Raw genomic sequence first — 57,671 nt, forward strand, 5'->3', positions numbered from 1 at the left:
GTACTTTTCCATCATTAAGAATGATTCAGATAACGCCTCCAGCATAGACACGAGTAAAAAATTGACGCTGATTTTGGCCGCGTTTGCCGTCTTGCTTTCTTCGCCGACGTCAAACACCTGCTGGCTCAAGGTGTCAAGCAGAGGCTTGGCAGTTTGCTTCGCTTCCGCCGGTCCGGCTGTGATGATACGGAGTGCGGCTTTAGCGGCCGCATCCGGTCTTCCAAGCACAGGAGCGGCGAGGAAGGATTGTCCTTTTTCCGCATGGGCTGCGGCGAGCTTTTCAGAGAACTCGACACTGATGGTGCTCATTGAGATATGCATGCCGTTCTCTGCTAATCCTGCAATCAGCCCGTCTTCTCCGAATGTCACGGCGCTGACAGAATCGTCATCTGAAAGCATTGTGATGACAATATCAGCGGACTCTGCAGCTTGTCGCGGCGTGTCCGCTGCCTGTGCGCCTTCTGATGCGAGCTCTTCCGTTTTTTGTTTCGTCCTATTATAAACAGTTAATTCGTAGCCTGCCTGAAGCACGTTTCGGGCAATGGGCTGTCCCATATTGCCGAGTCCGATAACAGCGATTTTCAATCAGATCACTCCCTGAACATTTTTTCCATTATAAACAAATTGAACATCATATGCATGAAAAGCGGCTTGTCAATATAAAAAAGAACAGCTTTACGCTGTCCTCATTTAAATATGTTGAACCATCCTTTATGTACAAACCATATTAGCATCCCGATCACAAGCGCAGCCATCAGGCCGAGCACGGCGAAATATCCGTAATCCCAATGCAGCTCGGGCATGTAGTCGAAGTTCATCCCGTACACACCGGCAATAAAGGTAAGCGGGATAAAAATGGTCGACACGATCGTCAGTGTCATCATAATCGCATTCATCCGGTTTGAATTCAGTGTCACATAGCTGTCTCTTAAGTCGGACGTCATGTCACGGTTGGATTCCACAATCTCAGATAATTTTAATAAATGATCATATATGTCGCTGAAATAGGCTTTCGTTTCCTGATGCTCTTTCACATGATCAAGGGTTAAAATCCGATAGAGCAAATCACGCATCGGAATAACCGTCCGTCTCAGATGCAAAAGATCTGTCCTAAGATCAAACACCTCGTTCATCAGCGTTCCATATGTTTTCTGAGAACGGCTTTCTTCAATCTCGTTCAGCCTGTCTTCAATTTTGTACACGAGAGGAAAATATTCATCGACAAGCTGATCCATGATCATATAAGTGATATGCCCAGGCCCTTTTTTTAATATGTCCGGTGAAGCATACAAACGCTCCCGGACTTTGGCGATACCGGGCGTTTCGTGTAAATGAAAGGTGACGACAAATCTTTCGCCTTGAAAGATATCCACTTCCTCCGTCTCCAGCGTATCCTTATTCAGCGCATGAATCACGTAAAAGCGATAGCCGTCATAATGGTCAAGCTTGGGGCGCTGCATATGCTGGAAGCAATCCTCAATGGCAAGCGGATGAAAATGAAAAAAATCTCTCAATATTGCCGTTTCCGTATCCTCCGGGCCGTATAAATCAACCCAGTACCACGCAATATCAGGCTGTTCCACTCGTTCGATCGGTATATTTTTCAGCAGCTGATGCTCTGTTGTCATTGCGGTAATGTTGATCATAAACCACCCTCCACCTGCCATTATATCATGCGGCCTATATCAGAAAAGTATACGGTGTTCTCCGCCTAGCGGCGTGTTATACTGGACAAAAACGGAAAAAGGGTGGATTGCATGTGGAAGGAAAACGTATTTGTCACGCCTCCGTACCATTTTGACCGCGTGCTGGACAGGCTCTCTTTAGACCCTCTCAATGCGATGGATAAAGAAGCGCGGGAGATCCGCGTGCCGATCAGAAACCAAGCGGGTGACGTGTGCATTGTGAAGATACAGGCATTAGGCCAAGCGGATGCCCCTGAGTTTCTTGTCAGCGGAGAAACAGACCAGGAAGAGATGATGAAGGAAATCAAACGGATATTTCAATGGGAACATGATTTACAGCACGTTCTCGATCATTTTTCGAAAACGAGTTTGTCCGCCATTTTTGAAGAGCATGCGGGTACGCCGCTTGTATTGGACTACAGCGTGTACAACTGCATCATGAAATGCATCATCCACCAGCAGCTCAATCTTTCCTTCGCTTATATATTAACAGAACGGTTTGTCCATGCGTTTGGCGAGCAGAAGGACGGCGTGTGGTGCTATCCAAAGCCGGAAACGATAGCGGAGCTCGATTATCAGGATCTGCGCGATCTGCAATTCAGCATGAGAAAAGCGGAATACGCCATTGACACGTCAAGGATGATCGCAGAAGGCACACTCGACTTGTCGAAGCTTCCGGACATGACGGATGAAGACATCATGAAGAAATTGGTCAAAATCAGAGGCATCGGCCCATGGACCGTGCAAAACGTCCTCATGTTTGGGCTTGGGCGCCCTAATTTGTTCCCGCTAGCCGATATCGGACTCCAAAATGCGATCAAACGCCATTTCCATCTGGACGATAAGCCGGCAAAGGATGTCATGCTGGCGATGAGCAAGGAGTGGGAGCCTTATTTAAGCTATGCGTCTTTGTATTTGTGGAGGAGTATCGAATGAAAAAAGGCTGCCTTTTCGGCAGCCTCAGCGTGTCGACAAACCCTCGCATTCGTTGTCAGTCCTGCGCGTCGGTGCTCACGAATTCCTACATTCGCTGTGCTCCGATGCTCGTCCTTCCTAGACTTCAAGGGTTTTCAATCACGCTGATAGATGACAAAGACATAAAACAAAAACCGTTTTATGTCTTTGTCAACAATCGGAGGCTGCCTTTTCGGCAGCCTCCTGAGATTAATCAAGCTTCACTGTCATGCTTTGGCCTGAATCGGTATTTTTTCAGGTGAAAACGTTATTTTTGGCTTGAATCATCTGTTTCATTATCGGTATCCAACGGCTGATCGCTTTCCTGAACCAGCTGGTTGTCCAAATCAACAAATCGAATGGTCGGTTCGCTGCTGTCATAATAAGACGAATGCTTATACAATGTGCGAAGAAACTGGTCAAAGACTATGGCCAAGAGACCGTTTTCCATCGATTTTCCGTCTGAGTTGTTGAAGGTGACAACAACCGTATTGTTTTTTATGTCCACTTTTTTAACCACTTTTTCTCCATCGGAATTGGCTTCTGTCATTTTTTCAAATGCGCCGTTTAAATCCTTTTTGGAAATATGGATTTTATCCCACTCTTCTTTGGTAATACTGTTAAAGTCTTTTTTTAGCAGATCCAGATTTTTGCTCTCGTCTTCTGCCTTTTTTTCTGTTTTTGCAGAAGTCGCGGTGCTGTCGTTTCCGCATCCTGCTGCGCTGAATAGTAAGCCTAATGCGCAGGCAGCGGTTAGAAATTTCTTCATTTTATCCCTCTTTTATGTAATAGTCATAACTTGTATCGGCTGTTCTGCTAAATGATTGAGTAAAAATGGAAATGTTTTTGAAAAATATGAAGGAAACTAGGCAAGCGTGTTATACTAGAAAGATGTGAATAAAACATTTCACTTTCTGCTATTTTGCAGAAAGCTCTATATAGAAACGGAGAGAACAATGTGAACCAACAAAAAAAACAGGCGCCCGTCGAACTGAAAGTCGGACAAACCTTTCCCCTGACGATTAAGCGTCTTGGCATTAACGGAGAAGGAGTCGGCTACTTTAAGAAAAAAGTCGTCTTCGTGCCCGGCGCGCTTCCAGGCGAAGAGGTTGTCGTGCAAGCCACAAAGGTTCAGCCGAAGTTTTCGGAGGGCCGCGTGAAGAAGATCCGCAAGGCATCGGAGCACCGCGTGGCACCGCCTTGCCCCGTATATGAACAGTGCGGCGGCTGTCAGCTTCAGCACCTTGCATACAGCCAGCAGCTTCGTGAAAAACGTGATATCGTCATTCAGTCTCTGGAACGCCATACGAAGTTTAAAGTAGAAAGCATGGACATCAAAGAAACGATCGGCATGGACAACCCGTGGAATTACCGCAATAAAAGCCAATTCCAGATCGGGCGCTCGCAAAGCGGGAGCATCATCGCCGGCCTATACGGCCTTGATTCTCATGACATCGTGCCGATCAAAGATTGCATCGTTCAGCATCCGGCAACCAACAAAACAACAGGCATCGTCCGCCGGATTTTAGAGGACTTCAATGTGTCTGTTTATAATGAACGGAAACGAAAAGGCGATGTTCGCACCATTGTGACGCGAGTCGGCTTTGAAACAGGTGAGGTGCAGGTCGTGCTTGTGACAGCAAAAGAAACCCTTCCGCACAAGGAAGAAATCGTCAAAGCGATCCAAAAGCGCCTGCCTGAGGTCAAATCCATTATCCAAAATGTAAACGGAGCGAAAACCTCTGTTATTTTCGGTGAGAAAACAAAACCGCTCGCCGGACATACAGTGATCCAAGAGGTGCTCGGCGACGTATCATTTGAACTGAGCGCCCGCGCCTTCTTCCAGCTCAATCCGGAACAAACCGTCAAGCTGTATGACGAAGTGAAAAAAGCGGCGCAGCTGACGGGAAAAGAAAAAGTCGTTGACGCGTATTGCGGCGTCGGCACCATCGGCATGTGGCTGGCGGGCGGAGCGAAGGAAGTCCGCGGTATGGACGTCATCAAGGAATCCATTGACGATGCCAAGAAAAACGCCAAAAAACACGGCATGGCCAATGCCACATATGTATCAGGAACAGCCGAGCACTGGCTCCCGAAATGGACGAAAGAAGGCTTCCGTCCGGACATTGTCATCGTTGACCCGCCGAGAACAGGCTGTGACAGCACATTCTTGGACACGATCAAAAAAGTCAAACCGAAACGCTTTGTCTACGTTTCCTGCAATCCATCCACGCTTGCGAAAGATTTGCAGGCGCTCTCGAAGGACTATCGTGTGGACTATATTCAGCCTGTGGATATGTTTCCGCAGACGGCGCATGTGGAAGCGGTGGCGAAGCTTGTATTGAAATCGTCTAATGAATAGAAACGAGTTCTAATCAGATCTGGATTTCGGCAGGATGAACGTTGCCGATTTCCGGGTCTTTTTCATGCGTCTTTTGTGGAAATAGGGTGATAAGCCCTCAGCGATTGATCAGAAACAGCAGAAATCCGGTATTGTGCCTAACCCTGTGAGCGGTGTGCTTTATTGCTTTTTATATGTTGTTTGTAAAGATATAATGTTCACAATTTACTATCGTTTGATCAGAAGCGCTTCAGCATGCTATAAGTGTAACAGAACATTTTTGCTTCATTACGTTTGACCTGGTATTTATAATGAAAGGATTTGAATGTGTGATGATAGATAATTTCTGGCGTGAATTGCCACGACCATTTTTTGTGCTGGCACCAATGGAAGATGTGACAGATGTCGTGTTCCGCCATGTCGTAAGTGAAGCTGGCAGACCCGATGTGTTCTTTACGGAGTTTACAAACTCGGAGAGCTATTGTCACCCAGATGGGAAGGATAGTGTGCGGGGCCGTTTGACTTTCACCGAGGATGAACAGCCAATGGTGGCCCATATATGGGGAGATAAGCCTGAAAACTTTCGGCAAATGAGTATTGGCATGGCGGAATTAGGATTTAAGGGTCTAGATATCAACATGGGCTGTCCTGTACCTAATGTGGCGGGGAATGGCAAGGGAAGCGGCCTTATTTGCCGTCCTGACATTGCAGCAGAATTAATACAAGCTGCAAAAGCAGGAGGATTGCCTGTAAGTGTGAAGACAAGGCTTGGTTACACGGATGTGGATGAATGGCGCGACTGGCTGAGACACGTACTGGAACAAGACATTGCGAATCTTTCCATCCATCTGCGTACAAGAGCGGAAATGAGCAAAGTAGATGCGCATTGGGAACTCATCCCGGAGATTAAGAAACTTCGTGACGAGGTGGCACCGGATACTCTTCTTACTATTAATGGAGATATTCCTGATCGTGAAACGGGCTTAAAACTTGCTGAACAATACGGTGTTGATGGAATTATGATTGGACGAGGTATTTTTACAAATCCATTCGCCTTTGAAAAGGAACCGAAAGAGCATAGCAGCAAAGAATTGCTGGATCTCTTAAGGCTCCATCTCGATCTTCATGATCAATATTCAGCATTAGAAGCCCGTCCGTACAAGCCTCTTCCTCGCTTTTTCAAGATTTATCTCCGTGGATTCCGAGGCGCAAGTGAATTAAGAAACCAATGCATGAACACAAAGTCAACAGATGAAGTGCGTGCATTGCTCGATGAATTTGAGAAAAAGTATCTTAATGGGGCGGAGGCACTTTAGAAGGTTCCAAAGTCTTTGTTTCCTATGTCTCACTAAAATAAACATCGCCCAGTAAAATTCTCATCAAGCCTGGAATTCGGTAAATTTAACATTTCCGAGTTCCAGGCTTTTTTATGTGTAGCCTTTTATCATAACGGAAGGAAGGCAGGATTATGATTCGCTCGCTTCGACTGTCTATTATATAGAGTGTATGAGTCCTTAATAAAACTTTCAACCAAGTGTACTTGTCCAGAGAGTCAACATGATGGTAAAAATTCATATAAAAGGTTGGTTATTAGATAGAGAAGAGGTTTATTATTAACGAAAAATTGCATTAACTATTATATAGTAGAAGCCTTCAACTCAATTTGCCTGCATAACTAATGAGGAAGCGATTGTTTCTGTTAATGGGGGAAATATATATTTTTTAAATGCATTTTGAATATTCTTGATTAAAAATGTATGTATTGACTATTCTTGTAGAAAAAACACTAATTTTGTCGAAAATATCACATACTTTATACTCATATGATATAGTTTAATTGTCCCTGCAGGAGCACATTTTACTAAAATAATGAGGTGATTTTTTGGATTTCATAATGCAAGTGGCAGGAGTATTAAGTGTTGATAAAGGTGTGGCTACAAAAGTAGTCAATGCAGTAGACGCTGCTGGCTGGGCATTTGTTGGAGGAAGTACGCTTTTAGCAATTATATCAGGTGGTACTTTATCAGCAGCATCAATTTCAATTGATGCATTAATCTATACTATAAAAAATTACTTGAAGCGTAGTCTAAAAGCGCAAGCAATTGCTTGGTAAGAAAATTTAAGGATCACTCAATTTAATTGAGTGATCCTTTGTATTAGAAATGGGAAAGGTTGGACTTTTAAGGTGAAAAAGCTTTTTATATTTTTGAAAATGATATTACTAAGTCAATTCAGACAAGAATTTTCAACGATATTAGGGTCAGTTAAAAAGAATTTTGGAATTAATGTACCTTTTTGGCTGGGATGGTTAATTTATATAGTGTCCCAGTATTCTTTAATTTTCTTGTTATTTATTAGTCTTAATTTAATTAATCAATCTAATGTACGTTGGATAATTATAATTGGAATATTGCTTTTTAATTTAGTATTACCATTTACAATGGCACGTTATAATGTTGTAAGAATCTTAAAAGATCCGCTTCAATATTTATTATTTCAGTCGCCGATACATAAAACCAAAATACTTTTTACTTGGTTATTAGCAGAGACAGTTATGTTTTGGATACGAGAGTTTTCATTGCAGATATTTGCTATATATTCAATAATTTTAATGTTTGACAGATGGCTATTCTCGATACCATTAATTATATTTTGGTTTATATTAATTTCATACTTTTACATGTCTACTTTACATAAAAAAATTTCTAAAGAATGGTTCGTAGTAAATAAAACTACAAATTTAAAAGAAGTGATTTATTTATTTAGGGTAGCTATTATGGGGATTATTATGGGTATTATTCTTAAACTCTTATTAACGCCTCTTATAAAAAAATCATTATCTAGTGAGCATTTATTTAATAATGTAAATGAGTCTATGCGTTACTTTATGTTTCAACTTTATAATTCTTTAATAGTTTTCATAGATGATTGTAGATCATTAATATGTAACAATATTGTTTTTTTCACTTCAGTTTTTGCAGCAATTACGCTAATTGTTCTGTTATGTACTTTATTAAAGGTCAAGCAGCAAGAAACATCAGTAGATAGAGTTCAAGAAAATATTGATACTACTAGTAATCCCTTTTTTCAGATATATTTTTGGATAGCAAGAATATTATTTAGGAATGACTTTTGGGTTAGAAGAGATTTACTGTTAATACAAAGGCTTAGAGTATATACACAAATGCCTTTAATAACACAGTATATTATTCCTCCGTCAATAGTGAGTCTAGTAGGGATGTATATTGTTTTTATTTACAACTTACACTCTGAAAATTACATTATAGCCATATGGTTTTTAAACGTTATATTAATATCACAAATTACATGGCTGCTTCTTTATGCTCAGCCAATATTAAACCCGTCAAGTGAGTTGAGGCAAATAAATCTGATTAAACTAACGCCATATTATAAATACGGTCATTTTGTACAATCAAAAATAAAATTAACCCAAGTTATTATTTTCCCTTATCATATTTTAATGTGTATATTTTATACATTAGGCTCTTTGTTTATGAAAATTAATATTTGGGATTACCTAATTGGTATGTCTGGTTGTTGGATGATCTTTATAGCTATGACTATATTATCAACATATTGGGTAGTATTCACAGCTAGATATGACTTTAAACATATTCTTTCTGTAGACATAAACAATATTGAAACAAGACTGATAAAAACATTATTATCTTTACCTAAAAAATTAATGGTTGTAGGACTACTAATTCCATTCTTTCTCGTAGTTTTTACTGATTTCTCTCAGGTGCACAAGTTAATGACCAGTGTTTTTTATGTTTTATTGTTTATTACTTGTGTGACTTTATTCTTGTATTATAAATTAAAGAATATTAATCTTAGATAGTTTAAATAGGGGATTGATTTACATGGCATCTATTAGCGGTTTATTGTGGGAAAGATATAAGAATAAGGTTTTCTTAAACTCTCTAATCTTTATGTTTTCAATATTAATTGGTTATTTATTTGAGTCGTTTGATACTAATACTGTAAATTTCCAAGCGGCGAATCTTCCTTGGTATGAGTATTATATTAATAACCTAAAAGTTGCTGGTATAATAATTGTTAGTGGCTTTTTTAGTTACGGAATTGGCAGTGCAATTTTATTATTTTATAATGGTCTGATTACAGGAGTGGCTGTTTCTATGATTTTTAGTAACAAGGCGGGGCTTTTTTTCAAATCTTTTCTTCCTCATGCTATTTTCGAGCTCCCTTCATTAGTTGTTTCGTCTATAATACCATTTGTATTATGGAGATTATTCCGTACTCTGATTAGAAATAGAAAAAAAACAAAAAATATATTTAATCTCGAATTAATTCCATTAGTAGGAATAGTAGCTATATTTTTATTTATTGCTAGTTTTATAGAAGCCTATTTTAGTAATAATTTTGTAAATGATTTTTAAGAGGAGGAAAATAAGTAATGCTTAAAGTAAGTAATTTAAATTTTAAATATGATGAGGAGTTTGTACTTAAAGACGTCAGTTTTGATTTATATCCGAATGAAATAACTTGGTTACAAGGAATAAATGGATCTGGTAAATCAACGCTTCTTCAAATACTTGCGAACTTATTAAGCGCAAATGGAAACATAGAATATCATCATAAAGGTGATGTTATTAGAGGAGATCGTTTAAAAGAACATACAATATATATTCCGGAGTCACCCTATTTGTTTGATTACTTAACAGGGGCAGAAAATGCTATTTTTCTAAAAAATTTATTTCAAATTTCTGATGGGGTTTTTGAGGAACGATTTTATGAAAACTGTAAAAAATTTTCATTGTCCGATGCATTAAAAAAACCTGTTAAGGATTATTCTTTGGGAATGAAGTATAAACTTTACTTGTCTGTAATGTTTCTTAGAGATGCAAATATTTTACTGTTAGATGAACCTTTCTCTGCTATAGACAAATCATCTTTAAGTATAGCGGTTAAAATGATTGAAGAGGTGGTTAGAAACGGCGCTTTATTAATCTTTTCTTCACATATAGAAGAGATGAGTCATTCTATATGTGATAATATATTTAGGTTAAATGGGGGAGAGGTGGAAAAAATACAAATCGGATAATAATCGATTAGTAGATGATTATTATGAATGAATTAAAGGAGGATAAATATGACTAACAAATTTAAGGTATTTAGTGGTTATACAGCTTGGCTTTTTGCCGTTATCTGTATGATATTAAGTGTGAAAATTAAATCTAATTTATATATAGGAGACTTTGTTTGCAGTCTATTTCATATTGATTTTAATATAATCTTTATTATTGTGCCCTTTATTTTAATGATTTGGATTTTTAGTAGCGTTTTTAAGAATGTTAATACTATTTTGTTGAATTGGCTAAGATTAACGATTTCAGTATTGATTACATTATCTTTTCTTTCGATTCTAATAAATAGCATTTAACCAGCTCCCGTGTTTTATTCAATTAGCCTTAATTTTTCAGTTGATTACGTTTACTGTGAGGTTGTTACTTATGATAGCCTTGAAAACAAAAGGAGTTAGAAAACTGTATGAAACGACTATGCATCATCCCCTGCGGCAAGAAAAAAATATGGGACATCTATCCGGATAACGGTCCAACAAGGGCGAAAGACGCTTATCTCAGCCCGTTCCATCAAGCGTGCGAGCGATATGCGAAAGCATTTTTCGATGAGTGGGTGATTTTGTCGGCGAAGCACGGATTTCTTCGCCCAGATGATATCGTATCTGGAAATTACGATGTGACGTTTGGCACCGGTCATCCGGAAATCATGACAACAGAGGAGCTGCGCCGCCAATTTTGCGAAAGGGGATTTTCTGATATCGAAGAGCTCGTCATGCTTGGCGGAAAAAAATATCGAAGCGTCCTAAACACCGTCACCGGCGAGCATCAACGAATCAGCTGGCCGCTGTCATCGTACAAAGGCATTGGCTACATGCTTCAAGCGCTGAATCAGGCTGTTGAAGAAAAACAAGAATTGTAGGACAACATATCAAGAAAAGGGTGTGAATATGAAAAAACTTGTGGTTGGCTTGATTGCCATTGCGGTATTCGGATGCGGCTTATATACCTATCATGTATGGTTCGGTGATCCATTTACGAAAAATGCCGCAGAGCAAGAGCTTATTTCTTATGTGAAGCAGACCTACTCCAATAAAGAAATCAAGATTACAAATGGGATATACAGCGCTAAAACCTCTGAATATGTGTTCCAAGCAAACATCCAATCTCATCGCTATCCAATGTGTACGAAGGGATTTCTCCATCCGAAAGTCACGTGCGATGGAATTGAAGAAGCGTATACCGAATCAGTAGCAAAACATGTAAATGAAGAAGCATCGAAGGAAATCGAAGCAGATCTGAAAAAAGAGATGCCGCAAATCTTAAAAACTGACGCTGCTTTGAGCATCGGAAACGGCCAGTTCACATTAGATACAAAATGGAACAAACAGCTGGCTGAAAAAGCGCCGATGAGCATGACGATTCAGTTAGACGCGAGCGGGTTATCAAAAACAGATGCCGCAAAGATGGCGGAAACAGTCAGAAAGACGCTTAATGAAAAGGGATATACATATGCAAACGGCACGGTAGACTGTATACAGAAGGACGCGGACGGCGGTTTCGGTTATGTCAAATATTCAGTTGATTTCCTTCCGAAAACAGCTATTCAGCCAAACGATGCAGAGGAATTGGGCAGTTAAAAGATTTCCGAGGAAATAAATAAGTCGATCATTGTCAAAGACCGGGGTGCCTGGTCTTTTTTGCATGCCATAAAACGAGACAAATGGATCAGAACGAGACAAAATGAGACACCTGTCTCAAATTGTCTCCAGTGTAAAAATGAAAAGGCTGATTTTAAAGGATCTAATGACTGGCACACTTCTTGCATTGATAAATATGAACCCTAAATAGAAGGAGGCACACAAAATGGAATTGTTAAAACGAGAAGGCTTGTCATTAACTGAGGAGAAAGCGCTGTGGATGTACCAAAAGATGCTGGAAATAAGGGGCTTTGAAGACAAAGTGCATGAGCTGTTCGCACAGGGAGTGCTTCCCGGATTCGTCCATTTGTATGCCGGTGAGGAAGCGGTAGCTGTAGGGGTGTGCGCTCATTTACATGATGGCGACAGCATTACAAGCACGCACAGAGGACACGGCCATTGTATCGCCAAAGGCTGTGATCTGGATGGCATGATGGCGGAAATATTCGGGAAAGCGACCGGCCTGTGTAAAGGAAAGGGCGGTTCTATGCACATTGCCGATCTCAATAAAGGTATGTTAGGGGCAAATGGAATCGTCGGGGGCGGGTTTACGCTCGCATGCGGATCAGCGCTCACCGCTAAATATAAACAGACTAAAAATGTAAGCGTTTGCTTTTTTGGAGACGGAGCAAATAACCAAGGCAGCTTCCATGAGGGACTGAACTTAGCGGCAGTATGGAACCTTCCTGTGGTATTTGTAGCCGAAAACAACGGCTACGGTGAAGCCACTCCATTTGAGTACGCGTCGGCCTGTGATTCAATCGCCGATCGGGCGGCTGCCTATAATATGCCTGGGGTTACGGTGGACGGAAAAGATATTTTAGCAGTTTACCAGGCAGCCGAGGAAGCGATAGAAAGAGCAAGAAACGGCGGGGGCCCGTCTTTGATCGAATGTATGACCTACAGAAACTACGGGCATTTCGAAGGGGATGCCCAAACGTATAAAACAAAGAATGAAAGAGCTGAGCACCTTGAAGAAAAGGATGCCATCCAAGGCTTTAAAAATTGCCTTTTAAAAGAAACAGATGCCAATAAACTGTCAGACATTGAAAAGCGTGTCAATGAATCGATTGAAAAAGCCGTCTCGTTTAGCAAAGACAGCCCATATCCGAAAGAGTCTGAGCTGCTGACAGACGTCTACGTGTCATACGAAAAAGGGGGAATGTGAGATGGCGAGAGTCATAAGCATGTCAGACGCGCTCAATGAAGCGATGAAGCTTGCGATGAGAAAAGACGAAAATGTGCTTTTGATCGGCGAGGATGTCGCCGGGGGAGCGGCGGTCGATCATTTGCAGGATGATGAAGCATGGGGCGGTGTATTAGGGGTCACGAAGGGTCTCGTGCAGGAATTCGGGCGCACAAGAGTGCTGGACACACCGATTTCTGAGGCGGGCTACATGGGTGCGGCTATGGCTGCGGCATCAACCGGGCTGAGACCAATTGCCGAGCTGATGTTTAATGATTTTATCGGCACGTGCTTTGACCAGGTGATCAACCAAGGCGCGAAATTCCGCTATATGTTCGGCGGAAAAGCGCAAGTGCCGATTACCGTCCGCACCACGTACGGAGCGGGGTTCCGGGCCGCTGCCCAGCATTCGCAGGCGCTGTATGGCCTATTCACGAGCATCCCGGGACTGAAGACGGTTGTTCCTTCCAATCCGTATGACGCCAAAGGCCTGCTGCTGGCGGCAATCGAAGACAATGATCCGGTGTTCTTTTTTGAAGACAAAACGTCCTACAACATGAAGGGCGAGGTGCCGGAAGATTATTATACAATCCCGCTCGGAAAAGCGGACATCAAACGCGAAGGCCATGATATCACCCTGTTTGCGGTCGGCAAGCAGGTGAATACCGCGCTTAGTGCGGCTGCGAAGCTTTCAGAGAAAGGCATCGAAGCCGAGGTGCTTGATCCCCGCAGCCTGTCTCCTCTGGATGAGGAAGCGATTTTTACATCGTTAGAAAAAACAAACCGACTGATCATTATTGATGAAGCCAATCCGCGTTGCAGCATTGCCACAGATATCGCTGCGATTGTCGCCGACAAGGGTTTTGATTTGCTTGATGCGCCGATTAAGCGGATTACAGCGCCGCATACACCGGTGCCGTTTTCGCCAGTGCTTGAGGATCAATATTTGCCGACACCAGATCAAATTGTCAGCGTCACGCTTGAATTGCTTGGCGAGCCGGCAATGAATTAAAGGGGGGACACAAATGGCGGTAAAAGTAGTGATGCCAAAATTGGGAATGGCTATGAAACAAGGGGAAGTATCGATATGGAATAAAAAAGTAGGGGACCCGGTTGAAAAGGGAGAAAGCATTGCCAGCATTCAATCGGAGAAAATTGAAATGGATATCGAGGCGCCTGAAAAAGGGACGCTGATCGATATCAAAGTAAAAGAGGGGGAAGAGGTTCCGCCCGGCACAGCGATCTGCTACATTGGGCACGCCAATGAGTCGGTGCAGGAAGAGGCGAAAGCGCCTGCTGCAGAAGATAGCGAGCCGCCAGCCGTCCAGCCTGAAAAACAAGAAAACAAACCCGCAGCCGCGAAAAAAGAACGAATCAAAATATCTCCAGTCGCCAGAAAAATAGCGGAAAAAGCGGGATTAGATCTGAAACAGCTGAAAGGCACTGGTCCAGGCGGGCGCATTGTAAAGGACGATGTCACAAAGGCGCTTGCTGAACAGAAAAATGATCGGGCAGAGCCGATTTCTGCACATAAGGCGAAGGAAACGCCGGTGACAGGCATGAGAAAAGTCATCGCGGCCCGAATGCAGGAAAGCCTGGCAAACAGCGCGCAGCTGACGATTACGATGAAAGCTGATATCACCAAGGTGACAGCTCTTCAAAAACAGCTTTCTCCAACTGCAGAAGAGAGGTACGGCACAAAGCTGACGATGACTCATTTTGTGTCAAAAGCCGCCGTTCTCGCTCTGCAAGCTCATCCTGCGCTGAATAGCTTTTATCAAAATGAGCACATCATCACACATCCTCATGTGCACCTCGGAATGGCTGTGGCAGTGGAAAATGGATTAGTTGTGCCTGTGATTCGCCATGCTGAAAAGCAGTCGTTGATTCAGCTGGCTCAATCCATCTCAGAACAAGCCAAAAAAGCACGCGAGGGACGGACGGGAAGCGGAGAGCTGCAAGGCTCAACCTTCTCCATTACAAACCTTGGCGCTTTTGGAGTGGAGCATTTCACACCGATATTAAATCCGCCGGAAACAGGCATTCTCGGCATCGGAGCAAGCTATGACACGCCGGTATATCAAGGCGAGGACATCGTCCGAAGCACGATTCTTCCGCTCAGCCTGACATTTGATCACAGAGCCTGTGACGGCGCTCCTGCCGCTGCCTTTCTGAAGGCGATTAAAACATATTTGGAAGACCCGGCAGCATTAATTTTATAGGAAAAGCAGGTGAAAACGATATGACACTAGCCATTATCGGCGGCGGACCTGCAGGCTATGCTGCGGCAGTCTCCGCGGCACAGCAGGGCAGAAACGTGCTGCTGATTGACAAAGGCCCGCTTGGGGGAACGTGCCTGAATGAAGGGTGCATCCCGACGAAGTCTTTGTTAGAAAGCGCAAACGTTCTCGATAAAATCAAGCATGCCGACCGCTTTGGAGTCGAACTTCCGCCCGGTGCGATCTCGGTTGATTGGAGCAAAATGCTGAACCGAAAACAACAGGTTGTCAGACAGCTTGTCCAAGGCGTTCAATATTTAATGAAGAAAAATCAAATACAGGTTGTAAAGGGGACGGCCTCCTTTCTTTCTGACAGAAAGCTCTTAATCGAAGGAGAGAACGGAAAAGAAATCAGAGAGGCGAACCACATCTTGATTGCATCTGGATCAGAGCCGATCGAGCTGCCATTCGCCCCGTATGACGGCGAATGGATTATCGACAGCAAGGACGCGCTTTCCCTTTCTGACATTCCGTCTTCACTTGTCATTATTGGCGGCGGTGTCATCGGCTGTGAGTATGCCGGGCTGTTTGCCAGACTGGGATCGAAGGTGACCATCATTGAAACAGCCGGCCAGCTGATCCCGGCTGAAGATGAAGATATTGCCCGGCTCTTTCAGGAGAAGCTTGAGGAAGACGGTGTTGAAGTGCACACTTCATCCAGGTTAGAGCGGGTGGATCAAACGGCCAAAACGGCAATATGGAAAAGCGGACAGCGGGAGTTTAAAACGAAGGCTGATTATGTGCTGGTGGCGATTGGCAGAAAACCCCGTCTTGACGGATTGCAGCTGGAGCAGGCCGGAGTTGATTTTTCTCCAAAAGGCATTCCGGTAAACGGGCACATGCAGACGAACGTGCCTCATATTTATGCGTGCGGAGATGCAATCGGAGGCATTCAGCTGGCGCACGCGGCTTTCCACGAGGGCATCACCGCCGCTTCCCATGCTTCCGGAAGAGATGTCAAAATCAATGAGAAACATGTGCCCCGGTGCATCTACACATCACCGGAAATCGCGTGCATCGGAATGACGGAACAACAGGCAAGAAGCGTATACGGGGATGTGAAGATTGGCGAATTTCCCTTTTCAGCAAACGGCAAAGCGCTCATTAAACAGCAAGCGGAAGGAAAAGTCAAAATCATGGCAGAACCCGAATTCGGGGAAATCGTCGGTGTCTCGATGATTGGCCCTGATGTGACCGAGCTCATCGGGCAGGCGGCTGCGATCATGAATGGTGAGATGACCGCTGATATGGCGGAGCATTTCATTGCCGCCCATCCAACACTATCGGAAACATTGCACGAGGCGCTGTTAAGCACAATCGGTCTTGCGGTGCATGCATAGAACGGGAAGAAGCAGACGCATGGAATACAGAGCGTCTGCTTTTTTATTATTGAAAGCGCTTTATTTTTCCCCTACAATAGATGAAAACAGCGTGTAAGGGAGGAGCGATCAAGGAAATGAATTCGATCCCAAACGATTTGCAAACCTGGAAACGTTTTGTGAAAGACGGTGTACTAGATGAAGCCCGATTAAGAAAACGGATCGCCGAGTCATGGCATCGCTGCAAAAAAGCTGAGGTCAATCCGTATTTAGAAAAAGGCCCAAGGGTTTTACAGCAAACGGAGCTGGATCAGCAGTCAAAAAAGCATTCATTCTTCCTGACGACCGCTAAGCCTTACTTGGAAAAACTGCTGCCTGCCATAAAAGAAATGGAAATGATGGTGCTGTTAATTGATTCTGACGGTGTTGTTCTGGCATTGGACGGCCATCCCCGCGCGCTCTATGAAGCCAAGCGCATCAACTTCGTCGAAGGCGCGTGCTGGACGGAAACAGCTGTCGGAACAAATGCGATTGGCACGGCGCTTCACATCAGTGAGCCTGTTGCCATACAAGGATCAGAGCATTATTCTATCGCTTCCCATCAATGGAACTGTTCAGCCGCTCCGGTTCACCATGAAGATGGCAGCCTTGCGGGGGTGATTGACATATCGTGTCCGGCGGCAGGCGCGCATCCTCATATGCTCGGCATTGCCACGGCGATCGCCTATGCCGCGGAACGGGAACTGGCAGCTAAAAGCCGTGAGAAAGAGCTGGAGCTGATCAGCCGTTTTGGCGATAGGGCTGCATCCCGTGTGCCAATGGTGCTTTGCAATGCTAAACAGCACATCATCAACGCGAGCATACCGATTCGAACCTCAATGCCTGATTGGCAAGGCCGGCATCTGTATGAGGTGAAGGAACGGGGCTTTTCGATCGAAAAAGCCGTCACTGTGGGGGATGGCGGCACTTGTTTTTATTTGTCGGAACAAGAGAAAAAGGCAGCGTTTCGATTCAATGGAGTTATCGGACAAAGCGGCCGATCGCAAGCAATGCTGAAGAACCTTGAACGAGCCGCTGCGGCGGATGCAACGGTCTGTCTGTCGGGCGAAACTGGCACGGGGAAGGAAGTTGCGGCCCGCGCGCTTCATGAGAACAGCGAGCGGCGGCACGGCCCGTTTGTTGCTGTCAATTGCGGAGCGATTCCGTCTGATTTGATAGAAAGCGAGCTGTTCGGCTATGCGGAGGGCGCTTTTACGGGAGCGAAACGACAAGGCTACAAAGGCGCCTTTCAAAAAGCGAATCATGGGACCTTATTTTTAGATGAGATCGGAGAAATCTCCCATTCAATGCAGGTTGCGCTATTACGGGTGCTTCAAGAACGCAAGATCACGCCGATTGGCGGAACGAAAGACATTCCGGTTGATATCAAAGTGGTTGCCGCCACACATTGCGATTTGCGCGAGCTTGCCGAAAGCGGAAAAATCAGAGAGGACTTGTTTTACCGACTTCATGTCTATCCAATCGAGCTCCCTCCTTTACGCGACCGCCCCGAGGATATTCCGGATCTCTTTCAGTACTACAAACAGAAAAATCGTTGGCCTGGAGAACTTCCTCCCGCTTTTTTGGATGTGCTGAAGCAATGGAGGTGGCCGGGGAATATTCGCGAGCTGTTTAATGTGTTTGAACGTCTATCTATTAGATTTCCGGACGGCTGCCTGACGGATGAGCCGCTTACCGCTTTACTTGAGGCCGCAGGACTGCCGATCAGCCCGGCACAAAAAAAGCCGGCTGCCGCCGGCACCCTGACCCTTCGTGAGCAAATCCAAAAAGAGGTCATCATTAGAGCGCTTGAATCCGCGAAAGGAAATATCTCTCAAGCCGCCAAAATCAGCGGGATTCCTCGCAGCACTTTCTACAAACGGCTCAAAAAATTCAACTTGTCCGCTGAATCCTAAAGCATACTTCTTTCAAGAAATGGAAACATTATGTATGAAGGAGGGTGTTAGAATGAATGTTCAAAGGGCGAAAGAAATTGTGGAATCTCCCGACATGAAGAAAGTCACATACAACGGAGTTCCTATTTACATTCAGCATGTGAATGAAGAGAGCGGAACAGCGAGAATTTATCCGCTCGACGAACCGCAAGAGGAGCATGAAGTACAGCTGACCAACTTAAAAGAGGACTAAACAAAAATGGCCCGCTTCATAAGCAGGCCATTTTGTCATCCGCGCGGGGCAAATAAGATGACACAGACACCAATGAGGCAAATCATTGCGCCGACCCCGTCATAAAGATCTGGTGTTTTCCTGTCGACAAGCCATCCCCACAGGACCGCAAGCACGATGAACACCCCGCCATAAGCGGCATATACACGGCCGAAGGAAGGGAAGGACTGAAACGTCGGAAGAATGCCGTAGACAATCAAGATCAGCGATCCGGCAATCCCGTAGCCGACTGGCTTTGCTTCTCTCAGCCACAGCCAAACCAAATACCCGCCGCCAATTTCGGCAAGCCCCGCCGCGAGAAATAAAAGAATGGTCATCAGCATCACGTGCACTCCTCAATTTGCTATTTTCCCTTCAATTATAAAGGAGGAGAGTTATTAAAGCTTCGGGTTATTCTCAAATTCCTTCAAATACGCCTTTCGCTGAATCTCCGTGAACTGGCTGATCCAGTTGCTTTTCGCCTCTTCACTCAGGTGGGGGAGGATATAGCGTTCCACCGCTTCAAAAAACAGCGGATTGGCGATAATGTTCCAGGTAGGGATGCGAACGACCTTGCCATCTGTTTTCTCGATGATGATATCCTCAAAAAAGATCCCCTTTAAACTGAAACGATGCCGCCCCATATAAATCCGTTTGATCTCAGGAAAACGCGCACTTCGTTTTCTCGAGAAGATCTCGCCATCAGGCCCTGTCTTTACGCTGAAAATAATATTTCCCCGGCTTGTAAACGCCGGAAGAGCCATAAAAAATGTGATTAATCCATAAACAATCGCCATTAATCCGCCGCCCAAATAAAGCAGGGCATACTTAGATTCAAATGTGAGAGCTTCAGACACCAGCCACACCCCTGCAATAAAGGCGCCCCCTGTGGCTAGGAACAGCCATATTCTAAAAAACAGTCTGCTTTTAACCTTAATTACTTCATTGTTTTTCAATTGCTATTCTCCTTTATCGCTCTTTAGCAAAAAAGTAATCCTTTTACCACATCTTTATTTGCTGGCACGATAGAAAATTCATTTTGGGTGATACCTGTTACCAGCCAAGTATGACGGCTGCCAGGCAAGACGAAAGCCATGTCAGCCACTTCAGGCGAGTTGTCTTTGTCATAAACAAGGCGCATCAGCGTATCCATTTTCCCTTTTCGCAAAGCCAAATCATTTACGAATCGTGTAACATCCTCTTGGTGGTCATGCTTATGTAGAAACTCTTTCAGATGTGTGGGAGTGTCTGAAGCACCCTCCAGAAGCAATTCAAATTCGGTTGATGTCAGAGTCATCATTGATTCTTTGTGATCCTCTGCATCTATTATATTTAAAAAATCCGATGTTTTAGAAAGCAATCCGTCATTTGAATCCATCTTATTAATGCTGTGCACTTGTTCATCAAACAGCAGTTCATGAGAGTAAGTGCCGAACTTAGAAACATGGCAGGAAACATTCTGTTCTTTGCCTTGTTCATCAAATTTGGACAGTTTCACTGTATAATCGGCGTCGTTTAATACGTGGATAAACGGACAGTACTCGTCCTTTAACCGATATTGGTGATTCCGATATTCCGCCGCATCCTTGGCTAGGAGTGAGCGGCACGCCGCTTCAAACAAAGCGCCGAGCTGTTCATCCTCTATTTCCGGAAAATAGGCTTGCTTCAAGGCCATGCCTTGTTCAAAAAACCCTTCGCTGTAAAAACAAAATAAGAGTTCTTCTATGCTGATCGTAAACTGCTTCATTGATTATTCTCCTATCCAAATGAAAATTTCCCTTTGAGGAAATGGGTTGCGCCGTGTATAAGCGAATCCGCTGTTTTCTTTGCTTTTTCCATTCCTTTTTTCGCGCTGTCTATCCCTTCATGTAACGTTTTATTTGCTGCATCTATTCCGTCATTTACTGATTTGACGACTTTGCCGGCTGATTCCAATCCTTTTTTGGCCGTATCAACGACAGCGTGAATCGGCTCTTTCAGCTTGACAGCTGTTTTTTCAGCAAAGCCTGATGTGAATTTTGCGATTTTTTCTCCAACAAAGCCACCTGCTGCTGCTCCGATTGTACCTCCGATTACTGTACCAACAGGGCCTAACACACTTCCAAGGGCGCCGCCGGCGACAGCGCCTGCCGTTGCCCCTCCTGCGATGAAAATCGTATTATTCACAGCATTCCCAACGGCTTTGGCGTTTTCACGCTTGAGAACGCCCGGTTTGTCTTGGTATTTCGCATAATTTTCAGCTATTTTCAAGCCTGCTCCGAATGTTTCAGTCGCACCGGTGAGCAGTGTGGCGGTTATAGCATTTCCTTTTGCGAATTTCAAGCCTGTTTTTCCGACATCCTTCAAAGTAGAGCGTACGCCGGCTTCATTAAGAAATCCTCTTGTGTAGCTTCTGACACTGTTTGAAAAATCCACCGTATCCTGAGGAAAGTACTTTGTAAACTTTTTATGTACCAAATCTGAAAATGGCCGGTTTGTCTTTTTAAATAAATATTTAGGATTCAAAAGCACTCTGGCGGCTTTTTGATAACGTGACCTGTCGACAGCTCCGGAAATATCCAAGAGTAGCTTGGAATGACGGGCGGCATGTAAGCCGCTTGTCTGTTTTTCGAATGTCGTAAGCCCGAGTCCGTAGTATTTTCCCTGTGTCAGCATGAGAGCGGTTAAGCTTGTCATTGTCCCATATTTGTCGTACGCATGATAAAGCTTTCGTAATAGATCATCCTGTTCAACAAATGTATCGCCCGTTTTCCTGATGAAAATGTCATTGTCACTCAGCTTGGTGACAAGCGCTTTTCCTGAACTCCACGCATCGCCGACTCCGGAAAAACAGCTGCTGTAGCGGGGATCGCATTGCAAAATCATCTGCCCCAGCTCTGCATGCAGGTCCTTATATTTGTTTTCCATATCGGTTAATTCAGTGACAACATCATTTGCCAGCTGTTCGAGCTTGTCCGGATCAACTGCAATGTTTCCTGACACACTGTTCACCCCCTGAGTTTATGTCTTTCCTCTCTGGCTTTACGCTCCAGTTCTTCCATTCTGGCAATTTCAGCTTTTCGTTCTTCGATTTTGGCGGCGGCGGCCTTCAGTTCCTGGCTCGTTTCAAGCAGTTCCAGTTCGAATTGATCGTAGGCGGCTTTCGTTTCCTCGAAATCCTGGTCGAACGAATCTCTTGCTTTCCCTTGCCAATCATCCCCCATTGCAGCTAACCGGGATTCAAGGAGCATTTTAGAACTTCTGACCTCTTCCGCGGCCGCACTGTACTTGTTTGCCAGCTCAATGACTTTATATGAGTCCAACTTTTGTCCCCTGCCTTTTCTAAATTCACGCACAAATGGATGTATTCTATAAATGATTATAAATAATTCGGCATGTATCCGAATCGTACAAAAGAACCTTTTCATAAGAACTGGAAGGGCGTATATTCACTTAAATTTCATAGTTGATGAGACTTTGAGATTACAAAAAAGGTAAAAAAATGAATCCGCACGAGGGAATCAGCTTAATATTAGGTGTTTTTTCATGAGGGAGACGGATGTTTTTGAGCTAACAGTATATAAAAAAGAGCCTGAAAATTAGGCTCTAAACACGTTACAAAAATGAGGCGGTATTGTACTAATCATTAGAAATGGATTTTATACTCTTATTTATTGCTAAATAGACAAAGAATATAAACAAGCCACTCATCACATACATAATTACCAGTAATATTAATTTTTGTTTTAGCGCATGTCGGGGACTGCTGATATCCCGAGTGTCATACCAATCATAGGAAGTAAATAGAGGATCAAAAAGATTTTTTTCTTATATGTATTCCAGGTGTTTTTCATTGTCTTTCTCCTTGTTTTTTTAAAAGCATCTTATTGGTAACTTTGTAACCTGTATAGATTGTTACAGTAGTGATCAAATATAATAAAAAAAGTAAAATGATTCTTATACCGATTTGGATGTCAGGAAGCATAAAAGTAATGAATGTCATAGAGATCATGAAAAAGAGATAATATAGTAAAATGAATGGTTTTTTATACTTTTTCCAAAATTGTACTACTAAGCACTCCATTTTTATCAGCCTTTAAAAGCTTCTTGTAAAGCATTTTCTTCTTGTGTTTGATATCCCTCAAAAAGAACTTCTTCTATCATATCGTGATTGAAGAACAAATTATAATTTTCATTGATATTACCTTCTGGGTAAGGAACTGAAACATAATCGTACTTTTTTTGTGATGATGTTTGAAGCTGATCTCTCCCATAAATCATTACAATTTTTCTTACGTTAATAATTTTCACCACACTACCGATAGGCAGCAATGTATAGACATTAATTCATCACTCTTTCTATATTAGTTACTTTTTTTCTTGAGCAGGTATGGATGTTTTTTTAACCAGAATTTTTTTCTGAAAATATGTAAGCATAGAGGTATAAGAAAAGTAAATACTGATATAATAAAAGCCATTAAATATACCACTTCCTGAGGGGTTTCACTATCAAATAACCAATATAGCATGAACAAACTGAAGATACCGAAAGGGATTGGAAAAATAGAACCTATTAATAGTGCTTCATTAATTTTTTTGGGCAAAAACCCATTTTTTTCACTCATTTAAATACCTCCTAGTCATCTTTTACTGCTCCGAATTTTATACCTAAACCAATACCTTCTGCAGCATAAAACTCATTTTCAAGACCTGTTTTCACCCCTGCTCCGACGCCGCCAATAGATGCAGTTACTCCAAAATAAGGATCATATTCAATCCCAAACCAATACCTGCAGAATAGTTTTCAATGGCAGCTTTTGTTTCACCATGACCAATTTAACATTAAATAAGGCTGGGGGTTTTTGATGATCAAAATTTGCATGTAGCTTCTGCTGCACTGCGTTATATTGGCGATTAATTTTAAAGACATGTAAATTGCTGATAGGTCTCTTGCAAAAGTTGTTTTTATCTATTTCGTGGGATTCACAGCAACTCGAGAAATTTCCCGCTCTATGGGAAAAAACACTAAAATTGATCAAATGACCTAAGTGCGCCAAACGTGTTACGGGACGGGCTCTCCCATGGTATAAATGAAATTGTAAACGTTATCAAGGAGGTCGTCATATGAAGAAAAAATCATTCTCAATTGTCATAGCGGGCGGAGGGAGCACATTTACTCCCGGGATTGTTCTGATGCTCTTGGACCATTTGGAGGAGTTTCCGATCAGAAAGCTGAAGCTGTATGATAATGATAAAGAGAGACAGGATCGCATTGCAGGCGCCTGTGATGTATTTATTAGAGAAAAGGCGCCGGATATAGAATTTACAGCGACGACTGACCCGGAAGAAGCCTTTACAGATGTCGATTTTGTCATGGCGCACATCAGGGTAGGGAAATATGCGATGCGCGCTCTCGATGAGCAAATTCCGTTAAAGTACGGAGTTGTCGGCCAGGAGACGTGCGGGCCGGGCGGTATCGCGTACGGTATGCGTTCGATCGGCGGTGTGCTTGAAATAGTAGATTACATGGAAACCTATTCGCCTGATGCGTGGATGCTCAATTACTCCAACCCGGCGGCAATCGTAGCCGAAGCAACGAGACGCCTTAGACCGAATTCGAAAATCCTGAACATCTGCGATATGCCGGTTGGCATTGAAGACCGAATGGCGCATATTCTCGGACTGTCCTCAAGAAAAGAAATGAAGGTCCGTTATTACGGATTAAATCATTTCGGCTGGTGGACATCGATTCAAGATCAAGAGGGCAACGATTTAATGCCGAAGCTGAAGGAGCATGTATCTCAATACGGGTACATTCCGAAAACGGAGGCTGAAGCTGTGGAGGCGAGCTGGAATGACACGTTCGCCAAAGCGCGTGATGTGCAGGCAGCAGACCCGGACACACTGCCGAATACGTATTTGCAATATTATTTGTTCCCGGATGATATGGTGAAAAAATCAAATCCGAATCACACGCGGGCAAACGAAGTGATGGAAGGGCGCGAAGCCTTTATTTTCAGCCAATGTGACATGATCACACGCGAGCAGTCATCTCAAAACAGCGAAATCAAAATTGATGATCACGCATCATATATCGTTGATCTGGCTCGGGCAATTGCCTACAACACGGGTGAAAGAATGCTGTTGATCGTTGAAAACAACGGCGCGATTGCGAACTTTGACCCGACTGCGATGGTCGAGGTGCCTTGTATCGTCGGCTCTAATGGGCCTGAACCGGTCACCGTCGGCACCATTCCGCAATTCCAAAAAGGGCTGATGGAACAGCAGGTATCCGTAGAGAAACTGACGGTTGAAGCGTGGGCGGAGAAATCGTTCCAAAAGCTGTGGCAGGCGCTGATCCTGTCAAAAACAGTGCCGAACGCGCGTGTGGCAAGGCTCATTCTTGAGGATTTAATAGAGGCCAATCAAGACTATTGGCCAGAGCTTGATCAAAGCCCAACCCGCATTTCATAACTGAAATTCCCCCATTTTCAAATTTGTAATTGTATATAATAGAAAGAAAATGGGGGGATCTGATATGAAGCTCGAAGAACTGATTAATCAGCACTACAGTAAATTAAATGACAACGATTTTCATATTTTGAAATATATATTGAATCATAAGCACACGTGCTATCACCTTGGAATCGACGCGCTGGCAAAAGCTTGCAGCGTATCGCGCTCCTCGATTTTGCGGCTTGCCCAAAAGCTCGGTTTCAGCGGCTACAGTGAATTTCGCGTCTTTTTAAAGTGGGAAGATCAGCCGGAAGAAGGCGAGAGTATGAGTTTTCAAAAGCTGCTTGACGATATGGAGGCAAATTTGAAGTTCTTAAGGACAAAGGACATGACGGACATGTGCCAGCTGATTGATGAAGCTGACCGCATTTTCGTGTACGGATCGGGAAATGCGCAAAAAATATGCGCCCGCGATCTGCAAAGAATGTTTATTCCGCGCCATCGGTATCTCATTTTGATTGAAGACAGAAATGAATTTCATCTGATGCGCGATGATTTTAAAGTAAACGATCTGTTTATCATCATTTCTCTTTCCGGAGAAACGCCGGAGCTGATTCCTCAGGCAAGAACGCTTTCTGCAAAGGGGATTCCCTTTATTTCCATTACAAATTTAAAAAACAATGTCCTCGCCCAGCTGACGCCGCACAACCTTTATGCGACAAGCAAACCTGTGACATTAAGCGATAAAACGGAAATTGTCGCTTTTGCACCGTTTTTTCTCGTTGGCGAAGCATTGTTCCGCGCATATGTTGATTACAAAGAGGCAGAAAAAAATGACTTTGAGTAAAAGGGGGTTTCTGGTATGATGCAAAAAATTCAGCGCTTTGGAAGCGCGATGTTTGTGCCTGTTCTATTGTTCGCGTTCGCCGGCATTATCGTCGGTGTCAGCACGCTCTTTAAAAATAAAACCCTCATGGGCCCGCTCGCAAATCCTGACGGGTTGTGGTATCAGTGCTGGTATATCATTGAGCAGGGCGGCTGGACAGTATTTAATCAAATGCCGCTTTTATTCGCTATCGGCATACCGGTTGCTTTGGCTAAAAAAGCTCAGGCACGCGCTTGTTTGGAAGCGCTTACGGTTTACTTGACGTTCAATTACTTTGTCAGCTCGATCTTGACGGTATGGGGAGGCGCATTTGGCGTCGATATGAACCAAGAAGCCGGCGGAACGAGCGGGTTAACGATGATCGCAGGTATCAAAACGCTTGATACCAACATTATCGGAGCCATCTTTATTTCCTCGATTGTCGTCTTTTTGCATAACCGCTATTTTGATAAAAAACTGCCCGATTTTCTCGGCATCTTTCAAGGCTCAACGTATATCGTGATGATTTCCTTCTTCATTATGATCCCGATCGCCTTGGCCGTATCTTATATTTGGCCGATGGTTCAATCGGGAATAGCCTCGATGCAAAGCTTCCTGGTCGCTTCCGGAGCGGTGGGCGTTTGGATTTACACGTTTTTGGAACGGATTTTGATCCCGACGGGTCTTCATCATTTTATTTACACCCCGTTTATTTATGGGCCTGCTGTAGCGGAAGGCGGCATCGTCACGTATTGGGCGCAGCATCTCGGCGAATATTCGCAAAGCGCCAAACCGCTGAAGGAGCTCTTCCCGCAAGGCGGCTTCGCGCTCCACGGCAACTCGAAAATCTTCGGCATTCCGGGGATCGCTCTGGCGTTTTATGCCACAGCCAGCAAGGAAAAGAAAAAACTCGTCGCAGGACTGCTGATTCCTGTCACGCTGACGGCGATTGTCGCCGGTATTACAGAACCGATTGAGTTCACTTTTCTTTTCATCTCTCCTTTCTTATTTGCGGTTCACGCCGTGCTTGCCGCATCAATGTCAACGGTTATGTATTTGGCGGGTGTCGTCGGAAACATGGGAGGCGGGCTGATTGAAGCGGCCACCTTGAACTGGATACCGCTCTTTGGCAGCCACGGTATGACGTATGTGTATCAAATTGTGATCGGTCTCTCTTTTACAGCTATTTATTTTTTCGTCTTCCGGTTTTTAATTCTCAAATTCAATATCGCCACACCAGGAAGGGAAAAGGATGACCAGCAGGAAACAAAGCTGTATTCGAAACAAGAATACAAAGACAGAAAAAACAAAAGGGACGAAACAGCCGCCGCTGCTGAAACGGCAGCTGACACCGCCGTTTTGTATATTGAAGCACTGGGCGGAAAAGACAACATCACAGAAGTCACAAACTGCGCCACCCGCCTCAGAGTCAGCGTCAAGGATGAAACAAAGGTTGAACCCGACAGCGTCTTCCGCGCGCTGGGCGCTCACGGTGTCGTCAGGAACGGGAAAGCCTTTCAAGTGATTGTCGGATTGAGCGTTCCGCAAATGCGGGAGCGTGTGGAAAAAATATTGAATCAATAAAGCCAGCCCTCCTGTTCGGGAGGGTTTTCGTTTGCCGCCAAAAAGGCCATCATAGTAAAGTAAAGAAAGAGATCATCGAGTAAAAAGGGGTTTGGGGGCTTTCACATGCAAAAGGCTTTATCGTTTTTAAAACCACACTCATTGCTGGTGGGAATTGCTCTGGCTCTCATGCTGACGGAGCTTGCGGTTGAACTGATGCAGCCTTTATTGATCGCAAAAATCATCGACGATGGGATTTTGAAGCAAGATCTCCGTCATGTGTGGACATGGGGCGCGGTCATGATTGGACTGACCGCGTTATCATTTGCGGCGGGAATGCTGAATTCCTTTTATGCCGCCCATGTCAGCCAAAGCTTTTCCTATGATACGAGAAAAGGGCTTTTTCAAAAAATCCAGTCCTTCTCCTATTCTACATTTGGACAGTTTTCGTCCTCTTCGTATATCACAAGACTGACAAACGACGTCACACAGGTTCAAAATATGATTTTTATGGGTTTGCGGTTTATGCTGCGGGCTCCGTTAATGATTGCGGGCGGCATTGTGCTGTCACTCGCCGTTAATGTGAAGCTCGGCTTTTTTCTGCTTGTGACGATCCCGATCCTGATCTTGTTTTTGCTTTGGGTATTAAAGAAGGGCGGGGCGCTGTTCCGCTCCGTGCAGAAACGGCTGGATCAGGTGAACACCGTCATGCAGGAAAACCTAACCGCGATGAAGCTGATCAAAGCGCTGCTTCGCGGCAGCCACGAGGTCAAACGATTTATCAAAGCCAACACGAGGCTGATGGAAAAAACGGTTTCAGCCTTTCAGCTTGTGGAATTCACGATGCCTGTGCTGATGCTTTTGATGAACCTCTGCATCCTGTTGATTTTGTGGGCGGGGGCCTCCAGTATCACAAGCGGCAACACTCAGGTCGGCGATGTTGTTGCGATTATTAACTACGCAACACGAATGACGGGCGCGCTTTCGATGTTTCCGTTTTTGATTATGATTTTCACCCGGGCGAAGGCTTCAGGGGATAGGATCGGCGAAGTGCTTGAAACGGAAGGTGATGAGCGGGAGGAAGGCGTCATATCTGAACGTTTGTCGGGACGGATTGCGTTTCAGCATGTATCCTTTCGTTATCCTGACATGGATAGAGAAGCACTGCGAGATGTCTCATTTTCCGTAAATCCAAGGGAAAGAATCGCGATTCTCGGAGCGACGGGATCGGGCAAGTCCACGCTCTTCCAGCTCATTCCCCGGCTTTATCAGCCGGATTCAGGCCGGATTTACATAGATGAAAAGCCGATTCGTGATGTTCCGGCCGAGGGGCTTCGCAAGCAAATTGGCTATGTACCGCAGGAAGTGCTCCTGTTTTCCGGCACAATCAAAGAAAACATCGCTTGGGGCAAAGAAAATGCTTCACTTGATGAAATAATGGAAGCGGCCAAACATGCGCAAATTCATGAAACGATTATGAAGCTTCCAAATGGATATGACACGGTATTGGGACAAAGAGGCGTCAACCTGTCCGGCGGCCAGAAGCAGCGGATTTCCATTGCGCGGGCGCTGATCCGAAAGCCGGCCATTCTCCTCTTAGATGACAGCACAAGCGCACTAGACCTGCAAACGGAGGCGAAGCTGCTTGAGGCGGTCAGCACATATGAGTGCACAACGTTGATTATTACGCAAAAAATGACCACGGCGATGAAAGCTGATCAGATTTTGCTGCTTGAGGATGGCGAGCTGATTGAAAAAGGCACACACAGTGAGCTGCTTTCTGAATCGCACTTATACAAGCGCATTTACGAATCGCAATTCGGAAGGGAGGGAAGCGAGTCATGCTAAAAGACATCCGCAAACCTTTCCAATATCCTAAACTGCCAATCGATAAAAATGAAAATGCGAAAAAACGGGCGAAAGCAAAGGATGCAAAAGGCACACTGAAGCGAATCTGGTCTTACTTGGCTGAACGAAAAGGACTGCTCATCCTTGTCATGCTGATGGTTGTCATCAGCGCCATATTTGGGCTCCTTGGCCCCTTTGTGATCGGAAAGGCCATCGACCATTTTATCGTTGGAAAAACAGTCAGCGGCTTGACACCCGTTTTGCTTCTTTTGCTCTCCATTTACGTGATTCAGTCTTTGTCGCTCTGGTTTCAAAACTATTGGATGATTACGATTTCGCAAGGCACTGTGTTCAGAATGAGAAGCGAGCTGTTCACCCATCTGCACGAGCTGCCAATTCCGTTTTTTGATAAACAGCGGCACGGCGAGCTGATGAGCCGGGTGACAAATGACATCGAAAATGTCAGCTCGACCTTAAACACGTCGGTCATTCAAATATTGTCAAGTGTCATCACCTTTGTTGGAACGGTTGCAGTCATGCTGTACATGAGTCCGCTTCTTACAGTGATTACCCTGACCATCATTCCGGTGATGGCAGCGAGCCTGAAATGGATCACCAACAGGACGGGAAAGCTGTTTAAAGAACAGCAGAAAAACCTTGGTGAGCTGAATGGATATATTGAGGAGTCTGTTTCGGGTGCAAAGGTCATCAAAGCTTATTCGCGAGAAAAGCAGATGACTGCAGAGTTTCTCAAAAAAAACGCTGCGCTCAAGACCTCGGGCTTCTGGGCACAGACGATTTCCGGGTTTATCCCGAAAGTCATGAACTCTTTGAATAACTTAAGCTTTACGTTGATTGCGGCAATCGGCGGTTTGTTCGCGCTGAAAGGCTGGATCTCGATCGGCACTATTGTCGTTTTTGCTGAGTATTCAAGGCAATTTACACGCCCTTTAAACGATTTGGCCAACCAGTTTAATACGATGCTGTCCGCGATTGCTGGCGCTGAACGGGTGTTTGACGTGCTTGATGAAAAAGAGGAGCGCGAGGATGAAAGGAATGCCGTACATCAGCCGATTCAAACCGGCAGTATTGAATTCCGGAATGTGTCCTTCGGTTACGATGAGGGGCAGCAGACATTGAAGCATTTGCAGTTTACCGTGCCTGCCGGGCAGTCCATCGCGTTTGTCGGGCCGACGGGAGCGGGGAAAACCACCGTCACCAACCTGCTTGCGCGTTTTTACGAACCTAAAGAGGGAACGATTTTAATCGACGGTACAGATATTAAAACCGTTACTCGCGCAAGCCTAAGGAAAAACATGGGGTTTGTCCTTCAGGATTCGTTCTTGTTTCAGGGAACGATCAGAGAAAATATCCGCTACGGCAGGCTCGATGCATCTGATCAGGAAGTCGAAGCCGCTGCAAAAACAGCGAATGCCCACAGTTTTATTGAAAGGCTGCCAAAAGGGTATAATACTGTGCTGACGCAAGATGGATCAGGCATTAGCCAAGGACAGAAACAATTGCTTTCCATCGCGAGGGCGGTGCTTGCCGATCCGGTTCTTCTTATTTTGGATGAAGCAACAAGCAACATTGATACCGTAACAGAAGTCAACATTCAAGAAGCGCTCGCCCGTTTAATGGAGGGGAGAACAAGCGTCATCATCGCCCACAGGCTGAACACCATTCAAAGAGCGGACCAGATTGTGGTACTGAAAGACGGCGAAATGATTGAAAAAGGCAGCCATGACGAGCTGGTCCGGCAAAAAGGATTTTACAGAGACTTATATGAAAGCCAATTTGAGAAATAGACCTTTGTCATCTATTCAGCGTGATTGAAAACCTTTGAAGTCTAGGAAGGACGAGCATCGGAGCACAGCGAATGTTGGAATTCGTGAGCACCGACGCGCAGGACTGACAACGAATGCGAGGGTTTGTCGACACGCTGAGGCCTTTGTCTTGCACAAAGGTCTTTTTTGTTACAGTTTTATAGTAATTTTATTTCATTTTCGTAAAATGTAACAAAATTACTTGACGTAAATAAGTTATGTATATATACTAGCTTACATTAAGTAAGTGATAACATTTATCAAGGAGGATAACATGAATAAATCATTTGAAATCGGCACATTACTTTTAAGAGTTATGACAGGTATTATCTTTTTTGTTCACGGTTTATCAAAGTTTCAGGGAATGGAAGGCACCATCCAATTTTTCGGAAGCCTAGGCCTGCCAAGCTTTATGGCGTATGTCATCGCAACGATTGAACTCGTTGGCGGCGTGCTTGTCTTCTTCGGATTGGCTACACGTATTGTCGGCGTCCTGTTTGCCCTCACAATGATCGGAGCCATTATTACAGTCAAGCTGAAAGCGCCTTTCATGGGGAATGCAGAATTTGATTACCTTCTGCTTTTTACATCCATCCACCTTACGCTATCAGGAAGCCGTTTCTTGGCGCTGGACCCATTTGTGTTTAAAGGAAAAAAGAGCGAAAACATATCAGCATAAGAAAAGAGGCGTACAGCATGACCAGCATTCATGAAGACACACATATTGGAGATGTCAAACTCACAATCCGCAGTCTGGAGCGGTCTCTTGCGTTTTACCGTGACGTCATCGGTTTTCAAGTCTTACAAAAGACGGACCGCCAAGCTCAATTAACGGCTGATGGAAAACGCGCCCTGCTTATTCTTGAAGAAAATCCGAGCGCTGTTGTCTTGCCTGAACGGTCTGTAGCGGGTCTTTATCACTTTGCGATTCTTCTTCCGAACCGGAAGGAGCTTGGTATGGCGCTTGCCCGCCTGATTGAACACGGCATTGCCATCGGCCACGGGGATCATGCGGTCAGCGAAGCACTCTATCTGTCTGATCCTGATGGAAATGGCATTGAAATATACGCTGACCGCCCCCGCAGCACGTGGCAGCGTGATCGTGAAGGAAACTACGTCATGACGACAACCGCTGTTGACATCGAAGGTCTTTTGGAAGAGGCCGGAGATGAGCGGAAAACAATACTTCCAAATGGTACCACCATCGGACACATTCATCTGCATGTCAGTGATTTGAACGAAGCCAAAACGTTTTATACAGATGTACTGGGCTTTGACATTGTCGGAAACTATACGGGCATGTCCGCGCTCTTCGTTTCAGCCGGAGGATATCATCATCATATCGGTTTAAACATTTGGGCGGGAAAAAACGCACCGCCTAAACCGACAAATGCCAGCGGACTAGATGAGTACAAGGTTGTTCTGCCTCATCAAGAGGAACTGGGCCGAGTGGCAGATCGAGTGAAACGTGCCGGGTATTCGATCGAAGAAACAGAAAACAGTTTCCGGGTAAAAGATCCTGTTTCCGGGGCCCATATTGTATTTGTGATTTGACTGTAATCCCCTTTGCCGAAAAAACGGCAGGGGGATTTTTTAATTTCCAGAAACTCCTGTCAAAAATGACCTGTGGCAGGTATGATAAGAAGGGAATTGGGTAACGGGAGTGATGAGCGTGAAGGCTCTTATATTTACTAGGATTTTCACTTTAATGGTAAGCTGTTCGGTTTACTTTTTTCATGTTAAGGATGACCGTTGGTATGAGTATTTGTTCATAGCTGTAAGTGCTGCCATCTTTTTATCAAACCATCTCTTGTTAAGAACAGAGAAATATGCCATCTTGTTTTGTTTGATTGATATTACAGTGGGTTTCTCGTTCGGTTTCATGTTTCCGGGTACAGGCTTATATATCACATTGCTAAGTCCAGTTGCTGTTACCTTTTTTATGAAAGGATTTGATCGAAAAACAGTATGGTCTGTTCTATGTCTTTGTTTTATGATGTGGCTGATTGTGCTCATTCGTACATATCATAAGTTCGGCGATGAGTATGTTATGGATCATTGCATTAGCATGACATTTGTCGTCTTCTGCGGAGTCGTCGGCAAATTAATCCGCAAGCTGTTGGATGCGCAAGATACGGCGAAACAGCAGGTTCAGGAATTGACGGAATCCCACTTGGCGCTGTCTGCCGTGCACCAGGAGCTGCATTTATATGCGAAGCAGGTTGAAGAACTGACGGCCATTCATGAACGGAACAGAATGGCAAGGGACATCCATGATACAGTGGGACACAAAATGACGGCGCTTCTCGTCCAGCTGCAGCTTCTGCGCGAATGGCAAAAAAGAGACGGCCACAAAGCGGAGGAGACAGTTAGTGTTTGTGAAACACTTGCTCGTGAAGCGCTTGATGACGTCCGTTTATCAGTGCGCACTCTGCAAACGGAAAATGCTCCTTCGGTCATCGATTCGTTGAAACAGCTGACCGAAGACTTTTACAAAAATGCGGGAGTTACAACCGAATTTGCGGTCAGCGGCGATCCTGCGCTGATCCCGCTATCTCTTCATCCGACATTGGTCAGAACAGTGCAGGAAGCACTGACCAATGCCAAACGGCACGGGGGCGCCACAGCTTGTTCGATACAGCTTGCCTGCACAACGGACAACATCAGCCTTGTCATTAAGGATGACGGAAAAGGAAATCCCGAGACGGCACTCGGCTTTGGCCTATTGAACATGAAAAAGCGGGCAGCGGAGCATGGCGGAACTATCCGTTTTGAGAGCGAACAAAATCAGGGGTTTACTGTAATCTCCGAATTTTCACTGGCTAATAAAAAATGGAGCTTCGGGCCCGCACAGCAAAAGGAGAGTTTTTCATGATTAAGATCATCATTACCGACGATCAGGATATCGTCAGAGAAGGGCTGGCATCACTGCTGCAGCTCAGGGAAGAGCTTGATGTGATCGCAACAGCGCGAAATGGGCAGGAAGCCTTCGAAAAGGCGAAAGAACTTGAGCCGGATATCGTGTTAATGGACATCCGAATGCCGGTCTCCAACGGAGTTGAGGGGGCAAAATTGATTACAAGTTCTTTGCCTGGTGTCAAGGTTTTGATGCTGACGACCTTCAAGGATTCAGAGCTGATTGCAGAAGCGCTTGAAGAAGGGGCGAGCGGATACCTGCTGAAGGATATGTCAGCCGACACGATTGTAAAAGCGGTGATGACAGTTCAATCTGGCGGAATGGTGCTCCCTCCGGAACTGACTGCACAGATGCTGAATGAATGGAAGCGCGAAAAACAGCTGAAAGGGATAAACGAGACAGATAAACCTAAGGAGCTGCTCGACCTGACCGAGCGTGAATTGGAAGTGCTGGCTGAGCTGGGGTATGGGCTGAATAACAAAGAAATTGCCGAAAAACTGTACATTACAGAAGGCACAGTGAAAAATCATGTGTCAAACATTATCAGCAAGCTGTCTGTCAGAGACAGAACCCAAGCCGCTATCTATTCGGTCAGACATGGTGTGTCTGACTTTTGACATATGACATTCAGCATATGCGTTTCTTTGAAAAGGCCTGTTAAAGGCCTTTTTTTCATGCCTTACATTCTATCTGCCGCTACATGCCGCACGCCTTTCTTTTTTCTACAATGGCAATGGGATTACAAAAGGAGTGAAACGACGTGCTGCAAGCAGAAAACATCAAAAAGGCATATGGAAAAAAACAATCGTGAAAGGCATCTCTTTTTCCCTCCAAAAAGGGGAGTCGTTCGGACTGCTCGGGCCGAACGGTGCGGGAAAGTCCACAACCATCTCGATGCTTTCCGGCCTCGTGCCGCATGACAGCGGGAATATCACAGTGGGCGGCTATATGATCGGCAAACAAACCGCCAAAGCGAAACAAAAAATCGGCGTTGTCCCGCAGGAAATTGCTTTATATCCGACGCTGACGGCCCATGAAAATCTTATGTTTTGGGGGAAAATGTACGGACTTATGCACGGCGAGGCCAAAAAAAGATCGGCAGAGGTCCTTGAATATGTCGGCCTGACTGAGCGGGCCAAGGATAAAATTGAAACGTTCTCAGGCGGAATGAAGCGAAGAATCAATATCGGTGCCGCCTTAATGCACAAGCCTGAGCTGCTGATCATGGATGAACCGACTGTCGGCATCGACCCTCAATCGAGGAATCATATTTTAGAAACGGTGAAACAGCTCAATGAAACGGGCATGACGGTGATCTATACGAGCCATTACATGGAAGAGGTCGAGTATTTATGCGACCGGATCGGCATTATTGATCAGGGAGAAATGATTGCGATCGGCACAAAAACCGATTTATGCAGCCGCCTTGGCGGCGATACCATTATCCAGCTCACTGTCAATGCAATCGATGAAGCATTTCTTTTTGCGATCCGTTCACTGGCCCATGTAAATGATGTGACCGTACATGAGTCAGGGCTCAGAATTGAAATTTCCGCGGCACACCATGAGAACGTCGTCACCGGACTGCTTGCGGAGGCCGCTGCCCATCATATCAACCTGCTGTCTCTGCAAGTGCAGGAACCAAACCTGGAGCGCCTGTTTCTGAATCTGACCGGCCGCACGTTGCGGGATTAGGAGGAACGGCTATGAAAAAAAGCATGTGGATCGCATGGAAAGATGTCAAAATCAGAATCACGGACAAAAAAGGGTTTATGATGCTGATCTTAATGCCGCTGATCCTAACCTGTATTTTAGGGGCGGCGCTCGGATCGGTTGTTGACGGAGGCAGCCAGATTGACGGCATCAAAGTCGGCTATGTCCAGTCAGACCAGTCAGACCAGTCAGATGCAGCGAATATGTTTCAAACAGATGTGCTCAAAAAAATGAAGTCGCTAAAGGTCACACAAGCTGGCAGCGAAGACGAGCTGAAGAAACTGCTTGAAGAAAAGAAAATCGATGTCGGCATCGTCATCCCGAAACATTGGGAAGCCGGCAAAACATCAGCTTTCGTTTATGCTGCTCCTGATCAAACATTAAAAAGTTCCATCATCGAAACAGCCGCCGCGTCGTTCATAGACCAATATAAAACGGTAAAAGAAGCTGCGTCAGCTTCAATGGACTACGTCAGCAAAACATCAGCTGTTAAACAAGGAAAGCTTGATCCCTCACACTTTGCAGACAACCTGGTCAAGGTGCTTGAAAAAGAAACGGGTAATAAGTTGACTATGAAAGAACAATCCGTCGGCAGCAAGGCCGTTACCAGTTTTCAGTACTATTCGGCGGCCATGCTTTGCATGTTTATGCTGTTTCATATGACAGTCGGAGCGAAATCCTTTTTACAGGAAAAAGAGACGGAAACGCTTGCCAGAATGCTGATGACGCCTGCGCAAAAATCTGTCATTCTCTTCGGGAAATGGCTCGGAACCTATTTGTTTGCCATTATACAATTTTTGATATTCCTGATTGTCACGATCAAAGTATTTGGAGTAGATTGGGGAGGCAATTTGCTGTTTGTCAGTGTACTCGGGCTTTCATACGCTGCCGCTGTATCCGGCGTTTCAATATTACTTGCGTCATGTATCAGCGATATGAAATCGGCGGATGTGATCGGCGGCTTCGGCATTCAATTGCTTGCGGTTCTTGGCGGGTCCATGCTGCCGCTGTACCAATTTCCGGACTTCTTGCAGTCTGTATCCAAAGCGGTGCCGAATCGATGGGCGCTTGACGGCTTTCTTTCTTTAATGGAAGGAGGAGGCTGGGCTGACCTTCAAAAGCCTGTGCTTCTTTTTGCAGTGATCGGCTTTTGTTCACTCATGCTTGGCATCAGACGGCTTCATACAAGATAAGGAGGTACACCAAGTGAAAAAAATCTTAGCCATTTGCGGAATTGAGCTTTCTCTCGTTTTCAAGAAGCGGCAGAACTATTTGATGATGTTCGCTGCCCCGCTTTTGCTGACCTTTGTTTTTGGAGGGATGCTTGGCAGCAGTGATGACAAGCTGCGGCTTGCGATCGTTGATCAGGACGACACGATTCTTTCGCAGCATTATGTTCGGCTGCTGAAGACACACGATGATATGTATACATTTGAAACCATGTCTGAAAGCAAAGCGTCAGAAAAGCTGAAACAAAAGAAGATTGCCGGGATTATCACCATTTCCCAATCGTTCCAGACACAGTTGGAAAAAGGAAAACATCCTGAGCTGGTCTTCCGCCACGGCCCGGAACTGTCGGAAGCGCCAATGGCCAAACAATATGCGGAAAGCACATTGGCAAAACTCAATATTCAGGTTGCCGCGGCGAAAACGTCAGCTCAGGCAGCGGGGGAGAGCTGGAAGGCGGCCTATAAAACAGTTATCGCCAAAGAGCATGAAGATGCGGCACCAGCTGTCAAACGAAAGACGCTCAGCGATAAAAAAGAAGGGGCTGGCGCAAGTGACACAGCCTCCAGAGCAGCAGGTTTTTCTATTTTGTTTGTCATGCTGACCATGATGGGGGCGGCGGGAACCATTTTAGAGGCAAGAAAAAACGGGGTCTGGTCCAGATTGCTAACAGCCTCTGTCAGCCGGGCGGAAATCGGTGCAGGATATGTGCTGTCCTTCTTTGTGATTGGGTGGATTCAATTCGGCATCTTGCTTCTCGCTACCCATTGGCTGTTTGGCATCAGCTGGGGCAATCCGGCTGCGGTTATTGTGTTAGTATCACTTTTCCTGCTGACCGTTGTCGGCATCGGGTTGGCCATTGCGGCCAATGTCAGAACGCCGGAACAGCAGCTTGCGTTCGGCAACTTGTTCGTCATCGCAACGTGTATGGTAAGCGGAATGTATTGGCCGATAGACATTGAGCCGACATTTATGCAGTCCATCGCTGAATTTCTTCCGCAAAAGTGGGCGATGAGCGGGCTGACTGAGATTCTCGCTAACGGTGCGCACGTCACAGATATTCTCGGGATTTGCGGCATCTTGCTTGCTTTTGCGGCCATTACCTTTGCGGCGGGGCTGAAAGCGCTCCGACCTTAAAAAAGCATCTGTCCCCGAGGCAGATGCTTTTTGCATATCGTTAAACCCTATGAAGGAAAGCAGGCTACATACGCGTCCGGTCCGAAGGCTGCTCCCGCTACTCCTCATCTATCATCGCTAAAATCGACTCCAGCCAAGAAACGTAGTTTTTCTCCCGGTCCAGCGCTTTCGTCAGCACGAGATAGTGTCCGAAGTCCGGTGAATGAAACGATATAGGTTCCGCTGAAGCCATAAGCTTTTCATAGCTTCCCCGCAGATCAGACAGCTTGGCTTTGCGTTTTCGCAGCTGGTCTGTGAACAAATCAGAAGCCTCCTGCCGCGACAGGGAAGAAATGAAATAAGCCTTCAGCATAAATTCATCTTTCACCGTCTCCGGTATCGGGTGATGGCGGATCAGCCACTCATGCAGCTCCTGCTTTCCGCTGTCTGTCAGGGTGTACATCTTTTTCTCCAGCTTCGTGCCTTGAATCGTTGTGCGGAACGTGATAAATCCTTCATCCGTGAGCTTTTTAAGCTCAGGATAAATCTGGCTGTGCTTGGCGCTCCAAAATTGGCCGAGCTCCTCTTTAAAATAACTTGTAATATCATATCCGCTCAATTCGCCTTTCCGCAAAAGCCCTAATATGGCGTATTTCAATACTCTCATGCTATCCTCCGTGTCTATGGCTGTTTCACAAGAAAGATGAGCCAGTGCTCAACTGTGATCCTAACTGCCTATTCCCCTTATTATAGAAAAGGGAGGAAGGGAACACAACCCGGTCAGCTTGTTAAATAAAGATGGCAGATAGGTCTTGTGTTCAGAAAATATCATATTGGCCCCCTTAAACATAGCAATCCTTTTTTAATTGACTTTTCTGAAAAAAGTATTAACAATATAGATTTTTTATGTATAATAGGAAATTGATGGTACAAACATTTTAAGGGGGAATGAACGTGAAAAAAATACTTATTGCATCCACTATCTGTTTATCGCTGATTCTATCTGTTCTAGCCGCACCGCCGTCAAGCGCAAAAGCTGAATCAGTACATAATCCTGTCGTTCTTGTTCATGGAATAAGCGGTGCCTCATACAACTTTTTTACTATTAAAAACTACTTAATTTCTCAAGGATGGCAAAGCAACAAACTGTATGCCATTGATTTTTATGATAAAACAGGAAACAACTTTAACAATGGCCCGCAGCTTGCTTCATATATTGACCGGGTTTTAAAAGAGACGGGAGCCAAAAAAGTAGATATTGTCGCTCATAGTATGGGCGGCGCCAACACGCTGTATTATATTAAATATCTAGGTGGGGGCAACAAGATTCAAAACGTCGTAACACTTGGAGGGGCTAATGGTTTAGTGTCATCTGTAGCGCTGCCTGGTACAGATCCTAATCAAAAAATCCTCTATACATCTATCTACAGCCAAAATGATCAAATCGTAATGAATAGCTTGTCTCGATTACAGGGAGCGAGAAACATCCAGCTTTATGGCATCGGCCATATTGGCTTGCTTTCGAATAGCCAAGTGAACGGCTATATCAAAGAAGGGCTGAATGGCGGAGGCCTCAATACAAATTAATATTTTGATATGAAAAAACCTGCTGTCTCCATTACAGCAGGTTTTTTGGATTCTCACAGCAATCTTGTTTGAGTAAAATCTGCCAAAAAGTGACTTAGTCAATCATACATACTCTCATTTATGACATTAGGCACTTTTTCAAATACAAAGGCCATGTTAAGGTACAACCATCGATTTCTAAAAATTTGAAATAAAAGGAGCGCTGTTATGCAAATTAAAGAAATTTTTATGATCCGTTGCATTTCGTGCTTAAGTGTCGTCCTGCTCCATATCATTTCAATGGTCCTGATGCTTCAAGCAGAAGCTCTCACAAATATTTCTCACACCGTAGATTCTTTTCGGACACTCCTGATGTTCAGCACGCCTGCTTTCATTTTCATCTCTGAATTTTTGCTGGCCCGTTCTTATCCTGGCGGGGTGCCGGGCGGTTTTTTAAAGAAGCGGGGAAAAGTGATTTTCGTTCCTTTTTTATTTATCGCGGCTATTGATGCCCTGTTGATGACAAGTGCGATGGGGGGAGAGGTTACCTTTCTCGCGATAGTGCAAAAGTATCTGGCGAACGTATTGTTAGGAAATTTTATCGGATACTTCATTCTTGTCATCTTTCAATTTTACATGTTGCACATGATGTTTCACGAGTATTTGAAAAAAGCATCGCCGAAATGGGTGCTGTCCATCTCATTTGTGGTGACAGCCGTTTATTTAAGTTATTTCTCAGCGGTCAGCCCGGCTCCTGCTTCTGAAGAAGGCGGGTCGTTTCCGTTCTTCTGGGTTCCGTTCGCAGGCTGGCTCTTCTACTTTTGTCTTGCCTACTATTGCGGAAAAGAGTACAAGCGCTTTTTAGCGCTGCTGAACCAATACCGCTGGGTGATATACGGATTTGCATTAGCTTCTGCTGCGCTTGTTGTCACGGTTTCTTATGCCGGGAATACCGGCATGATCAGCTCGAAACGGCCTGATATCATGCTGTATTCGACAAGCATGATTTTCCTGTGCTTTCACTTGTTTTCGAAAATGAAGCATGTGCCAAAAATCATGATGTTTATCAGCAACTATTCCTTTTCGATTTATCTGCTCCATGCCTATTTTATGATCATAGGCTACGTTTTACTTACAAATATGCCCGGAATTCCTGCCGTACCGGCTGTTCTTCTATTGTTTGCCGTGTGTACAGCCGGCCCGATCCTGACCTCATGGGCACTGAATAAATTCAAGTACGGTTACTTATTTGTGGGGAAGGTCTATCAGCCAAAACAGAAGAAAGCAACAGCGGAAGTGGGTGATCACGCAGGGTGAAAGCAAGCGGCAGGAGAGAGGCTCCTGCCGCGTTACTTATTTCTCATCCGCTTGCAGCACCGTTTTTAAATACAGTTTTGCAGATTCAGCAAGCCCGGATACATCAGCTTTTTCTTCATTAAAATAAAGCGCGTTCTGGATGATGCCGTCATTTATATTGAGGAAAAACTTCGCAATCGTCTCCAGAGGCTGCACCGGCTGAAATTCCTCCTGATCGATTCCTTTTTGCAGTAGCTTTGAAAACCTTTCTACAAAAAGATCATACCGTTTCTCCAAATACTGCCGCCGTTCTTCATTGCGCCAAGCGGTTACTAAATATTCAAACTGCACCGGCGCCAGTGTATCCGCTGCATCCCGCAGACCTTCAGAAAGTTCATCCAAATAGCTGGAAATGGCGGTCCAAACACTTTGATGTTCAGCTGATTCATCAAGTTTTCGGAGCCCTTCATCAAGCCCGGCTTCAATGATGCGGCGAAACATCTCCTCAGTGCTTGAAAAGTAAAGATAGACACCGCCGCGGCTAAAACCTGACTCTTCCACAACGTCCTTCATTGTCGTTAATTCGAATCCTTTTCGTTTAAACACGATTTTGGCAGCCTCTAAAATCTCCGCCTGACGTTTATCCTTGTGCTCCTTTGTTACTTTCGGTGACAAGATATCGCCTGCTTTCTGCAATTTTCTTACCTACTAGTGTAATCAACCCGACCGTAATCAGCAAGCAGCCGCAGACAAGAAAAGCCAGTGATACGCCGATCCATTCCGCCAGTACGCCCCCGCCCGCCATGCCGAGGATGGAGGCGAGGGTCGTCGCGCTCTGAATGGCGCCAAACACCCTGCCGCTGTAATCGACAGGCACCGTTGTCTGCACGAGAATTTGAAAAGGAATATGAACGAGGCCAAAAGCCGCTCCCATGATGAAAAAAGCGAAAATAAAAAGAGCGATGCCGGCAATTCCCATGCCGCTCAGAAATGGCACACCTCCAGTCGCTAGTCCAAGCAGAAAGGTCCCTGCTGAGAAATGAAGCAAATAAGAAGTGATTCGCCGTCTGCCGATCATTGCTGCCGTAAGGAGCATGCCGACTCCGCTTACGGCCATGCACCAGCCTGCAAGCTCGGGCGGCGCGCCTGAAAAAGAGCGGATGAGGATAATCGCCTGTGAATCACCAATCTGCAAAACAAAGAGAACAACACAAGCAGTGAGCAAGCCTGTTAAAAGAAGCGGCACCCGTTTCATAAACTGAAGCCCTTCTATTATAGAAGCGATTGCCGGCATTTTTTCTTGAGGTGTATGGGCTTTTTGTAAAAAAGCATCTCTGGGGAGGAAAAACAAAATGACAGCGGATAGAAGAAAGGCGCCGGCGTTGATATAGAAAACAGAATGGATAGAGACAGCGGCGATCAGCATGCCGCCGAGGGCGGGGCCGAAGACTTTTGCGCTGTTATCGATCATGCTGCTGACGGAGACGGCCTGCTGAATGTGAGCTTCCGGGGCCAATTCCTTAAGCTTTCCATTTTTAGCAGGTGAAAAAAGGGAAGAAAAACTGCTCTGGAGGCTTAGCAATACGTAAAGCTGCCAAAGCTCACTGACATAAACGCAGCTGATAACGGTGAGGGCACGCCCGATTTCCGACAGAAACATGATTGTTTTTCTGTCAAAGCGGTCGGCTAACAATCCCGATACCGGGCCGAGTATAATGACAGGCATAGCAAATGACATCATTAAAAATGACATATCTAACGATGAAGCGTGAAGCTGAAAAGCGGACAATGTCAGCACGGCCAAAATGTGAAGCCAGTCTCCAAGTGAAGAAATAGTTTGCGAGGCTAACAGTGTCATCAGCCCTTTGCGAAACAACGGTTTTTCCATGATTCATCCCCCTATACAATAAAAATGACATACGTGTCGTTTTTATTGTATGAGAAATAATCACAAGATACAATCTTTTTCTTGTAAAATAAGGGAGATGACGAATCAGAAGGGGGAACTTCCATGACAAAAGCCAATCTAAGCTACCCAATAGGAGAATACAAGCCGAGGAAATCCGTATCGAAGGAGCAAAAAGAGGAATGGATTCAAGCGCTTGAAAAAGTGCCTGCCAAACTGAAGCAAGCCGTAGAAGGCATGACGGACAGCCAGCTGGACACACCATACCGGGACGGGGGATGGACCGTTCGGCAAGTGGTTCATCATCTGGCTGACAGTCATATGAACAGCTATATTCGGTTTAAATTAAGCTTGACGGAAGAGACACCGGCCATCCGTCCATATGATGAAAAAGCGTGGTCGGAGCTAAAGGACTCGAAAACAGCAGATCCAAGCGATTCACTCGCGCTTTTGCAGGCGCTTCACGGGAGGTGGACGGCTCTTCTCCGCACCCTGACGGATCAGCAATTTCAGCGCGGTTTTTATCACCCCGACACAAAAGAGATCATGACCTTGGAGAACGCGCTCGGGCTGTATGTCTGGCACTCACATCATCATATCGCCCAGATGACGGAGCTTTCTAAACGGATGGGATGGTCTTAACGTTTTTTCTGGCGGAAAGCCGGAAGACTGATAGCGGCAATCACCAGCAGAGAAATCACAGCGGCAGCAGCATATAAATGATCGTAGCCGCTAGCGACACTCGCATGAATGGCATCGCTTATCGCAGTTTTGACTTCAGGCACGGGAATGCGTTCGATTTGTTCTTGTAAAGAAGAAACATCAGAACTGTCGATCTCCGGCATCATCTGCATTGCCGTTTCTGATTGTCCGCTGTCCGATAAGCGGCTCTTGATTTCATCACCGATTTGGTCAAACCCGGCTGTGATAAAACCTGCATAAAGAGTCGGCGCCAATGTCAGCCCGATTTGCCTTACCAATGAAAGCGTGCCAAGCGCTGTGCCCTTATTCGTTTTTGCCGCCTCTGATACTAGGACGTTCAGCGGCGCGCCCAACAGAAAGCCAAAGCCGATTCCAGCTGCCACACTTGCGATCACAAACTCCCATTTCCCCGTCACCCAGAGCGGAAATAAAGCAAACCCCGCACATGAAATGATTCCGGAAAGTATAACGGTTTTCACCGGTCCTTTTTTGTCGGTGAGCGCTCCGCCTAGCCAAGCGCCGATGCCTGAAGCTAACGCAAGCGGAGTCATCCAATACCCTGCTTTTGCGGCAGGAACACCCAAATACTGCTCAACATATGACGGGATAAAAATGACCGCCGCCAAGAGTCCGCCAGATAACAAACCGATGATAAGCGTGCGCTGAAACAGTTGGTTCCGCAGCAGAGAATACGCCAAAATCGGATCGCCCCCGCGCAGTTCAACCCGTCTTTCAAACAAGATAAGCCCCGCAAAACAGAGCATGCCAAAACCAATACACCCGTAAACCTTGGGATCTCCCAAGCTGGTGAAGAGATTTGCCCCGTCAAGATTCGTCATGCCGTACATCACAGCTAAAATCGACAAGGATAAAAGGAAGATTCCCGCCGCATCAAGCCGTTTAGCTACAGGCGCTTTCGTTTCTGCAATAAAACATGCGCCGAAAACAACCAATAACACGGCAATTGGCAGATTAATCAAAAACAGCCAGTGCCAAGAACCAGTCCAATCAAGCAGGAAACTTCCGATATTCGGCCCGAGCACAGCAGCCATCCCGTTCATCGCGCCAAGCAGCCCAAGTGCCTTCCCTTGTTTTTCTTTTGGAAGGGTAGCGAGAATGTGTGAGCTGCCGATAATGAAAATACCGCCGCCCCCAAGTGCCTGAATCAGCCGTGAGATCAAAAAGAGCGGGAAGCTTTGGCTCAAAGCAACAAGCAATGAACCAAGTCCAAAGAGGCAAACCTCAATGAGAAAGAGTTTCTTTCTGCCGTAGCGGTCGGAAAGCTTTCCGACGATCGGCACACTGACGCTAAGGCCGAGCGTATAAAGGGTAATGCCCCACGACCCCCAGGAAGGAGAAACGGCAAACGACTCGTTTATCGTTGTTAAAGCCGCCGAAATAATACCGTTATCCAGCGCAGCCATAAACACACCGATGGTAAACAGGCTAATCGCCCACTTTTGGCTTTTCTGTTCTATCGATGCTTCAGACATATTCATCAACTCCCTTTTTGTTCACTTTAAATATATTATTCATTCTAAGTGAATTAAATGTCAATGAAAAAAGCCTGCCTCCACGGTTTGCAGAAGACAGACTTGGTAGATTTATTCTTTTTTCGCTCTCTCTAATGCTTTGGAAAGGATAGAAAGCCCTTCGGAAACAGCCTGTTTTTCTTCAGGGGACAGCAGCTCCAAGGAACGCTTTAATTTCAGGTGGCCCTTTTCATAAAGGCCCCGAAAAATATTTTTTGCATTCTCCGTCAACTGAACAACCACTGAGCGGCGGTCCTCTTCAGAATGTGATCGTTTGACAAACCCTGATTTCTCAAGGCGATCAAGCAGCCCCGTTGTATTGGACAGAGATGCCCCCATTTTTTCAGCAATATCACTTACTTTCAGAGTTCCATGGTTGTTTAATAGCATCAGCACTTTCATTTGCGGCATGCTCATATCAAGCTTCATCCACTCGGACACATCACCGAGCCCGGCAGAGGTTAGCACTTTCATATAGAGCACCCATATTTCCCGTTCCTCAGATGAAAGAATGTTTTCGTTTAATACCGTTGTATCATGTAAATTATATTCCATTTCATCACTTCCTCATCATTCGCTCCTTCTACCATATTACTCGATTTTCACTCCTGAAAGAAAGTGAGCAGAAACCGCATGCGGGACTTTGTCCGAAAAATAACGGTAGTGTATAATGGGTTGGAGATTATTAGGGAAGCAGATTGAACTAGAATATGATTGGAGAGACCATTGCTGATTAAAAAGAATGCTTTATCCGTTTTAAAAATTGTTTTTCCTATTGCGGTTTTACTATTTGTTATTTATCAATCAAAAAAAGAACTGACAAATCTGTCATTCAAACGCACGCTCATGGTCATCAACGGCCTGGAACGTATGGATTTATTTATCCTTGTATTGGTCGGCTTGCTGGCTGTTGCGGCCATGTCGCTGTATGATTACGTCCTGAAATACTCGATGCGCCTATCGATCACCAACGGAAAGGTATTCAAGGTTTCCTGGATCGCCAATTCATTTAATAATGTGCTTGGGTTCGGGGGTTTAGCCGGGGTTGGGTTAAGAATGATGTTCTATAAGGAGCATACAAAAGACCATAAGGCGCTCGTAAAAGGAATTGCCTGGCTTACATCATCTATGCTTCTCGGGTTATCCGTTTTCAGCGTTTTCGCCGCCGTGCGAGTGCTGCCAGTGGATAAAATGATCAATGAAAAGCCTTGGCTGTGGGCAGTTGTGATCGGTTTTGCGCTGATTTTGCCGGTATCTTTGGCGGTGGCGAAAATCAAAAGCCGAAAAAGCGGAGACGAAGAGAATGCGGACAAAATGAAAAATCCGATTTTCGCTTATATCGGCGCTTCCGTTGCCGAATGGCTTATGGCCGGAACTGTCATCTATCTGTCATTGTCCGCTATGGGCATTCATGCTGATATCAGGTCTGTGTTCGGAGTGTTCGTCATCGCGTCGATCGGAGGAATGATCAGCCTCGTGCCGGGCGGCTTCGGCTCGTTTGACCTTTTGTTTTTGCTCGGGATGGAGCAGCTTGGCTATCATCAAGAGGCCATTGTGACATCTATTGTTTTGTACAGGCTCGTCTATTCATTTATCCCATTCGGTCTCGGGCTGTTCTTTGCTGCCGGCGACCTGACCGAAAATACAATGAAACGGCTCGAAACGAACCCGCGCATCGCACCGGCAATTGAGACGACAAACGTTTTGCTTGTCATCCAGCGGGCGATATTACTCAGAATTTTGCAAGGCTCGCTTTCACTTATTGTGTTTGTTGCCGGGTTGATTGTCCTAGCCTCAGTATCTCTGCCGATTGACAGGCTGACCGTTATTCCGCACATACCGCACCCGGCCCTTCTGCTGTTCAATGGCCTGTCCTTAAGCTCAGCGCTCATTTTGCTGATTTTGCCGATTGAGCTTTATAAACGGACAAAACGCTCCTATACGATGGCGATTTCAGCGCTTGTGGGCGGGTTTGTGTTCAGCTTTTTAAAAGGACTTAACATCAGTGCGATATTCGTACTTCCGATCATTATCGTATTGCTGGTGCTTTTGAAAAGACAATTTGTCCGAGAACAGGCATCCTATACACTCGGACAAATGATATTTGCTGCTGCGCTTTTCACTGTGGCGCTCTTTAACTATAACCTCATTGCCGGTTTCATTTGGGACCATATGAAGAAGGTGATGCGCCACGAATATTTCGTTCACAGCACCTCGCACATTACCTATGCAACCATCATGGCGATCATTATTGTGCCGCTGTTCTTCTTTTTATTTACAGTGGTGTATCACAAAAAGACAAAACCAATCGGGGAAAAAGCTGACCCAGAGCGTCTTGCTTCATTTTTAAATGAAAGTGGCGGGAACGCGCTGAGCCATCTCGGCTATCTTGGAGATAAGCGGTTTTATTTTTCAAGTGATGGGAATGCCCTTCTTCTGTTTGGGAAAATCGCCAGAAGGCTGGTCGTGCTCGGTGATCCGTCAGGCCAAAGGGAATCGTTTTCGCTCGTGCTGGAAGAATTTCTGAACGAAGCGCATCAGAAAGGATTCAGTGTTCTGTTTTACCAAATTGAACGAGCTGACATGGCGCTGTATCACGATTTTGGCTATAACTTCTTTAAACTGGGCGAGGAAGCCTACGTGGATTTAAATACTTTTACCTTGACCGGGAAGAAAAAAGCCGGCCTTCGGGCAATCAATAACCGCTTTGAGCGGGAGGAATATTCCTTTCATGTCGACCATCCTCCATTTTCTAATGCGTTTTTGGAGGAACTGAAACAGATCTCAGATGAATGGCTCGGCTCGAAAAAAGAAAAAGGATTCTCGCTCGGCTTTTTTGACCCCTCATATTTACAGAAAGCGCCGATTGCCTGCATGAAAAACGCAGAAGGAGAGATCGTTGCGTTTGCAAATGTCATGCCGATGTACCAAGAAGGGGAGATCTCGGTCGATCTGATGCGCTACCGTGATGACGCCCCGAGTGGCATTATGGACGCATTGTTCATCCGCATGTTTTTATGGGCGAAGGAGGAAGGCTGTACGTCGTTTAATATGGGAATGGCGCCACTGTCCAATGTCGGCACCTCCTTTACATCCTTCTGGTCAGAAAGATTTGCCGCTGTCATTTTTAATAATGTCAGATACATGTACAGCTTCAGCGGGCTTAGGGCCTTTAAAGAAAAATACAAACCGGAGTGGCGCGGCAAATACTTGGCGTACCGAAAAAACAGATCCCTTTCTGTCACCATGTTCCTCGTCACGCGGCTGATCGGCAAAAGCAAAAAAGACTCCGTCTAACGAGACGGGGTCCCAGCGTGTCGATAAAACCTCGCACTCGTTGCAAGTCCTGCGCTTCGGTGATCACTTGTTTGAAAGGAACGGAGGCGCGTCTTGCCTAACCTAAGAAAGGTTGCTCCGATGCTCGTCCATAAGGGGTTTCCATCACGCTGAAAAGATGACAAAATCCTAAAACAATAATCTGACCCATTTTCAAAAGAAAATGGGTTTTTTGATAATGACGGAAAATTCTCAATCATTTTTGCTATACTAACAGAGACATTGATAAAGAAAGGGCGGGCAGACAAGTGAAAGAAATAGAGGTATTAAAATATGAAGCATTTACAAGCAGTCCCGGCAAAGGAAACCCCGCAGGCGTTGTATTGAAGGGAGACCATTACACGGAAGAAGAGATGCAGATTATAGCGGAGCGTGCCGGATATTCAGAAACCTCCTTTATTCGGAATAGCGAGTCGGCTGATCTTGAACTCCGTTACTTTACCCCTGGACACGAAATGAATTTATGCGGCCATGCAACTGTCGCTTCTCTTTACGTATTATGCGAAAAAGGAATGCTGGAGAGCGGGAAAACGTACAGCATCCAGACAAAAGCCGGTACCCTGCCTGTGAAGATTTCTGAAAAAGACGGCCGCATTCATATTACCCTTGAACAGGCTTCCCCGCAATTCAAACCATTTACAGGCGATCGGAAAAAACTTGCGGCCGCACTAGGAATCACGGAAGAAGATTTTCATGAAGACCTTCCGATTGTGTTTGGCAGCACTGGCATATGGACAGCTATTGTTCCGCTTAGATCATTAAAGGCCGCTAAAAAAATGAGGCCCGATAACAAACAGTTTCCGGACGTGTTAGTTGATCTGCCAAAGGCTTCAGTCCACCCGTTTACCTTTGAAACCGTTCACCCCGACAGCGACCTGCACGGACGCCACTTTTCATCCCCATATTCGGGAACGATAGAAGACCCCGTGACGGGCACTGCATCCGGTGTAATGGGGGCTTATATGAAACAGTACGGTCATGCCAAGCAGCGTGAATTTATCATTGAACAAGGGCAGGAAATCGGGAAAGACGGAAAAGTTGGAATTGAAATTAACGAAGAAGGCGATCAAGTGAAAGTGAACATGACAGGAACGGCTGTATACTCAGAAACCCGTATTCTTAAAATCTAATACAGATGAAGGTTTACAAAAAGGTGCACTTTCCGTTATCATTATGAATGATAATCATTTTCAATTGTTTAGGAAGGTGAGACGGTATGCCTCAATCCGAACAGATAGATCAACATTCAGCATTGCGGGACATCATACGCAGCAGAAGATCGATTCGAAAATTTAAACAAGAGCCAGTGCCTCCGGCAGTCATTCTTGACATGCTTGAAACGGCAAAATATGCGCCAAATCACAGAGTGACAGAGCCATGGAGATTTATTTACGTATCCAGTGAGACGGGAAAAGCCAACCTGATCAACACATTTGCAGCGTTCTCTAAAAAAGCCAAGCCGGATATGACAGAGGAAAAGCTTCTAAATTTCAAAAACACACTTGGACGCGTCCCCGGATTTCTGCTCGTCGTGTTTCAAGAAGATGAAAATGAAAGAGCGCGGGACGATGATTTTGCGGCAACCAGCTCCTTGATCCAAAATCTTCAGCTTCTTGCTTGGGAAAAAGGGATCGGCATGGTGTGGAAAAGCGGTAAAATCCTTTATGACAAAGTAGTGCACCAGGCCTTTGGTTTACAGGATGATGAACGATTCGCCGCCATCATACAAACGGGCTATCCTGACGAAGCGCCGGAAGTCAAAAAGCGCACGCCCATCCGTGAACGGTTCACCGAGTTGTAAAAAACCCCCTGTCTCAAACGGAGACAAGGGGTTTTTCATTAACGATTTTTCTTTTTCGCTCTGTTGTCTGCTGCTTTTGCGCGCTCTTGCGCTTCGCGGTCATCCGCATCAGCAAGCTCGCTTGAATATTCTTCGTAAACGCCGTCAGTTTCCCTTTTCAACGCGTCGGGAACTTGAGGAAGCTTTTGTTTGTTTTTATCACGGTTTTTGTGGATATGATTTCTGCCCATATCAAATTCCCCCTAAAAAGTGATATCAAACAAACATAGTATCTGGCATAAAGGGCCTATGTATTCCTATTTCCGCTTAGCAGCTTTTTCCGCTTTTTTAAATTCGCCTGAATAAAGAACTTCCTGCATTTTCTTCAGGTTGGCGCCTTGCTGATGTTTCTCCCTCTTCTTTTCCATTAAAGGACCTCCTTCAACCATGTTATTCTTAAGGTTGACGCTTCCTTCCGTTTTTATACAGTTTTTCTGTTCGTTATCAGCTGTGAGAGCGCGAATTCAAGGTCCGAATATGTAAAACGAAATCCGGAGGTTATCGCTTTTTTAGGAAGAGCGCGCTGTCCTTTCACAATCAGAAGACTCATTTCACCCAATGCCTTTGATAAAAAGAATTCCGGAACGGGGAGCCAGTGCGGGCGGTGCTTCACCCGTGCAATCGTTTTTCCGAATTGCTTCATTTCCACAGGATTTGGCGCGGTGACATTTATGGGTCCTGAGATGTCGGTGTTTTCTATCGCAAATCGAATCATCTGGGCGGCGTCCTCGACATGAATCCATGACAGCCACTGTCTGCCCGTTCCGATCGTGCCGCCGGCAAGAAGTTTATAGGGAAGAACCATGAGCGGGAGAGCGCCTTTTTCCCCAAGCATCACGCCAAATCTCGCATAAACCGTCCGGATGCCCATCGCCTCAATGTTCTGTCCTTCTTTTTCCCATAAATGTGCAGTATGGCTGAGAAAATCCTCATCTGACGTTGCGGAATCCTCTGTGAAGGTCTTCTCAAGACTTGTGCCATAAATGCCTACAGCACTGGCCTGGATCAGCGCTTTCGGTTTTTCCTTCTGTTTATGAATAAGACGCTGCACTTCACGCGTTGCATGAATACGGCTGGAGAGGATTTGCTGCTTCGTTTTTTCTGTCCAGCGGCCAAAAATCGATTGTCCCGCGAGATTTACCCAGACATCAATATGAGGAAGTTTCTGCTCCGGTGCGGCTCCATCCGTCAGCCATTGGACATATGTGATATTTTTTTGTTCAGTTTCACTTGCGTTTCTTGATAAAATATAAACATGGTGTCCCTGGCGGGTAAGAACGCCTGTCAGATGCTGGCCGAGAAAACCGGTTCCGCCTGTCATTGCGATATTCATAACCATCTCTCCTCATCGTTCTAATAACAATACTTTACCTCATTTTCATAAAAGAAAACGCTTTTCAGGCCTCAGAAGGGAGATTAAGATGCCATTTATTACAAAAATATCGGCGCAAAAAAAGAATACGGAACGCTTCAATATCTTTCTCGATGATAAATACGCCTTCAGTGTGGACGCGGACGTGCTCGTGAAATTTGAGCTTAAAAAGGGAAAAGAGCTTGATGACCTTGACATCAATGAGATTCAATACGGCGATGAAGTAAAGAAAGGCTTCAACCGTGCGCTTGACTTTTTATCCTACCGAATGCGGTCAACGAAAGAGGTAGAGGACCACTTAAAGAAAAAAGAAACCTCAGCGCCTGTCATTGCGGAAGTCATCCATAAGCTCAACGACTACAAGTACTTAAACGACCAGGAATTTGCCGCGGCCTATGTCAGCACCCACAAAAAAACGAACGGAAAAGGCCCTGACGTTTTGTTCAGAGAGCTGAGAGCGAAGGGAATTGACGATGAGACAATTAAGGAGGCGCTGAGTTCCTTTTCCTTTGAGGATCAGACGAGGGAAGCGGTCAAGCATGTTGAAAAGCTTCTTAAAAAGGATAAAAAATGTTCCTCAAAAGAACTCAAACAGCGCGCCCAGATGCAGCTTCAGCGCAAGGGTTTCTCATTTGATGTCATCAGCGCCGCGCTCGAGCAGATTGAATATGAAAATGATGAAGACACGGAGAAAGAAGCGCTGCGTCTTCACGCCGAAAAAGCGTTTAGAAAATACCACTATGACGGCTCGTATGAAAGCGCCATGAAAGTCAAACAATTTTTATTCCGCAAAGGATTCTCACTCGATTTAATCGAGCAATTTCTGCAGGAAGAGGAGTAGCTGAAAAATGGAGAAACGATACAGTCAAATGACACCGCACGAACTCAATACCGAAATTGCATCACTTTCTGAAAAAGCAAGAAAAGCTGAACAGCACGGCATCATCAACGAACTGGCCGTGCTCGAACGGAAAATAGCAATGGCAAAAGCATATTTGCTGAACCCGGAAGATTTCACACCGGGAGAAACATATCGCGTGGAAGGCTCTGAAGATGGGTTTATCATCAGTTATGTAAACGGCGTTTTCGCATGGGGATACAGAACCTCGGCCCCTGATCAAGAGGAAGCGCTGCCAATCTCAGTATTGCGAGAACAGAAGCAAGCGTAACAGAGAGGCTGAATATCAGCCTCTTTTTATTTGCAGCACATTTGCACGGCATTTTAAGGAAAAAATCATTGAATTCACTCCAATAATCTTTTAAGATGAAACTCGTTGTTTTTTAATATCGAAGGAGGCGATGACGTTGAGTATCAAAAACCCATCAGTGAAATTTATTATTTTTGTTCTTATGATTTGCACATTTTCAATCGGATACACTGAATACGCGGTGATGGGGATTTTGACGTCGATTGCCAATGACTTTCATATACATGTTTCATCCGTCGGGCTTCTTGTCACGGCCTATGCGGCAAGCGTATGTCTGACAGGCCCGCTCGTCACCATCATTGCGGTCAAACTCCCGAGAAAGCCTGTGCTGCTTGGGCTGATGGCGATTTTTATCCTAGCCAATCTACTGAGCGCGCTGGCTCCGAATTTTGCGGTATTGGCTGTCTCAAGAATTTTATCCGCGTCCATTCATGGCGCTTTCTTTGCGATCGCCATGGTATTTGCCAGTGAAATGGTTCCACCGGAAAAGCGTGCGCAGCCGCTGCCTCAATGAATGGCGGGCTGACAGTGGCTTTGATGCTTGGTGTCCCATTCGGCTCTTATCTCGGAGATGTCCTGAACTGGAGAGCTGTATTTACCATCATTACAGCACTCGGCGCCGTTGGATTCTTAGGCCTCATGGCTGCTGTGCCGAACAGAAAACCAAAAGTGATCCCGATGCTCATGAATGAGTGGGGTGTATTTAAAAACAAACAAGTGCTGTATTCCTTCGCGATTACGATTTTAGGCTATTCCGGCGTCTTTATCGCCTACACCTTTATCGAACCGATTTTGAGACATTCAGCCGGATTCAGCACAGTCGGCATTACAGGCGCTCTCTTTGCATATGGACTAGGGGGCGTTGCAGGGAATTTCTTTGCGGGAAAAGTGCCGATGCCTCTGCTGACTCGGACGATGATCGGTGTGATGATCGGTTTGATCGGTGTTCTGACTGTATTTCCTTACATCGCCATTTACCCGGCCGCAGCCATTGTTGCAACGTTCTTATTTGGGGCTTGCGCATTCGGTACGCCTCCTTTGCTGCAAACAAAGGTCATTTCTTCTTCTGAGAGCGGTACAACAATTGCCGCCGCTGTCAGCGTGTCGGCGTTTAACCTTGCTAATGCGCTCGGTGCGTGGATCGGCGGAATGATTTTGAGCGGAACAGGTTCTTATTCGTGGCTGTTTGCGGGCGGAGCGCTTATGACTGCATGCGGTCTCGTGCTTTCTACCTTTGCACATTTGTCAGAAAAGAAGAGCGTGTATGAGTATCAAGTCAATAAAGGGTAAAAAACAGCTGCAGCGCGTGCAGCTGTTCATCTTTACCGTTTGCCGGAGGCTCTCATTTTTTCCTGTGGATGCTGATTGATTGATCCGTCAGGACGCTTTGAAGCATAGTCGTCCTTTGCTCTCGGTTCACCCTGAAATTTATTTTCGTTTTCGTAAGGAAATCCTTTTTCTTTATTCCGGACCATGTCATTTCCCCCTAGGTTCGAGATCAAAAAGTTGCGTCTTTCCAGATGAAGACGTAAGGTTAGTATATGGAGAACAGCACGTTTTAAAGCGTCATTTTTTTCCTGAAGAAAGGAGACTGGACACATGAATACGTACATTGAGAAACTGACAAATTTGCTTCTGGAAAAGAACGAGATGATCAGTTATATACAGGCAAAAACATGGGTGGAATTATTATGGAGCGATTTCGAAGCCACCTATGCAAAAGCCGGACATGCCTATCAGGGTGAAAAAATGACCGAAAAAATCGTCACACAATGGATCGAGAACTATGGCGGCCAGCTCCACCTTTTCCAAAGCTCCCGTGACAACGTGAATGATTACTTAAACCAAAGCAGAGGCCTCTTGCATTAAACAACCTGCCGTTACCATCCGGCAGGTTTTTTCATTTCCTTTTGATTACCTGAACATCATAAAAATAAACAAAACGTGTTTCACCCGCCTGTCAATCAGGGAATACCACAAATATCTTGTCAAATTGCGAGGAGGAGCTTTGTATGATAAAGAAACAAGTAATGCTCGCTTTAACAGTTGCCGCAGGCCTGGCTTTACCATCCCATCATTCCGCTCCCGTAGCAAAAGCTGCGCCCCTTCACGACATATCTGTCAGTATGCCATCATCCGATTCTTACATCATAAAAGCAGGAAAGCTGAATGTCCGGACTGAGCCAAATCATAAAGGCAAAATTGTTGGCACTTTATCATCGGAACAAAAAGTCACAGTTAATGGTTTCGTAAATGCCGATTGGGCTCACATTCAATTCGAAGGAAAAAACGCCTATATTTCAACACACTTCTTAATGAAAACGGCAAGCCAAGCGAAAACGGCGAAACAGACAGCCTTCTATGCACCGACACCCGAAAACGGAAAAGCCAAGAAGCTATCATCTGGGACAGAGGTAACATTCCAAGGATGGGGATTCAGTGAAAACGGCGGATTTGACTTCACTTGGGCATTCGTTGAGTATGGTGGAGTCATGGGTTACATTCAGACAAAGGACTTACAGCTACGATAAAAAAGGCAGGCTGGAGTCTTGTCTTTTTGCCGGAGTATGAAACTTTTCTTCTTTCTGCACGTAACAATGAGAAAGGAGATGATCATTTGGTTGGTTTAATCGGCGGAGGTCTCATGATCATTGCAGGCATACTGATCAAATTGTTTCCTCCCACATCCATCAACAGTGTGTACGGATATAGAACGAGGCGTTCAAAGTCAGATCAAAGGTTATGGAATGAAGCGAACCGCTACAGTGCATCATTGATGATCCTGTCAGGCTTGGTGGTTATGGCAATGGGTCTGCTGCTGAAATCAAACTTGATCATTTTTCAGCTTATCCTGCTGATGGCCGCCTGTGTCATTACGTTTATGCTAACGGAGAAAAGGCTGAAAAACATAACCTACAGTCAAGGAGGAGATAGAAGTGGACGGAATTAAAAGCCAGTTTGTCAAAACGAACGGAATCACGCTCCACGTTGCGTCTGCAGGGCCGGAGGACGGCCGCTTAATTGTCCTGCTCCATGGATTCCCTGAGTTTTGGTACGGATGGAAAAATCAAATCAAACCGCTAGCCGATGCGGGTTACCGGGTCATTGCTCCTGATCAGCGAGGCTACAATCTCAGTGACAAGCCGGAGGGAATTGAAGCATATCGGATTGATACATTAAGAGATGATATCATCGGGTTGATCACGCAATTCACAGATGAAAAAGCAATCGTGATTGGACATGACTGGGGAGGCGCCGTCGCATGGCATCTGGCTTCAACGCACCCGGAATATCTTGAAAAGCTGATCGCCATTAATATCCCGCACCCGGGCATCATGAAAACCGTAACACCGGTTTATCCTCCGCAATGGCTGAAAAGCTCGTATATCGCCTTCTTCCAGCTGCCTGACATTCCAGAGGCATCACTAAAAGAAAATGATTATGAATCATTAGATCAAGCGATTGGATTATCGACACGCCCTGAGCTTTTTTCGTCTGAGGATGTCAGCAGGTACAAAGAAGCCTGGAAACAGCCAGGTGCCTTGACAGCTATGCTGAACTGGTACAGAGCCCTCAGAAAAGGAAGCCTGTCAGAGAAAGTAACTTGTGAAACAGCACCTTACCGGATGATTTGGGGAATGGAGGACCGTTTTTTAAGCAGGAAGCTTGCGAAAGAGACGGAAAAGCGTTGCCCGAATGGACACCTCATTTTTGTTGATGAAGCCTCCCATTGGATTAACCACGAAAAACCAGCCATCGTCAATCAGCTGATTCTGGAATATCTTAAAAAACCATAAGTCAGAATGTCTCCCAATCGTCTGTCATATGTGGCAGACTTTTTCTGTGCGTATTTTTCATAGTCATGTTTTAAACATGACAAAATAACATTAAAAATTGAATGTCACGACAAAAATGTAACAAAAATCAGGTTTAAACGACTTTTAAAAAAGGAATAGCCTTACTGAAGATTTGTCTGCAACGCCCCCTAAGGCAATACTTAAAAAAGAATATAAAAAAGAAGGTGCCTTAATGAAGCAAGGATTAATCTCGATTATTATCCCGTCTTACAATGAAGGGTATAATGTCAAACTCATTCATGAATCCTTGAAAAAGGAATTCAAGAGCATTCATTATGATTATGAACTTTTCTTCATAAACGACGGAAGTGTTGACGATACGCTTCAGCAAATTAGAGACTTGGCAGCGATATCCAACCGGGTAAAATATATATCTTTTTCCCGAAACTTCGGAAAAGAAGCCGCAATTCTGGCGGGCTTTGAGCATGTTCAAGGCGAGGCGGTTATTGTCATGGACGCCGATCTGCAGCATCCGACCTATTTGCTGAAGGAATTTATCAAAGGCTATGAAGAAGGCTATGATCAAGTCATTGCCCAGAGGAACAGAAAAGGGGACAGCCCTGTCCGCTCAATCCTGTCCTCTCTTTATTACAAGTTCATCAATAAAGCGGTGGAGGTTGATTTGCGTGACGGTGTCGGAGACTTTCGGCTGTTAAGCCGCCAAGCTGTGGATGCTCTTTTGAAGCTGAGCGAAGGCAACCGCTTTTCAAAAGGGCTGTTTTGCTGGATCGGCTTTGATCAGAAAATCGTGTTTTATGAAAATGTAGAAAGAAAAAACGGCACATCAAAATGGTCGTTCAGCAGCCTGTTTAAC

General features: G+C 45.1%; 58 protein-coding genes and 2 pseudogenes (2 of these 60 running past the window's edge). 41 read left to right on the top strand and 19 right to left on the bottom strand.

Annotated elements, in window-relative coordinates; genetic code table 11:
* Both SC79_RS17810 and corA read right to left on the bottom strand, forming a co-directional pair.
* On the bottom strand, positions 1 to 585 hold the 5' portion of the coding sequence (locus tag SC79_RS17810; protein ID WP_039076208.1) for an NAD(P)-dependent oxidoreductase. 276 nt of this gene lie to the left of the window's left edge; 585 of the gene's 861 nt are visible here — the first part of the coding sequence; it begins with the start codon at positions 583 to 585; its stop codon lies beyond the left edge, outside the window.
* A 101-nt stretch (positions 586 to 686) separates the two neighbouring features.
* On the bottom strand, positions 687 to 1,646 hold the full coding sequence (gene corA, locus SC79_RS17815; RefSeq protein ID WP_010330917.1) for a magnesium/cobalt transporter CorA: 960 nt from the start codon (positions 1,644 to 1,646) through the stop codon (positions 687 to 689).
* 111 nt (positions 1,647 to 1,757) lie between these two features.
* On the opposite strand from corA, the gene SC79_RS17820 reads away from it, so the two are divergent.
* Positions 1,758 to 2,621 (top strand): DNA-3-methyladenine glycosylase family protein, encoded by an 864-nt coding sequence (locus SC79_RS17820; RefSeq protein ID WP_039076209.1) that lies wholly within the window; start codon positions 1,758 to 1,760, stop codon positions 2,619 to 2,621.
* Positions 2,622 to 2,907: 286 nt separating this feature from the next.
* Here SC79_RS17820 and SC79_RS17830 read toward each other — a convergent pair whose 3' ends face one another.
* Positions 2,908 to 3,408 carry a hypothetical protein gene (locus SC79_RS17830; protein ID WP_231559209.1) on the bottom strand — a complete coding sequence of 167 codons (501 nt, stop codon included), beginning with the start codon at positions 3,406 to 3,408 and terminating at the stop codon, positions 2,908 to 2,910.
* A gap of 189 nt (positions 3,409 to 3,597) precedes the next feature.
* On the opposite strand from SC79_RS17830, the gene rlmD reads away from it, so the two are divergent.
* The 14 genes from rlmD (at position 3,598) to SC79_RS17905 (ending at position 18,714) form a co-directional block, all read left to right on the top strand.
* On the top strand, positions 3,598 to 5,001 hold the full coding sequence (gene rlmD, locus SC79_RS17835; protein WP_039076210.1) for a 23S rRNA (uracil(1939)-C(5))-methyltransferase RlmD: 1,404 nt from the start codon (positions 3,598 to 3,600) through the stop codon (positions 4,999 to 5,001).
* A 311-nt stretch (positions 5,002 to 5,312) separates the two neighbouring features.
* Positions 5,313 to 6,296 carry a tRNA dihydrouridine synthase gene (locus tag SC79_RS17840; protein WP_039076211.1) on the top strand — a complete coding sequence of 328 codons (984 nt, stop codon included), beginning with the start codon at positions 5,313 to 5,315 and terminating at the stop codon, positions 6,294 to 6,296.
* 566 nt (positions 6,297 to 6,862) lie between these two features.
* Positions 6,863 to 7,093 (top strand): uberolysin/carnocyclin family circular bacteriocin, encoded by a 231-nt coding sequence (locus SC79_RS17845; RefSeq protein ID WP_231559210.1) that lies wholly within the window; start codon positions 6,863 to 6,865, stop codon positions 7,091 to 7,093.
* Between the two features lie 72 nt (positions 7,094 to 7,165).
* Positions 7,166 to 8,842, top strand: a complete 1,677-nt coding sequence (locus SC79_RS17850; RefSeq protein ID WP_039076212.1) for a hypothetical protein — start codon at positions 7,166 to 7,168, stop codon at positions 8,840 to 8,842.
* 22 nt (positions 8,843 to 8,864) lie between these two features.
* Positions 8,865 to 9,401 (top strand): stage II sporulation protein M, encoded by a 537-nt coding sequence (locus SC79_RS17855; RefSeq protein WP_039076213.1) that lies wholly within the window; start codon positions 8,865 to 8,867, stop codon positions 9,399 to 9,401.
* Positions 9,402 to 9,418: 17 nt separating this feature from the next.
* Positions 9,419 to 10,066 (top strand): ATP-binding cassette domain-containing protein, encoded by a 648-nt coding sequence (locus tag SC79_RS17860; protein ID WP_039076214.1) that lies wholly within the window; start codon positions 9,419 to 9,421, stop codon positions 10,064 to 10,066.
* A 446-nt stretch (positions 10,067 to 10,512) separates the two neighbouring features.
* Entirely contained in the window at positions 10,513 to 10,965 is a 453-nt protein-coding gene (locus SC79_RS17870) for a DUF6884 domain-containing protein (RefSeq protein ID WP_039076216.1), read from the top strand.
* A gap of 28 nt (positions 10,966 to 10,993) precedes the next feature.
* The gene (locus SC79_RS17875; protein ID WP_039076217.1) at positions 10,994 to 11,683 is read left to right on the top strand and encodes a YfjL-like protein; all 690 of its coding nucleotides are present in this window, start codon (positions 10,994 to 10,996) and stop codon (positions 11,681 to 11,683) included.
* 226 nt (positions 11,684 to 11,909) lie between these two features.
* Complete coding sequence (gene acoA, locus SC79_RS17880; RefSeq protein WP_039076218.1) at positions 11,910 to 12,911, top strand: acetoin:2,6-dichlorophenolindophenol oxidoreductase subunit alpha; 1,002 nt, start codon at positions 11,910 to 11,912, stop codon at positions 12,909 to 12,911.
* Between the two features lies 1 nt (position 12,912).
* Positions 12,913 to 13,941, top strand: a complete 1,029-nt coding sequence (gene acoB / locus SC79_RS17885) for an acetoin:2,6-dichlorophenolindophenol oxidoreductase subunit beta (RefSeq protein ID WP_039076219.1) — start codon at positions 12,913 to 12,915, stop codon at positions 13,939 to 13,941.
* Between the two features lie 13 nt (positions 13,942 to 13,954).
* Positions 13,955 to 15,151: a dihydrolipoamide acetyltransferase family protein gene (locus SC79_RS17890; RefSeq protein ID WP_039076220.1), complete on the top strand. Its 1,197-nt coding sequence runs from the start codon at positions 13,955 to 13,957 to the stop codon at positions 15,149 to 15,151.
* A gap of 20 nt (positions 15,152 to 15,171) precedes the next feature.
* Entirely contained in the window at positions 15,172 to 16,548 is a 1,377-nt protein-coding gene (gene acoL, locus SC79_RS17895) for an acetoin dehydrogenase complex dihydrolipoyl dehydrogenase (RefSeq protein WP_039076221.1), read from the top strand.
* Positions 16,549 to 16,664: 116 nt separating this feature from the next.
* The gene (locus SC79_RS17900; RefSeq protein WP_039076222.1) at positions 16,665 to 18,482 is read left to right on the top strand and encodes a sigma-54-dependent Fis family transcriptional regulator; all 1,818 of its coding nucleotides are present in this window, start codon (positions 16,665 to 16,667) and stop codon (positions 18,480 to 18,482) included.
* A gap of 52 nt (positions 18,483 to 18,534) precedes the next feature.
* A complete protein-coding gene (locus tag SC79_RS17905; protein ID WP_039076223.1) occupies positions 18,535 to 18,714 on the top strand; it encodes a small acid-soluble spore protein H in 180 nt (59 codons plus the stop codon).
* Positions 18,715 to 18,749: 35 nt separating this feature from the next.
* Here SC79_RS17905 and SC79_RS17910 read toward each other — a convergent pair whose 3' ends face one another.
* From SC79_RS17910 to SC79_RS17945, 7 genes are all read right to left on the bottom strand, one after another.
* Positions 18,750 to 19,079 (bottom strand): YnfA family protein, encoded by a 330-nt coding sequence (locus tag SC79_RS17910; RefSeq protein WP_082022826.1) that lies wholly within the window; start codon positions 19,077 to 19,079, stop codon positions 18,750 to 18,752.
* 51 nt (positions 19,080 to 19,130) lie between these two features.
* Positions 19,131 to 19,688 (bottom strand): YfjD family protein, encoded by a 558-nt coding sequence (locus tag SC79_RS17915; protein ID WP_039076225.1) that lies wholly within the window; start codon positions 19,686 to 19,688, stop codon positions 19,131 to 19,133.
* A 23-nt stretch (positions 19,689 to 19,711) separates the two neighbouring features.
* Positions 19,712 to 20,479 (bottom strand): hypothetical protein, encoded by a 768-nt coding sequence (locus SC79_RS17920; RefSeq protein WP_039076226.1) that lies wholly within the window; start codon positions 20,477 to 20,479, stop codon positions 19,712 to 19,714.
* Between the two features lie 11 nt (positions 20,480 to 20,490).
* On the bottom strand, positions 20,491 to 21,714 hold the full coding sequence (locus SC79_RS17925; RefSeq protein WP_039076227.1) for a hypothetical protein: 1,224 nt from the start codon (positions 21,712 to 21,714) through the stop codon (positions 20,491 to 20,493).
* A 5-nt stretch (positions 21,715 to 21,719) separates the two neighbouring features.
* On the bottom strand, positions 21,720 to 22,034 hold the full coding sequence (locus SC79_RS17930) for a WXG100 family type VII secretion target (protein ID WP_039076228.1): 315 nt from the start codon (positions 22,032 to 22,034) through the stop codon (positions 21,720 to 21,722).
* A gap of 766 nt (positions 22,035 to 22,800) precedes the next feature.
* Positions 22,801 to 23,043, bottom strand: a complete 243-nt coding sequence (locus tag SC79_RS17940) for a DUF4176 domain-containing protein (protein ID WP_331386566.1) — start codon at positions 23,041 to 23,043, stop codon at positions 22,801 to 22,803.
* A 32-nt stretch (positions 23,044 to 23,075) separates the two neighbouring features.
* The gene (locus SC79_RS17945; protein ID WP_039076231.1) at positions 23,076 to 23,336 is read right to left on the bottom strand and encodes a hypothetical protein; all 261 of its coding nucleotides are present in this window, start codon (positions 23,334 to 23,336) and stop codon (positions 23,076 to 23,078) included.
* Positions 23,337 to 23,835: 499 nt separating this feature from the next.
* On the opposite strand from SC79_RS17945, the gene glvA reads away from it, so the two are divergent.
* The 12 genes and pseudogenes from glvA (at position 23,836) to SC79_RS18005 (ending at position 38,263) form a co-directional block, all read left to right on the top strand.
* Complete coding sequence (gene glvA, locus SC79_RS17950) at positions 23,836 to 25,185, top strand: maltose-6'-phosphate glucosidase (protein ID WP_039076232.1); 1,350 nt, start codon at positions 23,836 to 23,838, stop codon at positions 25,183 to 25,185.
* A 64-nt stretch (positions 25,186 to 25,249) separates the two neighbouring features.
* The gene (gene glvR, locus SC79_RS17955; RefSeq protein ID WP_039076233.1) at positions 25,250 to 26,014 is read left to right on the top strand and encodes a MurR/RpiR family transcriptional regulator GlvR; all 765 of its coding nucleotides are present in this window, start codon (positions 25,250 to 25,252) and stop codon (positions 26,012 to 26,014) included.
* Between the two features lie 15 nt (positions 26,015 to 26,029).
* The gene (gene malP, locus SC79_RS17960; protein ID WP_039076234.1) at positions 26,030 to 27,616 is read left to right on the top strand and encodes a PTS maltose transporter subunit IIBC; all 1,587 of its coding nucleotides are present in this window, start codon (positions 26,030 to 26,032) and stop codon (positions 27,614 to 27,616) included.
* Positions 27,617 to 27,721: 105 nt separating this feature from the next.
* Complete coding sequence (locus SC79_RS17965) at positions 27,722 to 29,443, top strand: ABC transporter ATP-binding protein (protein WP_039076235.1); 1,722 nt, start codon at positions 27,722 to 27,724, stop codon at positions 29,441 to 29,443.
* Positions 29,437 to 31,251, top strand: coding sequence for an ABC transporter ATP-binding protein (locus SC79_RS17970; protein WP_039076236.1), 1,815 nt, complete (start codon positions 29,437 to 29,439; stop codon positions 31,249 to 31,251). Before SC79_RS17965 ends, SC79_RS17970 begins: the two co-directional genes overlap by 7 nt.
* A 292-nt stretch (positions 31,252 to 31,543) precedes the next feature.
* Positions 31,544 to 31,948, top strand: a complete 405-nt coding sequence (locus tag SC79_RS17975; RefSeq protein ID WP_039076237.1) for a DoxX family protein — start codon at positions 31,544 to 31,546, stop codon at positions 31,946 to 31,948.
* 17 nt (positions 31,949 to 31,965) lie between these two features.
* The gene (locus SC79_RS17980; protein ID WP_039076238.1) at positions 31,966 to 32,823 is read left to right on the top strand and encodes a VOC family protein; all 858 of its coding nucleotides are present in this window, start codon (positions 31,966 to 31,968) and stop codon (positions 32,821 to 32,823) included.
* A 118-nt stretch (positions 32,824 to 32,941) separates the two neighbouring features.
* On the top strand, positions 32,942 to 34,144 hold the full coding sequence (locus SC79_RS17985; protein ID WP_039076239.1) for a sensor histidine kinase: 1,203 nt from the start codon (positions 32,942 to 32,944) through the stop codon (positions 34,142 to 34,144).
* Positions 34,141 to 34,803 carry a two-component system response regulator LnrK gene (gene lnrK, locus SC79_RS17990; protein WP_039076240.1) on the top strand — a complete coding sequence of 221 codons (663 nt, stop codon included), beginning with the start codon at positions 34,141 to 34,143 and terminating at the stop codon, positions 34,801 to 34,803. Before SC79_RS17985 ends, lnrK begins: the two co-directional genes overlap by 4 nt.
* Before the next feature lie 143 nt (positions 34,804 to 34,946).
* Positions 34,947 to 35,881: pseudogene (locus tag SC79_RS17995) on the top strand (ABC transporter ATP-binding protein).
* An 11-nt stretch (positions 35,882 to 35,892) separates the two neighbouring features.
* Entirely contained in the window at positions 35,893 to 37,092 is a 1,200-nt protein-coding gene (locus SC79_RS18000; RefSeq protein WP_039076241.1) for an ABC transporter permease, read from the top strand.
* A gap of 13 nt (positions 37,093 to 37,105) precedes the next feature.
* The gene (locus tag SC79_RS18005) at positions 37,106 to 38,263 is read left to right on the top strand and encodes an ABC transporter permease (RefSeq protein WP_039076242.1); all 1,158 of its coding nucleotides are present in this window, start codon (positions 37,106 to 37,108) and stop codon (positions 38,261 to 38,263) included.
* 97 nt (positions 38,264 to 38,360) lie between these two features.
* Here the strand turns inward: SC79_RS18005 and SC79_RS18010 are convergent, their stop codons facing one another.
* Positions 38,361 to 38,909 carry a PadR family transcriptional regulator gene (locus tag SC79_RS18010; RefSeq protein WP_039076243.1) on the bottom strand — a complete coding sequence of 183 codons (549 nt, stop codon included), beginning with the start codon at positions 38,907 to 38,909 and terminating at the stop codon, positions 38,361 to 38,363.
* A 287-nt stretch (positions 38,910 to 39,196) separates the two neighbouring features.
* Here SC79_RS18010 and estB point away from each other — a divergent pair, with 287 nt between their 5' ends.
* A complete protein-coding gene (gene estB, locus SC79_RS18015; RefSeq protein ID WP_082022828.1) occupies positions 39,197 to 39,829 on the top strand; it encodes an esterase EstB in 633 nt (210 codons plus the stop codon).
* A gap of 207 nt (positions 39,830 to 40,036) precedes the next feature.
* Positions 40,037 to 41,125 carry an acyltransferase family protein gene (locus tag SC79_RS18020; RefSeq protein WP_039076245.1) on the top strand — a complete coding sequence of 363 codons (1,089 nt, stop codon included), beginning with the start codon at positions 40,037 to 40,039 and terminating at the stop codon, positions 41,123 to 41,125.
* A 36-nt stretch (positions 41,126 to 41,161) separates the two neighbouring features.
* On the opposite strand, the gene SC79_RS18025 is transcribed toward SC79_RS18020, so the two are convergent.
* Together SC79_RS18025 and SC79_RS18030 are read right to left on the bottom strand one after the other, a co-directional pair.
* Positions 41,162 to 41,779: a TetR/AcrR family transcriptional regulator gene (locus SC79_RS18025; RefSeq protein ID WP_039076246.1), complete on the bottom strand. Its 618-nt coding sequence runs from the start codon at positions 41,777 to 41,779 to the stop codon at positions 41,162 to 41,164.
* A complete protein-coding gene (locus tag SC79_RS18030; RefSeq protein WP_039076247.1) occupies positions 41,745 to 42,992 on the bottom strand; it encodes an MFS transporter in 1,248 nt (415 codons plus the stop codon). The genes SC79_RS18025 and SC79_RS18030 overlap by 35 nt, the downstream gene beginning before the upstream one ends.
* A 123-nt stretch (positions 42,993 to 43,115) precedes the next feature.
* Between SC79_RS18030 and bstA the strand changes: the two genes are divergently transcribed.
* A complete protein-coding gene (bstA, locus tag SC79_RS18035) occupies positions 43,116 to 43,652 on the top strand; it encodes a bacillithiol transferase BstA (protein ID WP_039076248.1) in 537 nt (178 codons plus the stop codon).
* Here the strand turns inward: bstA and SC79_RS18040 are convergent.
* Positions 43,649 to 45,205, bottom strand: coding sequence for an MFS transporter (locus tag SC79_RS18040; RefSeq protein ID WP_039076249.1), 1,557 nt, complete (start codon positions 45,203 to 45,205; stop codon positions 43,649 to 43,651). The genes bstA and SC79_RS18040 overlap by 4 nt on opposite strands.
* Positions 45,206 to 45,316: 111 nt before the next feature.
* A complete protein-coding gene (locus SC79_RS18045) occupies positions 45,317 to 45,799 on the bottom strand; it encodes a MarR family transcriptional regulator (RefSeq protein ID WP_039076250.1) in 483 nt (160 codons plus the stop codon).
* Between the two features lie 171 nt (positions 45,800 to 45,970).
* Between SC79_RS18045 and mprF the strand changes: the two genes are divergently transcribed.
* The 3 genes from mprF to SC79_RS18060 all read left to right on the top strand — a co-directional run bounded on the left by mprF (position 45,971) and on the right by SC79_RS18060 (position 50,381).
* Positions 45,971 to 48,541, top strand: a complete 2,571-nt coding sequence (gene mprF, locus SC79_RS18050) for a bifunctional lysylphosphatidylglycerol flippase/synthetase MprF (protein WP_039076251.1) — start codon at positions 45,971 to 45,973, stop codon at positions 48,539 to 48,541.
* A gap of 287 nt (positions 48,542 to 48,828) precedes the next feature.
* Positions 48,829 to 49,710: a PhzF family phenazine biosynthesis isomerase gene (locus tag SC79_RS18055; RefSeq protein ID WP_039076252.1), complete on the top strand. Its 882-nt coding sequence runs from the start codon at positions 48,829 to 48,831 to the stop codon at positions 49,708 to 49,710.
* Between the two features lie 86 nt (positions 49,711 to 49,796).
* On the top strand, positions 49,797 to 50,381 hold the full coding sequence (locus SC79_RS18060) for a nitroreductase family protein (RefSeq protein WP_039076253.1): 585 nt from the start codon (positions 49,797 to 49,799) through the stop codon (positions 50,379 to 50,381).
* A 38-nt stretch (positions 50,382 to 50,419) separates the two neighbouring features.
* Here the strand turns inward: SC79_RS18060 and SC79_RS18065 are convergent, their stop codons facing one another.
* From SC79_RS18065 to SC79_RS18070, 3 genes are all read right to left on the bottom strand, one after another.
* Positions 50,420 to 50,611, bottom strand: coding sequence for a YfhD family protein (locus SC79_RS18065; RefSeq protein ID WP_014113102.1), 192 nt, complete (start codon positions 50,609 to 50,611; stop codon positions 50,420 to 50,422).
* Positions 50,612 to 50,677: 66 nt separating this feature from the next.
* Positions 50,678 to 50,788 (bottom strand): YfhE family protein, encoded by a 111-nt coding sequence (locus tag SC79_RS20250; RefSeq protein WP_003223230.1) that lies wholly within the window; start codon positions 50,786 to 50,788, stop codon positions 50,678 to 50,680.
* A 53-nt stretch (positions 50,789 to 50,841) separates the two neighbouring features.
* Complete coding sequence (locus SC79_RS18070; RefSeq protein ID WP_039076254.1) at positions 50,842 to 51,753, bottom strand: TIGR01777 family oxidoreductase; 912 nt, start codon at positions 51,751 to 51,753, stop codon at positions 50,842 to 50,844.
* A gap of 88 nt (positions 51,754 to 51,841) precedes the next feature.
* On the opposite strand from SC79_RS18070, the gene recX reads away from it, so the two are divergent.
* The 3 genes and pseudogenes from recX to SC79_RS18085 all read left to right on the top strand — a co-directional run bounded on the left by recX (position 51,842) and on the right by SC79_RS18085 (position 54,290).
* On the top strand, positions 51,842 to 52,633 hold the full coding sequence (recX, locus tag SC79_RS18075; RefSeq protein ID WP_039076255.1) for a recombination regulator RecX: 792 nt from the start codon (positions 51,842 to 51,844) through the stop codon (positions 52,631 to 52,633).
* Between the two features lie 7 nt (positions 52,634 to 52,640).
* Positions 52,641 to 52,961 (top strand): YfhH family protein, encoded by a 321-nt coding sequence (locus tag SC79_RS18080; protein ID WP_010330868.1) that lies wholly within the window; start codon positions 52,641 to 52,643, stop codon positions 52,959 to 52,961.
* A 136-nt stretch (positions 52,962 to 53,097) separates the two neighbouring features.
* Positions 53,098 to 54,290, top strand: a pseudogene (locus SC79_RS18085) (MFS transporter).
* A gap of 32 nt (positions 54,291 to 54,322) precedes the next feature.
* Here the strand turns inward: SC79_RS18085 and SC79_RS18090 are convergent.
* Positions 54,323 to 54,475 (bottom strand): small, acid-soluble spore protein K, encoded by a 153-nt coding sequence (locus tag SC79_RS18090; protein WP_010333452.1) that lies wholly within the window; start codon positions 54,473 to 54,475, stop codon positions 54,323 to 54,325.
* A gap of 124 nt (positions 54,476 to 54,599) precedes the next feature.
* Here SC79_RS18090 and SC79_RS18095 point away from each other — a divergent pair, with 124 nt between their 5' ends.
* From SC79_RS18095 to SC79_RS18115, 5 genes are all read left to right on the top strand, one after another.
* Positions 54,600 to 54,869, top strand: coding sequence for a YfhJ family protein (locus SC79_RS18095; RefSeq protein WP_010330866.1), 270 nt, complete (start codon positions 54,600 to 54,602; stop codon positions 54,867 to 54,869).
* Positions 54,870 to 55,012: 143 nt separating this feature from the next.
* Positions 55,013 to 55,531, top strand: coding sequence for an SH3 domain-containing protein (locus SC79_RS18100; RefSeq protein ID WP_039076256.1), 519 nt, complete (start codon positions 55,013 to 55,015; stop codon positions 55,529 to 55,531).
* Between the two features lie 86 nt (positions 55,532 to 55,617).
* The gene (locus tag SC79_RS18105; protein ID WP_039076281.1) at positions 55,618 to 55,950 is read left to right on the top strand and encodes an SdpI family protein; all 333 of its coding nucleotides are present in this window, start codon (positions 55,618 to 55,620) and stop codon (positions 55,948 to 55,950) included.
* Positions 55,937 to 56,797 (top strand): alpha/beta fold hydrolase, encoded by an 861-nt coding sequence (locus SC79_RS18110; RefSeq protein WP_039076257.1) that lies wholly within the window; start codon positions 55,937 to 55,939, stop codon positions 56,795 to 56,797. Before SC79_RS18105 ends, SC79_RS18110 begins: the two co-directional genes overlap by 14 nt.
* A 232-nt stretch (positions 56,798 to 57,029) precedes the next feature.
* Positions 57,030 to 57,671: the 5' portion of a glycosyltransferase family 2 protein gene (locus SC79_RS18115; RefSeq protein ID WP_039076258.1), read on the top strand. Its footprint extends 348 nt past the window's final position; only the first 642 of its 990 coding nucleotides appear in the window; the start codon lies at positions 57,030 to 57,032; the stop codon falls past the right edge of the window.

This window comes from Bacillus sp. MSP13 (assembly GCF_000815295.1).
GTDB lineage: Bacteria > Bacillota > Bacilli > Bacillales > Bacillaceae > Bacillus > Bacillus vallismortis.

Bases quoted from the DNA above. Each gene is read 5' to 3' on its own strand.
- corA (WP_010330917.1), bottom strand. From the start codon at position 1,646: ATGATCAACATTACCGCAATGACAACAGAGCATCAGCTGCTGAAAAAT.
- SC79_RS17820 (WP_039076209.1), top strand. From the start codon at position 1,758: ATGTGGAAGGAAAACGTATTTGTCACGCCTCCGTACCATTTTGACCGC.
- SC79_RS17830 (WP_231559209.1), bottom strand. From the start codon at position 3,408: ATGAAGAAATTTCTAACCGCTGCCTGCGCATTAGGCTTACTATTCAGC.
- SC79_RS17840 (WP_039076211.1), top strand. From the start codon at position 5,313: ATGATAGATAATTTCTGGCGTGAATTGCCACGACCATTTTTTGTGCTG.
- SC79_RS17855 (WP_039076213.1), top strand. From the start codon at position 8,865: ATGGCATCTATTAGCGGTTTATTGTGGGAAAGATATAAGAATAAGGTT.
- SC79_RS17860 (WP_039076214.1), top strand. From the start codon at position 9,419: ATGCTTAAAGTAAGTAATTTAAATTTTAAATATGATGAGGAGTTTGTA.
- SC79_RS17870 (WP_039076216.1), top strand. From the start codon at position 10,513: ATGAAACGACTATGCATCATCCCCTGCGGCAAGAAAAAAATATGGGAC.
- SC79_RS17875 (WP_039076217.1), top strand. From the start codon at position 10,994: ATGAAAAAACTTGTGGTTGGCTTGATTGCCATTGCGGTATTCGGATGC.
- acoA (WP_039076218.1), top strand. From the start codon at position 11,910: ATGGAATTGTTAAAACGAGAAGGCTTGTCATTAACTGAGGAGAAAGCG.
- acoB (WP_039076219.1), top strand. From the start codon at position 12,913: ATGGCGAGAGTCATAAGCATGTCAGACGCGCTCAATGAAGCGATGAAG.
- SC79_RS17890 (WP_039076220.1), top strand. From the start codon at position 13,955: ATGGCGGTAAAAGTAGTGATGCCAAAATTGGGAATGGCTATGAAACAA.
- acoL (WP_039076221.1), top strand. From the start codon at position 15,172: ATGACACTAGCCATTATCGGCGGCGGACCTGCAGGCTATGCTGCGGCA.
- SC79_RS17900 (WP_039076222.1), top strand. From the start codon at position 16,665: ATGAATTCGATCCCAAACGATTTGCAAACCTGGAAACGTTTTGTGAAA.
- SC79_RS17905 (WP_039076223.1), top strand. From the start codon at position 18,535: ATGAATGTTCAAAGGGCGAAAGAAATTGTGGAATCTCCCGACATGAAG.
- SC79_RS17920 (WP_039076226.1), bottom strand. From the start codon at position 20,479: ATGAAGCAGTTTACGATCAGCATAGAAGAACTCTTATTTTGTTTTTAC.
- SC79_RS17945 (WP_039076231.1), bottom strand. From the start codon at position 23,336: ATGAGTGAAAAAAATGGGTTTTTGCCCAAAAAAATTAATGAAGCACTA.
- glvA (WP_039076232.1), top strand. From the start codon at position 23,836: ATGAAGAAAAAATCATTCTCAATTGTCATAGCGGGCGGAGGGAGCACA.
- glvR (WP_039076233.1), top strand. From the start codon at position 25,250: ATGAAGCTCGAAGAACTGATTAATCAGCACTACAGTAAATTAAATGAC.
- malP (WP_039076234.1), top strand. From the start codon at position 26,030: ATGATGCAAAAAATTCAGCGCTTTGGAAGCGCGATGTTTGTGCCTGTT.
- SC79_RS17965 (WP_039076235.1), top strand. From the start codon at position 27,722: ATGCAAAAGGCTTTATCGTTTTTAAAACCACACTCATTGCTGGTGGGA.
- SC79_RS17970 (WP_039076236.1), top strand. From the start codon at position 29,437: ATGCTAAAAGACATCCGCAAACCTTTCCAATATCCTAAACTGCCAATC.
- SC79_RS17975 (WP_039076237.1), top strand. From the start codon at position 31,544: ATGAATAAATCATTTGAAATCGGCACATTACTTTTAAGAGTTATGACA.
- SC79_RS17980 (WP_039076238.1), top strand. From the start codon at position 31,966: ATGACCAGCATTCATGAAGACACACATATTGGAGATGTCAAACTCACA.
- lnrK (WP_039076240.1), top strand. From the start codon at position 34,141: ATGATTAAGATCATCATTACCGACGATCAGGATATCGTCAGAGAAGGG.
- SC79_RS18000 (WP_039076241.1), top strand. From the start codon at position 35,893: ATGAAAAAAAGCATGTGGATCGCATGGAAAGATGTCAAAATCAGAATC.
- SC79_RS18010 (WP_039076243.1), bottom strand. From the start codon at position 38,909: ATGAGAGTATTGAAATACGCCATATTAGGGCTTTTGCGGAAAGGCGAA.
- SC79_RS18020 (WP_039076245.1), top strand. From the start codon at position 40,037: ATGCAAATTAAAGAAATTTTTATGATCCGTTGCATTTCGTGCTTAAGT.
- SC79_RS18030 (WP_039076247.1), bottom strand. From the start codon at position 42,992: ATGGAAAAACCGTTGTTTCGCAAAGGGCTGATGACACTGTTAGCCTCG.
- bstA (WP_039076248.1), top strand. From the start codon at position 43,116: ATGACAAAAGCCAATCTAAGCTACCCAATAGGAGAATACAAGCCGAGG.
- SC79_RS18040 (WP_039076249.1), bottom strand. From the start codon at position 45,205: ATGTCTGAAGCATCGATAGAACAGAAAAGCCAAAAGTGGGCGATTAGC.
- SC79_RS18045 (WP_039076250.1), bottom strand. From the start codon at position 45,799: ATGGAATATAATTTACATGATACAACGGTATTAAACGAAAACATTCTT.
- SC79_RS18060 (WP_039076253.1), top strand. From the start codon at position 49,797: ATGCCTCAATCCGAACAGATAGATCAACATTCAGCATTGCGGGACATC.
- SC79_RS18065 (WP_014113102.1), bottom strand. From the start codon at position 50,611: ATGGGCAGAAATCATATCCACAAAAACCGTGATAAAAACAAACAAAAG.
- SC79_RS20250 (WP_003223230.1), bottom strand. From the start codon at position 50,788: ATGGAAAAGAAGAGGGAGAAACATCAGCAAGGCGCCAACCTGAAGAAA.
- SC79_RS18070 (WP_039076254.1), bottom strand. From the start codon at position 51,753: ATGAATATCGCAATGACAGGCGGAACCGGTTTTCTCGGCCAGCATCTG.
- recX (WP_039076255.1), top strand. From the start codon at position 51,842: ATGCCATTTATTACAAAAATATCGGCGCAAAAAAAGAATACGGAACGC.
- SC79_RS18080 (WP_010330868.1), top strand. From the start codon at position 52,641: ATGGAGAAACGATACAGTCAAATGACACCGCACGAACTCAATACCGAA.
- SC79_RS18090 (WP_010333452.1), bottom strand. From the start codon at position 54,475: ATGGTCCGGAATAAAGAAAAAGGATTTCCTTACGAAAACGAAAATAAA.
- SC79_RS18095 (WP_010330866.1), top strand. From the start codon at position 54,600: ATGAATACGTACATTGAGAAACTGACAAATTTGCTTCTGGAAAAGAAC.
- SC79_RS18100 (WP_039076256.1), top strand. From the start codon at position 55,013: ATGATAAAGAAACAAGTAATGCTCGCTTTAACAGTTGCCGCAGGCCTG.